We start from the raw sequence: 57,671 nt of genomic DNA on the forward strand, positions 1-57,671 counted from the left end.
AAAGTACTCTGCAGCGTCTCGGTATCCGGCTGAATGTCCTTAAAGTACAGGACGGAAGCGTGTCCGGTATAAAATTTGTGGGCCAGCGCAGCAGTTGCCTCCTTGTAGGAATCCTCGAGCTGTCCAGCCAGGGTGCTGGCCCGGCCGATACCAATGGAGGTGTCGAGCCGCAGATATTCCCGGATGCTGCTAATAATCTTGTTGCAGAGGCCGGTGAGACGTTCCCCCGCAGGGTCCTCCGGTGAGCAGAATATCATAATGAATTCATTCTCCCCGGCCAAAAAGCTGACTGCGCACGGGTGGGCGCCCAGGCATTCGTCCATAATATTCCGGATGGAAAAGTAGAGCAGCTGCTTGTATTCCTCCGAGAACCTGGCGACAGCGCTAAGGTAGTCATCAAGCTCCAGTACGCCAACTGTTAACCGGTCACCTCGCCTGAAGGGCAGGTTGAAATAAGTGATTTTATCCCATATTTCCTGTTCGTTCCGGTATAAGCCGAATATCAGATTCTGCAGGAATTTCTCGCGGATTAGCGGCATGTTGTCCTGCAGCTGCTTACCCAGATGCTGCAGATTCAGCCGGTTGTCGCGTTCATGGTGGATGCGGTCAGTGACTTTACGGAAAAGCTCCCTGATCTCCTCCAGCTTCACCGGCTTCAGGATATAGCCTTCGGCGTTCACCTTCATGGCATTCTGGGCATACGCGAAATCCTGGGCACCGCTGATGATAATAATTTTGGTAGGACAATCCGCATCCTTCAGCTTCTCTGCGACCTGGAGGCCGTTCAGAAAAGGCATCATAATGTCGGTGAACAGAATATCCGGCTTAAGCTCCATACATAAGTCATAGGCTTCCTGGCCGTCTGAGGCCTCCCCGATAATCTCAATGCCGAACTCTTCCTGCCACTTGAACACCTGGATCAGGCTGCGCCGGATAAACGGCTCATCATCCGCTACGATCATGGTCAACATCTTCGATCACCTCATTCCATGTAGTAACGACCGGAAACCGGATCATGGCCAGAAGGCCGGAGGGATCCTCATGATTGGCATAATAACGGATGCCGTAGGCCTCCCCGAAAAACTGCTGGATTCTTGTATGCACATTACGGATGCCGTAGGACTGGTTGCCGGGCTGCTGATCAGTCAGCAGCAGGTTCAGCCGCTCAGGATCAGCACCGACCCCGTCGTCAAAAACGGAAACGAACAGGACCTCCTGGGCGGATGTCACCCGGATGCGGATTTTTCCTTTGCCTCGGCGCTGCTGAATCCCGTGAATGATCGCATTCTCCACCAGCGGCTGGATGCTCAGCTTGACCACAAGGCATTCCGTAAGCAACCGGGGGTCCACGTCTTCCAATTCATACTCGAGCTTATCCTGGAATCGGAACTGCTGGATGCCGAGATAGCTCTCCACCTGCTTCAGCTCATCGCGCAGCGGGATGATGTTCCGCCCTTTACTCAGGCTGTATCTGAAAAAGTCAGACAGCGATGTCACCATGCTGCTGATCTCGGGAACGTTATGGTTGATCGCCAGCCAGTTGATCGAATCCAGCGTATTATAGAGAAAATGCGGATTAATCTGGGCCTGGAGCGTTTTAAGCTCGGCTTCTTTTTTGCGTAGCTCGGTGACATACAGCTTGTCGATCAGCGCCTTGATCTGCTGCAGCAGCTTGTTGTAGCGGTTGAACAAATAGGAGAATTCGTCCTTGCGCCGGTAGCGGATGATGATGTTGAAGTTCCCGCTTTCGGCATGGGACATGGACTGGATAAACTTGCGGATCGGCGCAGAGATATTCTCTGACAGCAGCAGGGCCATCGTCAGTGACACCAGCATACAGATGCCGATCACGACATACATGACCCGCTGGAAGGAGGCCAGTTCCCCGTTAAGCTCGCTGACTGGAGAGAAAGAGAGAATCGTCCAGCCGGTAGCCTGAATATTCTGGTAGGAGACAAGCATCTTCTCGCCGCTGATAACGTGCCGGAAGGAATGAAAGGTGCCGGAGTCTGCATCCGCCGGGCTTATTTTGCTGAAATAATCCCGGGTGCTGATGTTCTGGCCGATCAGGCTCTCCTCAGGGCTAATGGCAATGGTCCCTGTCTGGTCAACGATATAGATCCGGCTGCCGGGAGTAGGCTTGTAATGGTCCAGCAGAGTGCTGAATTCGCTCACCGGAATATCAATCGTAAGCAGGCCGGCAAAGGGCAGCTGGGCATGCCGGATGCCGAACAGGCGCTTGGCGAACTTAATAGTAAATCTTGAATCCAGTGAGCTGAGCCCGACCACGGTGAAATCGGACTTGGCCGGAATGGCCAGATACCAGGGCTTCAGCGAGATCTGATCGATATTAAACACGCGTCTGGAGAAATTATACTGGGTATATTCCGGACGGTTCAGCATGTAAAGCATTGGCACAAAGCTGCTTCCCGAGGTTCCGTTCGCCGGGAAATTCTCCAGGATTTTGTTAAGGGCGGCCAATTCATTAATGATACCGGTGCTGTCGGTAGGGCGGTTAGAGGAGATCAGGTCGGCGAATTCGGTATTGAGGTAGAGGGCGATCATCGAATTGTTGGCGCTGGTGAATCTCTGGTCCAGATTATCCTGTACCAGATTAAGATTGTTCTCGATCGATGTATTCACATTGCGGGTGATAATATCGGCGGACTTGTTGTATACGGTGATGGATATAATCGTCGTAGGGAGCAGGACCAGGAACAGGAAATAGAGGATCAGCCGGCTGCGTATACTGAAATTGTACAGAAAGAGGGTTTTAGACAGAGTGTCAAATAATTTCTTCAGTAGAATCCTCCCCCGTCCCGGAGAATAATCTTCACTTGCCATTTATCGGATAGTATTGGAATATATTTAATATTGGCAGATATTAACCAATAGCTGGTATCCATTGTAAGGTGTGCCAAGACGCGCTGTCAACGCAGGAGGTAATAATGAAACGAATCCTCGTCTTTAGTATGGCTGTGTTGCTCTGCGGGCTGGTGGTCTATGCTATCGCCTATGACCGGCCGCTGCTGGTTGATTTCGCCCCCGAGCCTGTTCCGGCAGAGCAGCCGCACACCCAGATCCGGATCGCCCTCTATGACTGGACGGAGAATCTGGAAGTGAAGAATGCGATTAACCAATATAACAAAACGAACCCGGACGGGATTGAGATCAGTATTATGAATATTTCTACTGACGTATATGATGATACGCTGAATATGCTGATGACCTCGGGACAAGGGCCGGATGTGTTCAGTGTTGACAATGCCTGGCTGGCTACTTATGTGAACAAAGGGTACCTGGCTAATCTGTCCTCCGTGCTGACTCCCGGGGACATGAACAGATTTCCGGACTGGGCCAGGGCCTATGCGGAAAGCTCCTTGTTCAAGGGCGGGATTTATTTCATGCCCTCCAGCATTGAAACCGTCCGGCTGATCTACAACAAGCAGCTGTTCCGGATTGCCGGCCTTGATCCGGAGCTGCCGCCGGTGACCTTTGCCGACATGAAGTCGGCTGCCGGTAAGATCAGCCAGGCCGGAGTCGGGGTGAACAAGTATGGATTCGCGCTTGCAGCCGGCGACAGCCAGTACAGCCTGCAGACCGGGCTGGAGCTGTCGAATACGTACAGCGGAGTGTATCTGTATAATTACCGGAGCGGTTATTACGACCTGAACGGTTATAAGCCGTGGCTGCAGATGCTCCTGGATATGAAGGCACAGGGCAGCCTATATCCGGGAGAGACTCTGCTCAAGCGCAACAGTGCCCTCCGTCAGTTCGCCGACGGCAATATCGGTATGATGTATGTAACCAGCAAAGACTATGTGAAATTGCAGGAATATATGCCAAAGGATGACTGGGGGGTAGCACTGCCGCCGGTGACGGAGGCCTCCAAACGCGGGGCCGGAGCTTTAATGATGATTCCGCATTCTCCGCTCGTTGTGAACAGCGCGGCCGCAGACCGTGAGGCGGCGATTAAGGTCTGGACCTTCCTGCAGTCAGAAGAATTCCTGACGATCCTGTTCCACCAGGCACTGGCTCTGCCGGTCGTTGACGGCATTCTTAATCTGCCAAACATGGCTCCCGGCCTGGCCCACTTCACGGAGTTCTATCCGACGGCGGTCGATTCGATCTATCCGCTCCCGCCGCAGATCATGGACCAATATGATCCGAGCACCGTGTCGATAGAGCCGAGGGATGCAGGTGACCGCCCGCGGCTGCAGCTGTATCTGCAGATTATATCCGGCGAGAAGGGCTTAAATGAAGCGCTGAGCGGAGAAACTGCCCGGTTGAATCAGATGCTGGATATTGCGGCGACAGGTTACTCTTTTAAGCATGAGGAATATATTTATCCGGGGTTTGATCCGAAGGACCCGCTGAAGGCGCAGAGTCTGGAGCAGATACTGAGCTCAGAGAAGAAGTAAGGAATGTAGTCTGGCATACGATGTGCAAAGAGCTGTCCACAATCTATAACGGTGGACAGTTCTTTTTTTAGGCGTATTAGTCAAGAAGGGGCTCGATGAAAAACTGTATAGATTATCGAACTTTTATTATAGATGGTCTTATTTAGCAAATCTGCTGCTCCGGCTACACTTAAGACATGAAGAGAGAGAATGATGGAATCAGGAGGCGTAAGTCATGATTACTCAAGGGAAAAGGAGTGCTGTCAGTACGGTGCAGAGCCAGCCGGTGCGGCTCCCCGCCAAGAAAGGCTCCGTATTCAAGCATTTGCTGAAGCATAAGGTGCTGCTGCTCATGCTGTTGCCGGGCGTTGTTTTTTTGCTCATCAACAATTACCTGCCGATGTTCGGGATTATCATTGCCTTCAAGAATATCAATTACGTGGACGGGATACTGGGCAGCCCGTGGGTCGGACTGGATAACTTCAGGTTCCTGTTCGCCACCTCGGATGCATGGATCATAACCCGCAACACGGTGCTGTACAATTTCGTGTTTATCATTCTCAATCTGGTCTTTGCGGTATCGATCGCGATTGCCCTGAATGAGCTTAGAAATAAGCTGGCTGCTAAATTTTATCAGAGCATCATGTTCTTCCCCTACTTTTTGTCCATGGTCGTGGTCAGCTACCTCGTGTTCGCTTTTCTCAATGTTGAATACGGTTTCATTAATAAAGGCGTACTGTCCCTGTTCGGGCTTAATGAGCTGAACTGGTATTCCGAGCCGAAGTACTGGCCGTTCATTCTGCCGCTGATTAATCTCTGGAAAGGGGTCGGCTATGGCTGTGTAATTTATCTCGCGGCGATCATCGGCATTGACTCCGAGTATTATGAGGCCGCACTGATCGACGGTGCTAGCAAGTGGAAGCAGATCCTGCATATCACGATTCCGCTGATCCGACCGGTCATCATCATCACCACCATTCTGGCGATCGGCGGCATTTTCCGCTCCGACTTCGGGCTGTTCTACCAGACAACGCTGAATTCCGGGGCACTCTATCCGACAACGCTCGTCATTGATACCTACGTCTACAATGCGCTGATCAACATGGGCAATCTCGGCATGTCCGCAGCAGCAGGCTTATATCAGTCACTGGTCGGATTTTTCCTGGTGCTGGGCTCGAACTGGATCGTGCGCAAGGTCGACAAGGACCAGGCTGTTTTCTAAAAAAAGAAGGATTAGGAGGAGAGAAATGCTGTGACCAATAATGAAATCTCCAAGTTCACGAATATGCTGCTCCATCTTATATTTATCATCCTGACGATCACCTGCCTGCTGCCGATTGTACTGGTCTTCATGATCTCCATTACCGATTACGATACGATTGTGCTGAACGGTTATCAATTTTTCCCGGAGAAGTTCAGTCTGGAGGCGTATAGCTATATCTTTAAGGATTACACCGTTATTGTAAAAGCCTATGGGGTGTCCATTTTTGTCACAGTGATCGGCACACTTCTGAGTGTATTTATCTCTTCGCTGTATGCCTATCCGATCTCCCGGGCGGACTTCAAATACCGCGGCATCTTTGCCTTTCTGATCTTTTTTACAATGCTGTTCGGCGGGGGCCTGGTGCCCTGGTACATGGTGTACACGCAGGTGCTCGATCTCAAAAACTCGGTCTGGGCGCTGATCGTCCCGATGCTGCTCTCCCCGTTCAATGTGCTGATTATGAAAACCTATTTCCAGATGTCCGTGCCGCCGGCATTGATCGAAGCCTCCAAAATTGACGGGGCCGGCGAGCTGAGAACCTTTTTCCGGATCGTTTTCCCGCTGTCCCTGCCGGTCTTTGCCACGATAGGGCTGTTCAACACTCTGCATTACTGGAACGACTGGTTCAACAGCATGATCTTCATCACCGATACAGACCTTTATTCCCTTCAGTACCTGATGTATAAAATGATCTCCCAGGCGGACTATTTGAGCCGCAACGGTGCTCTGATCCAGGGCTCGGCCACCGAGCTGGCCAAACTTCCGGGGGAGACGATCCGCATGGCAATGGCCCTGATCGGCATTGGTCCGATTGTGCTGGCGTATCCGTTTTTCCAGCGCTATTTCATCAGAGGCTTAACGCTCGGCTCCATTAAAGGCTAACCTCGGCTGACGCCGATTAGCATATATTTTTCAAGTAAGAGGGAGGAAAAGAGTAATGGCAATTAAAAAAGGCACGGGTCTAATGCTATCACTTGTTTTGATGATCGGACTTACACTAAGCGGGTGTGGAGGAAATAATAACAACACCAACAATGCCGCCGCCCCTGAGGCTACGGCCAAAAGCACCACCGCTCCAGCTGCCAGCCCGAGCGAAACTGCTGCCCCCACCGAAAAAACGAATGAGCTGGAACAGGTGGAACTGTCCCTGTATCTGCCCGGCGGCCCGGATAAGGATGTAGCGTCCGTAGAGCAGGAGATCAATGCTTATTTAAAGGATAAAATCAACGCCACCATCAAGATCAACCAGCTGAGCTGGGATAAACCGGCCGACAAAGTTAATCTGATGATCCAGTCCGGTGAAGTCTTCGACATGGTCTATACCTGGAACTTCATGACCAATGCCGCGAAGGGCGCTTATGCCCCGCTGGAGGATTTGCTGGATAAGTACGCCAAAGAAACCAAAGCACAGATTAATCCGGCGTATCTGCAGGCTGCCACTGTAAACGGACATTTGTATGCGGTTCCAACGGAAAAAGAACTGGGCCAGTCGGTCGGGTTTGCCTTTGATAAAGCGATCGTCGATAAATACGGCTTTGATGTGAACAGCATTACGAAGCTGGAAGATATTGAACCAATGCTCAAGGTCATTAAGGAAAAAGAGCCGGGCATGTCCCCCTTGTTCATGAACCATACGGACAGCCTGAACTGGTTCACAGCATATCCGGAAAGCGAGGACCTCGACGGCAGTAATGAAATTCCGACCCTGCTGGATTACAAAACGATGAAGGTATTCAACGAATACGATACTCCGGAAATCCTGGAACGGCTGAAGCTGATCCGCAAATGGTACGAAGCCGGCTATATCAATAAGAATGGGGCCACGGACAAAACCGAGCTGAAGGATGCTGTGAAAAGCGGCAAAGCCTGGTTCGTCTACGGCAATATGAACCCGACCTCCACCAACGACTGGACACGTCTGGCCGAGAAACCGATGATTATCAAAACCCTTCTCCCGGTGCAGGTAGGCACGAAGAGCCTGCAGGGCTCGATGCTGGCCATCTCCAGAACCTCCAAGAATCCGGAACGGGCGATGATGTTCATCAACCTGATTCACACCGATCCTGTACTCTATAACCTGCTCACCTTCGGCATTGAAGGCAAACACTACAAGAAGCTGGATGCGAACACTGTAGAGTTCATTCCGGACAGCGGCTACAATTCCGTCTCATCCTGGATGATTGGGAATGTGCTGCTCAACTACCTGAATAAAGATGAAGATCCGAGACGGGTACAGCTGTACAAAGACTGGAATGCGAATTCCAAAACCTCACCTGTCATCGGCTTCGTCTTTGATTCCACGAAGGTGCAGTCGCAGATCGGGGCGCTGATCAATATTACGAAGCAGTATAAGAACACCCTGTACTCCGGGGAAAAAGATCCTGAACCGATCCTGAAGGAAATGAACAGCAAGCTGAAGGCTGCCGGACTGGATGCGGTAATCAACGAGATTCAAACGCAAATGGATGCATTTCTGGCCGCCAAATAAGAAACTGAAGCAGTAGCAGACCCGGTCTCCGGCAAGCGTCGTGAATTTAGCCGCTTGCCCGGTTACCGGGTATTCATATTCGCAGAGCCAGCACTTGGGGTGCCCTAATCTTATTTAGAGAAGAGGGTGTTAATGTGCGAATTCATAAAAGTACAGCGAAACTGCTTATTCTGTTAATGGTAATGACCACGTTTATTGCGCCAGGCGGACCAGGGGTAAAAGCTGCCTCAACCTCTGCCACGGCTATGTTGGAAGTACAGCCAAATGCAGAGCCGGTGGAGCAGGTCTCAAGCCCGGATACGGTAAACAGCGCTACTTACGAACCGCCAATGAGCTTGTTGTGGCAGGTAGGTAACAAGAACAACAGCTCGTCTGAATTTGCCGATTATAACAACGTATACAGCAATGTATACAGTAGTGTATATGATAACGTATATGGATCTGTATATGAAAAAGCATTTAGCGAAAAGCTAACTCTCCCCGTACCTCCCGCAAGGTGGAGCACGATCTCCAAAGGAATGAAGCAAGATGCCAACGGCACAATGAAGCTTACTTACCAGCTGGCTCAGGTTCCTGAGCATGGGATTCAATTCAGCTTCAAGGTCATTGATGCAAGCACGGCTATTCCCCAGCTGGCTGTATTCTCCAACGGCCTGATGAGCGGGCTGATTCAAATTACCGGCTTGAATAATGGTGAAACCGCTTTAACGAACACCTGGAAGCAGACCTACAAGCTCTATATCCCCAAGGAACAGCTGCATATCGGCAAAAATGTGCTTACGCTGGCTGTAGACCGCGGCCTTTACGCGGACCCGCAGGCCCCCGGGTATTCTGGAGACCAATATTTATGGTTCGAATGGGATTATTTCAGGCTGGATGCATTAAATGCGCCGGCGCTTGAGCCGGTTCATGGCCGGTATATCCATCTGGGCAGCACCTTGGCCGCGTCTACTTTCAAATATGATGAGAATGCGATCCGCCATCTGGCCCCGATGACCAAATGGATGGGTATTGCCTATAGCGGCAACTGGATGCGGGCCTCCTTCTGGTCGGACACAAGCAGCGGCTGGGACCCGCAGGGGCGCACTTATCTGACGGCACTGCGTGATCTTAATCTGGAGCCGATGGTGAATATTATCGGCGGCAACTGGAAGAGCAACACGGAGCTGGCGGGCGGCACGATACCAGCGGCACTGAGGAGCTATTATGCTGCTTTTGTCAGCAAATTCGGCGACCTGTATCAGTATGCCGAGACGGGCAATGAGCCGGGACTGTTCGGCTGGGCCCAGCAGGCCGTGGTGGCGACCCATGAACTGATGAAGGAGGAGCGGCAGAGTAACAACCAGCCTTACCTTAAGATTGTGGCACCGGGCTGGGCGTATTGGCCTTATAACGGGACACCCGACGGCTGGGAACGGGATGCGGAGCAGCGCCGGGAGATTGAAGAGCTGTCTGATGTGACTAACGGGCACAGCTATGGCGGTACAGGCGTGCAGCCGCTGCCTGGCGCCAGTCTTTATGAGAATCTGCGCGTATATAATCAATCGGATGAGGGCTTTGGCAAAGAAATGGCGATGAGCGAGACCGGCGCCAATGACAATCATTCCGACAACACCAAATACGGCACATATGCTTACAGGTTTGCCGCTGCCTTTGACCGGGAGATGCGCGGCGACATCGGTTATGCGGACCATATTATGCAGCATGCAGCCTTCTTCAATGACGGTACGGAATTTGGACTGTTCGACTCCGGCATCAACTGGAATACTCACCGGTTTGAAGATACGGTGGCCGTGCCAGCCAATCAGAATGAGGGGGAAGAGACAAGGCTGAAGACCTTCCGCAGATTGGCTGCAGCGTACGCGACCCATGGAAGACCGCTCAGCTACAAGGTGGTGAATACCTTTGCCTTGACCGGCAAAAAAGCCTATTTCCGCGCAGTCGATACCTCGGCGCTCGGCACCTCAACCATTGGAGCATCGGCGGATAAAATCCTGCTGAACTTCGTCAACTTCGAGAAGGAGCCGTTGACGATGCGGGTGAAGGTGACGATGCCGGCCAGCGGAACCTACACCGGAGAAGTGTTCGGGGCAGGCAACAGCTATGCTGCTGCACACTCTACTGTGCAGCTCACGGCAACCCCATATCTTACCCTTAACGTGACTCTGGGGGCCGGCGAAACGGTGCAGTATATCCTGGATGAACTGGAGACAACCGCTCCTACTATTCCAACCGGTGTTGCTGCGGCGGCTGTAAGCCATGAACAGATCAGAGTGAGCTGGAATGCTTCGACCGACAATGATACGGTGACCGGATACCGCGTATTCCGGGATGGAGGAACAGAGCCGGTGATGACCGTGCCGGGACAGCTTACGTTTTTCGATGATTACAGCGTTGCCCCGGAAACAGCGTACAGCTACAGGGTGCAGGCAGTGGATGACTCGGGCAACGTGTCTGCCTTAACGCCTGACGTGTCGGCGACTACTCTGGCAATGCCTATTACACCGCATGTGGCGGGGGACCCTACGAAATTCGAGGCGGAGGCTGCTGCGTTTGCCCTGCCGTTAAGAATCGGCACCAACAACCTCGCTTCCGGTAAAAAGGTTGTGGAGCAAACCCATGGCGGTCCGATTTCGATCCAGGGCTTCTATTCAGCCTCCGGCGGCAGTTATACCTTAACTATTGCATATGCCTCCAATCAGGATTCGAAGAAGAATATTTATGTCAACGGGCAAAAGCTCTCCACCATTTCGCTGCCGACCACAGGAAGCTGGACCAGCAATATTACAGCCAGACAGTATGGCATCACACTTCAGCCGGGGTATAACACGATTACCTTTACTTCGGGCGGTAACGGGGCGAATCTCGATTACTTCAGGCTGGAGGAGGGGGCCTTTGTTCCGGTGTCAGCCTGGTATACGGTAGCGCATGACAATGCTTATATCGACTATAGCGGCTTTGAGCCGGCTCCGAACGGAGTGTCTCATGTGACCTATTCGCCGGATGCCACGGCGGTGCTTAATTTTAACGGTATCGGCGTCCGCTGGAGATCTAACATCAAGAGCGATATGGGCAGCGCGGATGTCTATGTGGATGGAGAACTGAAGGGAACCGTGGTTATTCCGCAGGCCGGTCTTGAGGGCGATAACAAGATTGTCTACGAACTGACCGGACTGGATTACGGGCTGCACCGGATTGAAATCATCGCGCGTGAGGGAACAGTTATGGTCAGCAGCTTCGAGTTCGAGGGGTATGAACAGACGCTGCCCGTCCCGAATCCCGATTTGACTGTTACGGATGTCGGCTGGAATATCGTGAACAGCGACGGTACGCCGTCCAGCCATACGACACCTCAGTTGGGGGACTCCTTAATCTTCTGGGCCAAGGTCAAAAACATCGGAGTACGCCCGACCCCGCTGAACGCCTCCACCGGGCTTGGCCAGATTACGGGTGGCGCTTTCTCCGTCAATGGCGGGGTGGTCTCCTGGTCGGATACGAACAACAGCATCATCCAGCCGGGGGAAGAGATTACACTGACCGCGAACAGCAGCGCCCAGGGAACACCGCGCTGGACGGTCCCGACGATCGGCGATTTCACGGTCCAATTTTTCGTTAATGATATCTGGCGTTACGAGGAAATGAACAAGGAGAACAATAAATTATCTGAGACGCTGCATATTAGCCTGCCCTGACCGTGGAGAGGAGCCAGGGAGCATTGATTAGACAGCTTAATCGGACTGTGGAGATTAGAGAGTAATTATCATCCTGCGGTGATGAACAGGCAACCCCCGCCTCCCGTTTCCTTGAAGTAACGGGAGGTAGGGTTTGCCGCTACATAAGCTGAATTTAAGCACTTCCTAGAGGCGAAAGCGGCGGAGGGGAAGTTTGGAACTGTAGGAGCGAACGCGTCCGCCTTTAGGTTTGGATTTCTACCGCGAAGAGCGGTCAAAATCAGGAAATCCAAACCTAACAGCGGCCGGAAGTCCAAACATTCCCCGCAGTCCGCGTTCATTGCCGATCAGGCAATTCTTAAGTTTGGCTTATACCTTTATAGAATTTTGAACTTATTTCATAGTTGCCTTTATTTAGAGGCCTGGCGGTATTGGTTACACTTGGAGTAGAAATGACCAGGAGGAATCGGGATCATGCGGAGGCCGTTAACGAAGGATGAGCAGGATTGGGTGGAGCATACACTACAATCCATGAGTGTGCGGGAAAAGATCGGGCAGACGATGCAGGACCATGCCGGCCGGCTGCCGTTCAAGGCTACAGATGAGGATGAAGTCAGAGCGTACCTGGAGAAATACCCGGTAGGCAGCTTTTTTATCGGCGGAGAGGTGATCCAGAAGGCTGCGGGCAAAGCGGGGGAATACCGGGAATGGGTAGAGCTGCTGCAGAGGGTCAGTAAATTCCCGCTGCTGTTTTCCGGTGATCTGGAATTCGGCGCGGGTTCAGCGGTTAAAAGCCTGACGGCATTCCCGCCGCTGCTTGCGCTCGCTGCAGCTGATGATGAAGCGCTGGCCTACGAATACGGCAAATATACGGCGATCGAGGGCCGGGCGGCCGGGTTCACCTGGGCGCTGGCGCCGGGGACGGATCTGCTGCTGAACTGGATGAATCCGGTGATCACTACCCGCTGTCTGGGCGATGAGCCGGGGCGCGCCCAGCGTTTGTCTGCGGCTGTAGTGCGGGGGATGCAGGATTATGGAATCGCCGCTTGCGCCAAGCATTTTCCGGGCGATGGGGTGGATTACCGGGATCAGCATATCATTACCACGGTCAACAGCCTGCCGGAGGAGGAATGGTGGTCCACCTATGGCAAGGTCTCACAGCATTTGATTGATCAAGGGCTTATGTCGTATATGACGGGGCATATTGCTCTTCCCTGGATGGAAGGGGCTGCAGCCCAGGGCCGGAAGCCGGTTCCGGCAACCGTCTCGCGGCGGATTACTACGGATTTGCTGCGCAGGCGGATGGGCTTTGAAGGCGTGGTGCTTTCCGATGCGCTGGATATGGGCGGATTCCTGGCCTGGGGAGATTATGAACAGCGGATGGTGGACTGCCTGAACAGCGGGACGGATGTGCTGTTGTGGCCGGGCGTAAGGTATTTTGAAACCATGGAAAAAGCGCTGGCTCAAGGGACGGTAACGATGGAACGGCTGGATGCCAGTGTGCGGCGGATTCTGGCCATGAAGGCAGAGCTGGGCCTCCAGCATTTGGATGCACAGGGACGCGACCCCCTCGCTGTCCCGCTGCTGAATGATAAATTGAAGCCGGAGCAGGACCGACAGGCAAGAGAGCTAAGCAGACAGCTTGCGGAGAAATGTATTACGCTTGTCCGCAACCGGGCAGATATCCTGCCGCTGGATCCGCAGACGACCCGCAGGGTGCTGGTGATCATGCTGAATAAAGTAACGCAGGGACGGGTCTTTGAACGGATGGGGCTGTTCGTTGATCAGCTCCAGGCAAGGGGGCTGCAGGTGGATATTCTCGATGAATTCGAGCCGCTAAATACGCTGCAGAAATGGGAACAATCCGGGAACCGCTGGGATGCGGCCTTTGTGCCTTATTTTATGCCGCTGCATGGCATGATGAACTCGGCCCGCCCGGTGGGCGAAGCGGCCAAAGCCATCTGGGCGCTGCAGCATGCGGAGACGATCCGTCCGATCGGGGTATCTTTTGCCACGCCGTTTCTGCTGAGGGATATGCCGTTCCTCGATACGCTCGTAAATGCCTATTCGCTGCACGAGGAAACGGTAGAGTTCACGGTCAAAGCCCTGTTCGGAGAAGCTCCGTTTCAGGGACATTCACCCGTTGATGCCGATCCCGAGGAAGATTACCTGAGTCCAAGGAGGCTGCAGCATGTCCCACACTAAGCTTATGCTGGAGCCTATATTGGAACGGTTATTTGCGTATATGACCGCTGAACGGCACAGCGGTAATTGGGGAATGGACATCGGCCACTGGGACTGGGTGCCGGGGGTTGGCATTATTTCCATCCTGGACTACGGCCAGGCTACGGGCCGGGACAAGGCCGTCGATTATGTGCTGGAGTGGGTAGAGCGGAATAAGCAGCAGGCCGAAGGCATTAAGGTAATTAATTCCATGGCTCCTTATGCGGTTTTTCCCGGTCTGTACCGGCGGACACAGAATAGCTGGTTTCTGGAGAAGGCGGGTGAAATTGCCGGCTGGATGCTGGAGACGGCGCCGAGAACCCGGGAAGGGGCGCTGGAGCATACCGTCACAGAGGCAGCCAAGTTCCCGGAACAGGTGTGGGCGGATACGGTCTACATGGCAGTGCTGTTCCTGGCGCGGCAGGCCGGACTGACCGGGGAGCGCAGAATCGCGGAGGCTGCGCTGGAGCAGACGCTGCTGCATCTGCGGCTGCTCCAGGATGAGCAGACAGGGCTGCTGTTCCACGGCTGGAACTCCCTTGCGGGGAATCATATGTCGGCTGTCCGCTGGGCGCGGGCCAACGCCTGGATTACGCTGGCCGTTCCGCAGATTGTGGCAGAAATTAAGGAGTTAACCGGGATCCCCGGGGAGCTGTACAATCGGTACGACAGGCTTGCCGCTGGCCTTCGCTCCTGCCAGGCGGAGGACGGATTGTGGCATACGGTCCTGGACAGGCCGGAATATTACAAAGAGACCTCGGGCAGCGCGGGTATCGCCTGCGGATTCATCCGGGGCGTACAGAGCGGCATGCTGGACCCTTCATATCTGACCAGTGCGGAGCAGGCGCTCGGTGCTATTCTTCCGCTCATCACGGATGAGGGTGAAGTGAAGGGGGTATCAGCCGGAACTCCGGTAATGCCTTCTGCTGAGGCCTATAATGAGATCGCTGTCTATCCGGCACTGTACGGGCAGGGGCTGGTAATGCAATTGCTGGCACAGACGCTGAGCCAGAAGTCTAACGGACAGCCGAATGTGACCACGGTCAGAAAGGCAGGGAAATAAGAGTGAATAACGCGGCAGGTTATACCAGAGAAAACATGAACCAGCGCGAAATGCTGATCCGCAAAATGCGCGGGCTGGAGGCCCGCTATAATCCGGAGCTTGCCATGCTGCGCTCGCCGTTCAGCAGCCCCGGATACCATACCACCCTGAAGCAGGCCGAATTTATCCATTCTACGCGGGATTCGCTGTCCTATGCCCTGGGGCTGCTCGATACAGAGCTTACTGAATGGGAGCAGCGGGCCTTTGACATTATCGCACAGGTGATTTCGCTGCAGGATACGGACCGGAGCCACGACACCTTTGGCATCTGGTCCTGGTTCTATGAAGAGCCGCTGGCCAAAATGGCGCCGCCCGACTGGAACTGGGCCGATTTCTGCGGCAGCCGGCTGATTCAGGCTCTGGCGCGTCACGGGCACCGTTTTCCGCAGGAGCTGCGCGAGGCAACGATCCGCTCGGTGGAGTATGCCTGTGAGGCGATTATCAAGCGGGATGTCGGACCCGATTATACCAATATTGCTATTCTCGGGGCCTTAGTTACCAGAATTGCCGGAGAGCAGCTCGCCCGGGAGGATTATGCGGACTACGGGCTGGAACGCTTGAAAAAACTCTATGCATATACCATGGAACGCGGAGCCTTTCAGGAGTTCAACAGTCCGGTGTATACCTATATTGCCATTCTGGAGCTGTCGAAGCTGAGGATCGAGTCAGCGGACAGAACCGTGAAGGAGCTGTGCAGTGAGCTGATTCACCTGACGTGGAAAACGGTAGCCGGATATTATCATCCCGGAACTGCGCAGTGGTCCGGTCCGCATTCCCGCTCCTACCAGACACTGCTGAGCGAGCAGAGCAAGGCGTTTCTGCAGATGGCGACCAGGGGTGAAGTGATGTTTTTTCCATGGGATGAGCTTCCTTATGAGGAGGAGTGGTACGGTAGCGGATTTTATTGCCCGGACGCCTATCTGGACTGCTTCACGGTACCGGAGACCAAAGAAGTGAGACAGCTGTATGAAGGGAATGCCGATGATGGCAGCGGCAAATGGGCAGTTACTTTTATGACGCCGCAGTTCAGCATGGGTTCATTTACGGACAGTGATTTATGGAATCAGAGACGGCCGCTGCTGGCCTATGTGAATAATAATGGTGCTCCGGCCTATATCAGGCTACGCTGCCTGCATGACGGCTATGATTATTGCTCTGCCCGGATTAAAACCAGACAGGATCAGGGGGATTTGCTGTTCGGAATTGATTTTGTGACTGACGGCGGGGACACCCATCCTAATCTGGACCGGATCAGCGGGGCGATTGATGCTGAAGATATCCGGCTGCGGCTGGAGATCGGCGGTCATACCGCGGGCATCACTGTAGAGCCTACAGAAGAGGGAGCCGAACTGCGGATCGGGGAGTCCGCCTTCTGTCTGACAACATGGTTTGCGGTATTCACCGGACAGCCGGACTCCGGGCGGAACCTGAGCTGGGCGCTGGACCGGACGGCGGACAGTATCCATCTGGATATGATTCTGTATTCCGGCCCGCGCTGCAGCATTGATTTTACCAGCCTGCGGCAAGCGGCCTTTGTGTTCTCGCTCGCTGTCCGGGCGGATGGTGACAGCGGAGACCCGCGGGTGGAAGCAACCGGTGAAGGTATCCTCCGGGTGAGCGGCAGCACTGAATCCGGGGAGGCCTTCTCGCTGCGGCTGCGTCCCGGTCCGGCGGCGGACGGCACTCTCTGAATAGACTAAAAGAGCTGAGCTCCAGGGGATCCGCCCTGGAGCTCAGCTCTTTTTTACGTAAACTTTTAACTGGAAAGCTCTATGAAATCGCCACGGAACCGCTCATAGTCGGCAGCTCTGCATTCCAGTAGGAGCTTTGTTCCCTGCTCTTCGTAGCTGGTCTCCTGGACATGGGCATGTTCATTGAAATACGAAACGATACTGCCGCGGTCATACGGGATCAGAATTTCACACTGAATGTAGTCATTAAAGACATGCCCGCGGATCAGTCCGGTAAGCTCGGCGATTCCGCTGCCCTGTCTGGCGGAGAGGGTGACGGAATCTCCTTCCACAACAGGATAAGGCCGGTCGGTCAGATCCGCTTTATTGTAGGCGTACACCGTGGGAATGCCCTCTGCGCCCAGCGCTTTGAGCGTCTCAGCTGTTACCTCCATATGCTGTTCATGCTGCGGATCGGAAGCGTCGACCACATGGATCAGCAGATCCGCCTCGGTCACTTCCTCCAGTGTAGAGCGGAAGGCCTTAACGAGGTGATGGGGCAGCTGGCTGACGAAACCTACCGTGTCGGTTAGCAGGAAGGTTTTGTGATCCGGAAGCTTAATGCTGCGGACCGACGTCTCCAGTGTGGCGAACAGCATATCCTTGGCAAATACCTGCTTGCCCGAGCCGGGATGATATTCCTCTACCATGGCATTTAATAAGCTGGACTTGCCGGCGTTGGTATACCCGACAAGACAGACCACCGGGACTTCATTTTTTTGCCGCTGCCTGCGCTGGATCTGGCGCCGCTCCACCTGCGTATGCAGCTCGTTCTGCAGTGCCGTAATCCGTTCTTCAATTCTTCTGCGGTCCAGCTCCAGCTTCGTTTCACCGGTCCCTCTGTTATTCAGGCCCGATCCGCCGCCCTGCCGGCCGAGCGATTCGCGCATGCCGGTTAGGCGGGGAAGCATATATTGAAGCTGGGCGACTTCGACCTGCAGCTGGGCTTCCTTGGTTTTGGCCCGCTGCGCAAAAATATTCAGGATCAGAATCGTCCGGTCAATAACTTGACGGTCCAGTGCCGACTCCAAATTGCGGATCTGCGAAGGCGTCAGCTCATCATTGAAGATAATGATCGTATCCTCATCCTCCGGCAGCGCGGCCAGTTCCTGAATTTTCCCTGTGCCCAGATAGTGGGAGGGATTCACCCGGCTGGCTTTCTGGCTCAGTTCACCGATAACTTTGATATTGCAGGCTGCAGCCAAATTGCGCAGCTCCTCCATCGAATATGCAAAATCCTTCTCATTTTGCTTTTGCAGTTGAACGCCAACGATGATGGCCTGTTGCTGTGCGGCTTCCATATATTTATCAACCTCCTGAAATTTTGTGACTGTGTAAGCTGCGGGTGGTATGATGCGGACTAAAACAGACTTAACGGTTAAGGGGCTAAACGGACATGAAAAAAGCACAGGCGGTAATCTGCCTGTGCTTGAATTAGAGGAAATAGAATAGGCCGGGAAGGCCATGCATTGGCATGCACGGCATCAACCAGCTGGCGCATCCCACAGCGAAAATGAACGAAGCATCCGGTACCGGCAAACGGAAATAGGCGGCCTATTCCAACCTGCCCGGTTAAGGTGATCAATTCTCTATGGGGTGCGATTTCTAAAGGCGAAGGCGGCACATCATTCCCTGTCCGCCCGGTCAAACTGCGGGTTGCCTTTAAAAATGGATAGACCTATCCTGAGTCCTCTGCACATGGGCAGAACTTTAGCGCTATTCATATCTGAATTAGCCGCGCAAAGTACGAATCCGGATAAAATCTATCACATTCATTTGCAACCCTCCGTTCCTAAAAGTTGAGTCCATCTTAGCACATCCATTATTTTCTGGCAAATCAGCTTACCCATTCCCGGCGCAGGCTGAACAGATCCTTAAGTGCATCCGTGGACAGCTCGGTAATCCAGTTCTCGGAGCCGGAGATGACATCATCGCTGAGCTGCTGCTTACTCTCCAGCATTTCGTCAATGCGTTCCTCCAGGGTTCCAAGCGAGATGAATTTATGCACCTGCACATCCTTGGTCTGGCCCATCCGGTAGGCGCGGTCCGTGGCCTGATTCTCCACAGCCGGATTCCACCAGCGGTCGAAATGGAAGACATGGTTGGCTGCGGTCAGATTGAGGCCGACTCCGCCCGCTTTCAGTGAAAGGATGAATACATTCGGCTGATCGGCTGATGCCGGAGATCCGTCCGGAGGCGAAGGGGCCTGGAACTGCTCAATCATGCGGTCGCGGGCCTGCTTGGAGGTGCTGCCGTTCAGATACAGTACCGGTTCCTTCAGCTCCTGCTGGAGCACGGACTGTAGCATCCGGCCCATGCCGACATACTGGGTGAAGATCAGGCAGCGTTCGTTCTCTTCGCGCAGCTCCCGCACCATCGCCAGGAGCCGTTCCAGCTTCGCGGAACGCTCAATCAGAGAGGCGGTGCCTAGCCCGCCTTCTGCGGCCGGATCGGGCAGGGCCTCCTTCGTCAGCAGTACAGGATGATCACAGAGCTGCTTAAGGCTGGTCAACGCGGCGAGAATAGCGCCTTTGCGCTCAATGCCTTCCAGCTTGTTCATCTTCTCCAGCAGCCCAGTTACATGCTGGTCATAGAGGGCCGCCTGCTCTGCGGTCAGGTTGACATAGGTCTTCATTTCATTTTTATCGGGAAGATCCAGCTGAATATGGGGATCTTTCTTTTTGCGGCGCAGCATGAAGGGCTTCACGAGCCGCTGCAGATCCGCTGTCCGCTCGGGATTCCGTTCTTTCTCTATGGCATTCGCGAACCGGTCCTGGAAGGACTTGGCGCTGCCCAGGTAGCCGGGTGTAATAAAATCGTAGATCGACCATAGCTCCGACAGCCGGTTCTCAATCGGCGTTCCTGTCAGGGCAATCCGGTGCAGGGCCGGGAAGCTGCGCACCGCCGCAGACTGCTTCGTCCCGGCGTTCTTGATGTTCTGTGCTTCATCCAGACATACTGCAGCCCAGGTGAACTGCTGCAGCAGCTCCTGGTCTAGTGCTGCCGTGGCGTAGGAGGTCAAGACTACATCGGCCTGCGAGGCTGCGCCGTAGAAGTACCCGGCATTCAGCCGCCTGCTGCCATAGTGCAGCATGACGTTCAGGGACGGGGCGAAGCGCTGTAGCTCCTTCTGCCAGTTGCCGAGTACGGAGGTCGGGCAGATGATCAGTGCCGGCCAGCCCGGAGGATCCGTCTGCGGCTGGCCGCCCGCCGGGTCGGCCGCCAGCTCTTTCAGGTGCAGGAGATAGGAGATCAGCTGCACGGTTTTGCCGAGGCCCATATCATCGGCCAGGACGGCCCCGAGGCCGAAACGGCGGAGAAAGGCCAGCCAGGCGTAGCCTTCATGCTGATAGCTGCGAAGCTCGGCCTGCAGTGCGGCCGGTACAGCCGGCTTCGGCCACTGGTCACGCTGCCCAAGCTGGCCGATCAGCTGGACCAGATGCTCGTTCAGCTCCACTTCCAGCCGGAAGCGGGCCGCCTGCTCCTCGGCCTGCTCCGCTGCGGCTTCCTCGCTTAATCCATCTTCACCACTGCCCAGCAGATGCAGCTGCAATACGTCCTGGAAGGACAGGCCCTTGGACTTGTCCATCCCGGCCATGGCCCGCTGAATCTGGGCCAGCAGGGCGGGGTCAAGCGGAATCCACTTGCCCCGGAACTGCACGAGCCGTTCGCCCCGGGCGACCAGCTCGGCGAACTCCGCCTCTGTAAGGTCGGCGTCGCCGATCGAGATGCGCCAGTCGAAGTCGACCAGCGCATCCAGCCCGAACAGCGACTTGCCGCCGCCGCGGCTGCCCTCGCCGGAGCTGATCTTGGCGCGCAGGCGCGGTTTCCGGCGGCTGGCGGCCTCCCACCACGCCGGCAGCAGCACCTGCCAGCCGGCTTCCAGCAGCAGCCGGCTGTCCTGTGTCAGGAACCGCCACGCGAGCGCGTCGCTGAGCGGTTCCCCGAGCACATCGTCCCCGTGGCCGATGTGCCCGCCGGGCAGGCTCTCGCGCAGCCGCGAGAGCCACCCGGCCGCCCGCTCGCGGACATGGGCCGTCCACGATGCGGGCCACTGGCCGTGCGGCTCGCCGTCTCCGGTGAGCCGCAGCGGCACAAGCGCGGATTCATCGCGCTTGTCCTGCAGGAGCAGCTGGAGCCGCCAGTAGGACGTGTCCGCGTCCGGCTCCAGCAGCTGCAGCGCCGGCCGGAACGGCGCGGTGTCGGCTTTCCAGCCGATGGACATCAGCCAGCTCTCGGCATCGATTCCGAGAGCTGATGCTCCGCTGCTACTGAACAGCAGCGGGAATTCGCTGCGCAGGTCGCCGGCTTCGGCTTCCGTGCCGTAGTAGCGCTGGAACACCGCCGCTGAGAAGGCGGCGCCGAGCCCCTCGGCCAGTCCGCGCCGTTCAGCCAGCCCGCGCAGCGCGGCTGTAAGCTTGTCATTCCCTTCGGCCAGCAGCTGAAGGGCCTTGTCGTCCCAGTTCCACTGGAGCTGGCCTTCACGGTAAGCCGCGAAGCTGGGTACATACTGCTTCTCTGCCAGCAGCCCGGAGACGGCCGGGGCCAGCTCGGTCAGCAGGGCGGCATCGCCCTGCCAGCTCCAGCCCACATGCCGGAGCAGCCGGAGATCCGCGAAGAACGGGACCACCTGCTCGGCAGGCAGCACTACCAGCTCCACGCCATCCGCGTTTTGCAAGGTCAGCTCCGTTCCATAAAAAGACTCTTCATGCCAGGCAAACAGCTTCTGCTTCAGCTGAACACCGGGAACATAGTCGTCCCTGTCGTCGACGGCGTAAATCAGGGCATCCCCGTACTTGGTCAGGGCGAGCTGGACGGTAATATTGCGCATATACTTGCTCATGGGATCAGCTTTCCTTTCCGCAGCTCTTCCTGCAGGGCACGCAGCCTGCTGTTCCGGGAGGTGAAGGCTTCTAAGAATTCCTCCCAGCGCTCCTCGCGTTTAAGCTTCTTGTACAGCTTGGCTAACCGCTTCATCAGTTTGACGGCCGCTTTATAGCTATGCCGGTTTTTCTCCACCACAAACCGTTCTACGGCCTGGTGATAGAAGGGCAACAGCAGCTCCGGCGCATTTTTCTCCAGCGGCTGGAGATCGCTGACACGGAAATCAGAAGGGGCTTTGCCGGAAGATAACTGATAATCCATCCAGTCCTGCCATTTGCCATAGTCCAGCAGCAGGTCTTCGTAAATTTCCCGGGATATCGGCAGCATGCCGGACAGCGTGTCCCACATCAGCGGTTCTGTCTCCGGTAAACGCCGGACCGCTTCTTTCCAGTACCCGGCATAATCGCTGAGATTGTACAACCGGCTGGTCAGCAGAGGGCCGATTTCAGCAAGCCATGACGTCAGGCGTGACCAGTGTCCGGCTTCGGCGAGCGGGATAAGGAAGCTCATCAGCTCATCCGGATAAATGCCGGGCCGTTCCGCTGTCTTGCGGAGCAGCTCCCACGCCGCCCGGTCGTCGCTAAGCAGGTAATACATCCGGCTCTCAGCCAGCAGCAGCGACTGGCGCGAGTGTGCAGCTCCGAGCTCCTGTCCCTCCTGACGCAGGGCGTCCAGCTCTTCCGAATAGAGGGCCGCTCCATCCGTGTTGGGAGCAATCCATTTTCTCCAGAGCAGTTCATAACAGGCGGAGAAATAAGGCTGATCACGCGAGCGGTCACGCGCTTCCGTCAGCATCTCCTGCCGCAGATAGGATAAAGTATCCTTTACCCGCTGCCACTCTCCGGGTTCCTCCGCCAGCGGCAGCGTAGTATTCATCAGGCGGGTTACAGCGGCCTGAAGCTCAGAGACGGCCACGGCGGTATAATAACCGAGCGAATAGCCTAGGACAGGGGCTGCCGCTGCAGGCAGATTAGGCCTCAGCAGATTCTCCAGGATGAAGAGATGCGCGTGCAGCTTGAACAGCATACCGGCAGCAGGGGAGAGCTGCGGCTTCGCCTCGGCAATGGCGGCCAGTGCCCTGTCGGCATACTGGGGGTTCCGCACCGTATGCGCAAGCGGAGAGGTGAGCAGCTGAAGATATTCGCGCCACTGGGCTACCGTCCCTCCGGGAATGAGTCCGCCGAGCTTCTTCACCAAGGCGCTGCGGCTCCCGGTTCCTGCCGGGACCTCGGCGCTGGCAGCAGCTGCTTTGGGGCGGCTGACGACCGCCTTGGCATTGGCCAGGGAAGCCACGGACCGCTTTTGCGCATCAGCATAATACATGAGTACCGCCGCTATATGCTTACAGGGTTCATTCACCGGACAGTCGCAATAATTGCCTGGGAAATTGTCCAGGTTGATATAGACGCCATAGTTTTCCCGGCCTTCAACCATTGCCCTCATTTTCCGGGGTTCACTGATGGAGAATGTCTGCACCCGGTTCTGCTTATAATATTGAAATCCCCGCTTCAGGGTTAAATCATCGAAATAATAGGCCGCATCCGAAATGAGCTTGTTCCATTCGGCATCATCCAGGGCATAGTTTGGCTGCATCGCAATCGGTCTCCTGTAGCAAAATAGTCTTTGTTCCTGCTTTGTTCCCCTATTATAGCACCTAAAAAGGATGAGCTTGCTACTCTTTCGTTTCTAATAAGTGAGCAGTCTCCTGACTCAATGAGGATCCCCGCTAATATGCGTTTATTTGATCTATGTACGTAGTAATAACTTCAAATTTATCTATAACAATTTTATCTCTAATTCTCTATAATCCTAAAGAGTATGATATGCTCCATATTGCAGGACAACCCTGCTGCTCTAAGGTCTGATACTCAAGGGATGTAATAAATTGAACTTGGGATTATTCTTTTAAGTTCAATCTATATAGCGGAAGGATGAAGCACTACCCATGTTGCGATTTAAACTGAAATACCTGCTTAACAATAAACAGAACCGTCTGATTCTTATACTGACATTAAGTGTTTCACTATGCATCACGATCATTGCCCTTTTCTCCTACAGAGAGTACCGGCAGGCGCTGGATACGGAACTGAATACACCGAATGTTGAATTGCTGCAGATCAATCTGGATGTGACGAACCGGGCATTCCGGGAAGCGGATAACAAAGCGGTCGATTTATCGTTTAACCCGGAGGTCCTGGCTTATATTTCTACAGATGCCGAGCATGCCGGGATCGCCGCAGCGCAGCCGCAAAATGTGCTAAATACACTGGTGGCGGAACCGGATATCCATTCGATCAGTGTGATTAAGTTTCAGGATCATTCCGTTGTTTCAAGCGGATATGGCTACAGGGCCTCCTGGGAGGATGCGCCGGAGCATGCCTGGAGCGAATGGCTAGAGGAAATTAAGGAGAAGCCGCTCCTGATCAAAAGAAGGCTCTATACCGGCACGGATACCCGTTTGACCAATACTGAGCTCCTCTCGCTCGCCAGGCCGATTGTCCAGAACGGCGAGGTTACCGGCGCAGTGCTGATTGATCTCGACTACGATACGCTGTTCTCCAAGATGTACACCCATCTGTCCAGTTATCAGTTTGTGTACAACCTGGAGGGAGATTTGATCTATCCGAAGCTCAATCTGCCTTTCCCGCTGGAGGAAATGAAGGATGTCCTGTCCGAAATCGATGTAAGCCCGTTCGCCCATGTCCAAATTGAAGGGCAGGCTTATATGGCGAATCAGGCCTTCTCCAATGTCACCGGCTGGCGGCTGGTTTCGCTGGTTCCGATGAAGCAACTGCTGAAGAATGTAACCACAGCACGCAATATGATGCTGATGCTGTCGCTGATCTCGATCACGGTCGGGTGCTCGGCGATTTATTATTACAATTTTGCCGCCTTCCGGCCGCTTAAACGGATCAGCAAGCTGCTCAGCCCTGAGGAAAAGGGGACAGGCCACGGCAATCTCTATGATCTGGAACCGGTAATCGGCAAGCTGGTCGGGGATTTCCAGAGTAAATCACTGGTCGCGGAGTGGAGTCTCCCGGAGCTGCGCTCCAAATTCCTCAGCGACCTGATTACCCGGAGTATCGGCAAGCAGGAAACGGAAACCAAGTGGGAGCATTATTTTGCCGGCTGGGAACCTGGCCCCTTTGAAAGTCTGATCATTTCCATCGACCGTCATTCACATTGGGTGGCAGCTTACACCGAAGAGGATCAGCAGCTGCTTAAATATGCGATGAATAATATAGTAGTTGAGTTTTTCGAGCCTTCCTGGCGGACTGTTACGACGGCACCCCGGAAGGACTGTGTGGCCCTGCTGCTGCAGTCCAAAGGCGGGAGCGACAGTCAGAATCTGCATGAAGAAGCGCTGAAACTGGCTGATATTATAGCCGAGGTACTCCAAATATCCGTATCCATAGGGATCGGTACTGAGGCCCCGGTGATTGCGCAGGTAGCCCGGTCCTATGCGGAAGCTGAAATGGCGTTGTCCTATCGCCTGTATGAAGGGTATGGACGTGTCCGCGACTATTCCGGGCTGGAGGGCAGGCTGGATGAGGGCAGCGGGGCAGCTGATGATGCCTGGAAGCAGGAAGTGCTGCATGCACTGAGAGTTTCCGATGCTGCTACAGGCCGGCAGTGGGTGCATCGATGGTCGGCCGAACTACGCAAAAAAGAAGTCCAGCCGCAGAAGATTATTCGTGTCTTGAATGATCTGCTGGAGGAAATTATCAACATTACCGCATCCGGAGGGTACACGCTCCCGGCGGAGCTGGCGGATTATACCTGGTATCAGGTTACGACTCTTGATCTTAACGATATAGAAGAGATGCTGTGCAGTATTGTTGACCAGATGTCGAGTGCCTTTGAAGTACACCGGCAGTCCAAGGAATATTTACTGGTGCAGAATTTGATTGAATTTATGGAGACTCATTTGCAGGAGAATATCGGGCTTCAGGATATCGCCGCCCATGTGAATATGGGTGTGTCCTCGGTAAGCACGATCTTCAAGGAAGAGACCGGGACGACCCTTTATGACTATTTGACCAACCTGAGAATGGACAAAGCCTGCGAGCTTCTGCAGGGCAGTAGCCTCAAAGTATCCGAGATTGCCCAGCTTGTCGGCTACCAGAACGAGAACAGCTTCATCCGTGTCTTCCGTAAGAGCAAATCGATAACACCGGGCAAGTTCCGGGAGAACAGCAAATCTTCCAATCAGTATGCAGATCTGCCAAAACCGCATGGTTCCGGCGTTTCTGAGGATTCGGAATAAGATAATACGATTGCCGCCCACCCTCTGTATACGGTAATGTTCTATTTGAGAAAACTTTCACAGCTGCCAAAAACGCAGCTGATGTCCAAAGGATTCAGGGGGTGGAGCACAGGGGATAGAACGGAATATATATAGTAACGCTTCCGGTCAGTTGCCCAACACAAGAATGGAGAAAGAGGGATGGCTTGTGAAACGGACGACAAAGATAGCGATTGGATCAGCAGCCGTAATTATGGCTGTGCTTCTCTTCACCTTAGCCCGCATGAACGGATATAACAGCAGCGGGAGCACAAGTGGCGATTTCCCCAAGAAACCGATCACATTAATCGTGCCATATGCCGCCGGCGGCGGAACAGATACTACAGCAAGGGCTTTAGCCAAAGCTACGGAGAAAGTTCTGGGCCAGCCAGTCATTGTACTTAACCGCACAGGCGGCGGAGGTTCTGTCGGACTCATGGAGGGTGCAAATGCCAAGGCTGACGGTTATACGGTTACGTTTTTGCCGGCTGAACTAACGATTCTGCCGCATTTGGGACTATTGCCGATTACTTATGAGAAGTTTAAACCTATCGCTCAAACGAATTTTGATCCTTCCGCCATTACCGTAAGAGCCGAAGCGCCGTGGCAAACCGTAAATGAATTTCTCGACTTTGCGAAAGCGCATCCAGGTGAATTGAAAATGGGAAACGCAGGAACGGGGAGCATTTGGCATTTAGCCGCCGTAACATTGGAACGGGAAACAGGTGTGAAGTTTGCACATATTCCTTTTGAAGGTGCGGGGCCTGCCGTCTCTGCCTTGATGGACGGTTTTGTCGATGCGGTACCGGTAAGTCCTGCCGAGGTGAAGAAATACGTGGATGAAGGAAAGCTGCGGACGCTGGCCGTTAATGCCGACAAACGCTCGGAAGCGCTGCCGGACGTGCCTACGCTGGAGGAACAGACCGGAATACATGTGAACTTCACCAGTACATGGAGAGGGCTTGCTGTACCAAAGGATACACCGGATGCCATTGCGGATCTGCTGGCACAGGCCTTTATTAAGGGAACGGAAGACAGAACCTTCCGCGAAGCTATGACAATGAACGGACTTGGACTGCTGGTTAGGGACGGTAAGGCGTTCTCGCGGCAGCTCAAGGAAAGTGACGATTTATTCTCCAAAATGATTCCGGAGCTCGGGCTAAGCCGTAACTGAAATGAAAGCGCGGTCAGGCAAATAATCTCAGGGGGAAACTCCGGGGACTGGTTTGCTGCGCCCCAACGAGGAATAATAAGTAAAAAATGTAAATTAATTTAATCGATTTCTTAACCATATTAGACGAAGGGTATGATCAAACGATATGAAAATTAAAAAGACACTCGACCGGATTCCCGGCGGAATGATGCTGGTGCCGCTGTTCCTCGGAGCCATTATTCACACGGCTTTCCCGAACGCGGGCGAATATTTTGGCGGCTTCACGAAAGGCCTTATGACAGGTACGGTGCCGATTCTGGCCGTCTGGTTCTTCTGTATGGGCGCCGCGATTGATGTACGGGCAACAGGAACAGTACTGCGCAAATCCGGTACACTGGTGCTGACCAAAATCGCTGTGGCTTGGGTTGTTGCCCTGATTGCTGTCCAGTTCCTGCCTGAGGGCGGTGTGCAGACCGGATTCTTCGCCGGCTTATCGGTACTGGCAATTATCTCCGCAATGGATATGACTAACGGCGGCTTGTATGCCTCCATTATGCAGCAGTACGGTACCAAAGAAGAGTCCGGTGCCTTCGTACTGATGTCTCTTGAATCCGGCCCGCTTGTTACCATGCTGATTCTGGGCAGTACCGGTGTAGCCGTATTTGAACCCCATGTGTTCGTGGGCGCAGTGCTTCCGTTCCTGGTTGGTTTTCTGCTGGGTAACCTTGATCATGACCTTCGTGCCTATTTCGGCAAAGCAACACAGACACTCATTCCATTCTTCGGTTTCGCACTGGGTAGCTCGATTGACCTTGGTGTCATTGTAGATACAGGTCTGCTGGGCATTCTGTTAGGCCTTGTAGTCATCATTATTACTGGTGTACCGCTGATTCTTGCTGACAAGTTCATTGGCCGCGGTAACGGTACCGCCGGACTCGCTGCTTCCAGTACCGCAGGTGCGGCTGTAGCCAACCCGATGCTGGTCGCAAATATGAAGCCGGAATTCCTGCCCGCAGCAGAAACTGCAACCGCGCTGGTAGCCGCTTCCGTAATCGTGACTTCGATTCTTGTTCCGATCATTACGGCCTACTATTCCGGCTATATGAAGAAGAAAAATCCTCCGGTAACAGATGGCCCCTCTGATCTGACAGCTCAGAAGGCAGCAATATAATAAATTCATCTAACAACTGTAATTTTATATATTATAAAGAAATAAATTAGAGAGATAGAGATAAATTAACCCTCCGTACGCTGTAATGGCGTTATCCGGAGGGTTCTTTTTTATATAGCCTATCCGTTTATGAGCTTGCTGAATGCAGCATTGTCGAACCGGTCACCCTGCACCAGCCACGCTCCTTCGATCTTAAATAACGTCAAAATTCCCTCCATCGGCACACGCTGCTGCTCCTGGCCCTTCTCATTCAGCAGTACAAGATCCACGGTATACTTCAGTTCGGCGATATCCTGCTTGTGGCCGTCACTGAGTGTGAGCTGCAGGTTGTCAGGCTGGATCGAGAGCTGCTGCTTGTGGACGACCTGCAAGGGCAGGGCGGTGTAGCGGGTGCTGACTGCTTTTTGGTAGAAATCCGCTGTAAAATAAGGCTTCATAACTTCGTTACGCTGCTCTATAGACTCGATAGACATAATATCTGCAGAGGCTTTGACCGTGTACTCGGCACTCTTATATTCGGTGGCGGCTTTCATGGCTGCCTCCAGTTCAGCGGAGGAAATGCCTTCCTTAGCTGGGGCGGCGGACTCGGCAGCCGGTGCTGTGCTCTGCGGTGCGGGTGCGGCGCTTTCGCTGGCAGGAGCTGCGCTTTCAGGATGATTATTGCTCCCGGACGGATTTGAATTGCATCCGGATATTATGGCAATGGAAAGAAGGATACTGCCTAACAGCCATGTGAATTTACGCATAGGTCCCTCCTGATTCAAATTAATGGAAATTATTATAATATTACCATATCTTAAAAGGGAAATCCTGGGCAGGCAGCAGCATTTAAGTCGAAGGCTACCGGGCAGCGGCATACTGTCGTAATCTTGCTCTCCTATTCCAAATGGCTGCATAAGGGAAAAGCAATCGTTTATACTTGCGGTATGAGGTGATTTCACATGGACCAGATAACATTTGAGCGCATCTATGATTCAGTAGTTAAACGTGAACCGACTTATGACGGGGTGTATTATACAGCGGTGCTTACAACCCGTATTGTCTGCCGCCCGTCCTGCCGGGCCAGAACGCCTAAGGCCGGAAATGTAGAGTTTTATACGTCTTTAGAGGAGGCGACCCGTGCCGGCTTCCGCCCTTGTAAACGATGCCGCCCGGAGGAAGGCGGCGTGCTCCGGCCCGATGCGGTGCTTGCCGCCCAGGCGGACGCCATTATGGAGGCGCAGCTTGCAGAGAAGCTGACGCTGCCGGTGCTGGCTGAGCAGCTGAAAGTCAGCCCGTTTCACCTGCAACGGACCTACACACGTGTAACCGGACAGTCTCCAGCCGTGAAGCTGGATCAGCTGCGGATCGCGAAGGCCTGCGGGCTGCTGGCAACAACGGATTTGCCGGTTGCTGAAATCGGGCGGGCGGTCGGCTTTCAGGGCGCATCCCATTTCGCCGCCTGGTTTGCCCGCAAAAACGGCGTGCCGCCGACAGATTACCGTAATCAATACAAGGGAGGGAATTCTCATGAAGAACATCAGGAACAGCGTAACCGCTAAGCCGGTTAAGATCTATCATCATACGCTGAATCTCGGGAACAGGGGATGGACCTTATGGGCCAGTGATAAGGGGCTGATCCGGGTATCCTATGAGCAGGATCAGGGCCGCCTGCCGGATGGCTGGCTGAATATGTATGCCCCTTCTCATGAGCTGGAAGAGAATGCGGAAGTTTTTGCCGATATGGGGGTTACTAATCTGCTGGAGAGCTATTTCGCCGGAAATCCGGTCAGCTTCAGCGGCCTTCCGCTTGATCTGTGGGGAACAGCATTTCAGCAGGAGGTCTGGACAGGGCTGACGCAGATTCCTTACGGCGGCGTTGCTACGTATAAGGAGCTTGCCGTGCAGATCGGCAGACCACTGGCAGTCCGTGCGGTGGGCGCGGCCAACGGGCAGAACCCGATACCGGTTATTGTTCCCTGCCACCGGGTCATTGGCGCTAACGGCACATTAACCGGGTACCGGGGCGGCCTGAAGCTGAAGCAGGAATTGCTGGCGCTGGAAGGCATTACGCATGTGGGGGCGGCGGGTCATGAACGATTTGCTTTTTGAGCTGCCGCTGCCGGAGTTTTTTGACCTGGGCGCTTGTCTGGCCTACATGAACCGCTCGCCGCTGGAATGTTTATTCCGTTCCGATAGCAAGGGGGTCAACCGGCTGTTTGTTCTGGAAGGAGCGCCGGTGCTGGTCAGGTTGACCGTAGCGGAGGATCAGCCGCTGCGCCTGAAGGCTACCTTACTGGCCGGTGTCCGTCCTGGCGCGGAGGCCATAGCAGATCTGGCCCGCTATATTGTGGAGTGGTTCGATCTGGACCGCGATCTGGCCCCGTTCTACCGGATCGCTGATGTAGACCCGCTGCTCCGGCCGCTGGCAGTAAGTGAGCGGGGACTGCGGATCATCGGGATCCCCGATCTGTTCGAAGCTTTATGCTGGGCGATACTGGGACAGCAGGTGAATCTGGCCTTTGCCTACAGGCTGAAGCAGCGGCTCACCGCTGAATACGGGGAGTCGCTGGAGTGGGAAGGACACACCTATTATCATTTTCCGCGGCCGGAGGTGTTCCTGACGGTCACACAGGAAGAACTGTGCAGCCTGCAGCTGACCCGCAACAAAGCGCGGACCGTGCTGGAGGTAGCTGCGCTGATTGCCGGAGGCGGACTCAGCCGGGAAGAGCTGCTGGCCCTGCCGACCCCGGAAGCCGCCGAGCAGCGGCTGCTGAAGCTCCGCGGAATCGGGCCCTGGACCTCGCAGTATGTGCGGATGCGCTGCCTGCGCGATACCACCGCATACCCTGTAGGCGATGTGGGCCTGCAGAATGCGGTGAAATTCCTCACCGGCATGGACCGCAAGCCTACGCCAGCCGAGCTGCTGGAATTTGCGGTGCCTTGGCATGGGTGGGAGGCTTACGCTACCTTTTATTTGTGGCGGGCACTGTATTGAAAGTATTGAAAGGCGTCAGTCTTGAAAGCGATAGGCCAGCGCGGCATTGAGTACCGGGTCGATCCCTTCTCTATAGTCGCTGATTGTATAGTCCACGGGTATATCGGGCATCAGCGCATCATCCGTAGTAGCAGAGAAATGGAACTCGTTGGTGCTGTAAGTGACGGTGAGGCCGGTCTCCGGCAGCTGCAAAAACTGGACTTCCCCCGGCTTATTGGGATCGCCGTTGGTTGGCTCACCCAATAGCTTAGCCTGCAGATTCTCACGGAATTCATAGGCATTCAGCATCGCTGAAGAAGCGGTGCCGCGCCCAATAAGGACAAGCACGTGATTTTTGAGTACCGGATCCTGCAATAAGCTTGTCATCAGTGGATGTATAACACTTGAATTCCCTCCGGAATTAGCCCGCAAATCCACAATGACTTTCTGCACCGGCGAAGCCTTCTGTGATGTCTTTATGTCCTGTACAAATCGCTTGATCGTGTATTCAGGATCTTCCTCACAACTGTTATACGCCACATACAACGTCTGCTCTGCGGACAAATTCGTGAAGCTGTAATTTCGTTTACTGTTGATTGATGACAATAAAGTATCCTTATACGGACTGATTAAATTCAGTGTACTGTCGTTCTGGGAAACCGGCTGAACCGACTTTTGGATATCCGTTCCATCCTCCTGTTTGAAGGTCAGGCTGATCTCATTCTTGTCCTCTATGACCCCCAGCCCATGCAATATGGATGGCCTAATGATGTAGCGCGGGATGTTCAACAGTAGTCCTTGTTCATTATCCCGGGAGATGACATCCGTAAGCTGAGCAATTATAGATCTGACAGGCTGACTGTTAATCTCTGTAAGCTCTGTGTATAGAACCTCCGAATAGCCGGTAATTGTGTCGGTAACGTATAAGCGGCCCTGCCACATATACAGCCTGAACGGAAGCACCTTTTCCTCCGCCAGCCCTAGATTGGTGTGCACCTGACCCAGCGAAGCAATCGCCTGGGATAGATCAATTTTAACCTGGTCATCATTGTCATAGTCCGGGAGTCTGCCGATCATTTCATCGATCTTGCTGCTGAATGCCGCGGCACGCCCGCTGTTCGTTGCAAGACTTACCTCTTTCTGGCGCATTTCCTGCTTCACGAGCTGTAAGTCTGGTTTCCAGTCCAGGGTAAGGCTGCTCTTCGGACTGCAGGAGGATAAGAGTAGGGCGGACAGCAAGCAGATTAAGGGTGTGGTAATGATAGCAAAGCCTGTTTTCCTGGTCTTAAAAATGTTCTTGTTCATTAGATTTTTCTTGTTCATAGGAATTCTCCGTTTTATGTATTTGTGAAAATATAAAAACAAACATAATTTTACCAAATAATTGATTTTATGGGTATTATTTAATTTTTAAGGATAAGCCAAATCTTTAATTATCGTAAAAACGACAAAATGCCACGACGCTCTACTCCAGTAGAAAGTCATGGCATTTTGTCTTGAAATGACGCCGCACAGCGGATGTTCATCTCATCATAATCTTGCTTGCGGTTGGTTTAACGCGGCCGCTTCGTGAAGATCTGGAAGGTCACGCCGAACTTGTCGGTAACCATACCGTAGGCCGGGCTGAAATAGGCGGGGCCCAGCTCGATATCGACTTGTCCGCCTTCCTTCAAGGTGTTGTAAAGCTGTTCAGAGGCTTCAGCGGTATCAGTGGAAATACAGAGATTGAGGCCGTTGCCGGTCTGCCGCGTCTGCCCCGGTTCCAGATCGGCTATAAACATTGTGGTCTCGCCAATCTTCAGCACAGAATGGGCAATGCGCGCTTTATCTTCGTCCGACAGGGGGGATTCGGGATTCTGTGGGCCTTCTCCCACCGTTTGCATAAACATCAGATGTGCGCCTAGACTCTCCTGATAGAAAGAAACCGCTTCGCGCGCAGTTCCTTCAAGCAGGATAAACGGATTTACTTCGATCGTCATTTTTAATCGCTCCTTGTCTTGTTTAGTTGTAGATCAGCCCGCTTCTGCTGGGCTTTGATTTCATTGTAGACTATAATAGTGACAGTTATTGTCATGAATATAAAAGTAAATGGGGTCTATGCCATGTCTAAATCGAAGCGGCTGCTGGACCTGATGATGACCGTGAACCGCAAACGCAAATTTACGGTCAGAGAGCTGGCCGATGAATTCGGGGTGTCTACGCGAACTATTCTTCGGGACCTGCAGGAGCTGGGTGAACTCGGGGTGCCGCTGTATTCGGAGGTGGGCCCGCACGGGGGCTATCAGGTGCTGAACGAACGGATTCTTCCGCCGATTGCCTTTACGGAGGAGGAGGCGGTGGCGATTTTTTTTGCCAGCCATGCCCTGCGCCATTACAAGTACCTGCCCTTTAAGGAAGAGTCTCTTTCCGCATTGCACAAGTTCTATAATTATATGTCCGGGGATGTCCGTGACCGGATTGATGAGCTGAAGAACCGGATTGATTTCCTGACCCCGGCGCGGCAGGCGGAGTTCCCGTACCTGTCGATCCTGCTGGAAGCTGGCATCGGGCAAAAGGTGCTGCTCATCGATTACGAATCCAAAGGCGAGCGCGGCCTGCGGCCGATTCAGCCGGTTGGTATTTATGCCAGCAGCGGGTTATGGTATTGTCCGGCGTACTGTTATTTGCGCAAGGATATCCGTGTGTTCCGCTGCGACCGGATTCACTCGGTAGACTACGATTCCTCGGGGCTGACACCACTGGATCTGCGGCAGGTCCATTTGGGGAACAGGAATGATTACGGTACGTCGGAGCAGGACAAGGGGCTGCAAACGAAAAAAAGCCGGAATCAGATCCGGCTGTACATTGAGTTGACGGGTGAAGGGGTGCAGGCCTGCGAAGCGGAAGTGTGGTCAGATTCTCTGCTGCATACCCGTGAGGACGGCTCCGGCTGGCTGGAGGGGGAGGTTCCCGGCAACGACCTCCGGTTCTTCGCTAAGTTTATCATCGGCCTCGGCAATGAAGCGATGGTACAGGGGCCGCCTGAGCTGGTGGAGGAGCTGAAGAACATGCTTGCAGGAATGCTGAGGAAATACAGCTAAGCCGTGCGGCGGCAGGTGATGAGCGCAATAATGTCCTAAGAAAATAAAGTTGTAGACTGGGGAAAAAGGTAGTAGACTAGCGGACGCTAATTTGAGTATTAGTTTGCAGAATTTATAGACGAACAATTCAATTTCGCGAAAGCGGGTGAATAACTTGACAGTGCCACCATTGCTGGATGGAGCAAATGTTTTGATTTATACAGCAAACGAGCATTGCAATAATTACGGATATGTTTTGTTCGAACATGATAACAAAAAAGTGGCTATCACCTGCTTTCGCAGTAGCTAAATATGAAGGTGCCAGAGGGTACTGTTTATTCTCTTGGGACTTGGATTGGAATGTTATCGGTAGCACTATGCACGATTCACTACAGGAAGCTAAAGAATGCGCAAAAAACTCAAGCGATATACCAATAAATTGGATACCCATAGGCATTCATCATTACGAAATCTTAGTCAAACGTTTTAAGAATAAGGAATACGGCATAGAAGAATTACAGAGCAGATTAAACACCGCTTTAATGCCTGATCCTCCAATAACCGAAATTTCGAATAGACTCTTAGACTTGGAGAATGATTTAGAGAATATCCTTTATACCCAGTCAGATTCTGAACAATATCAATTTGCGGTTAACGTATTGGATGCCTTCATTGATTGTTTAAGGAGAAATCATTTAGACTAACGAGAACTATTGTTCAATAGCGCAGGGGCTCCAAGTGTTAGCTTATACTCCGTAAAACTTGCAATAAGTTGATATAAGAGGTTCTTAGAAACACGAATAGTTAGCAAGTTCCAAAAAAATTACGTGTTAACGAAAGGCAGCATATGAAAACCAGTGTAGTTAATAATATGTTCAAGCAAAAATACTGGATAAGATTTGAACTTGGACCAGTTGCTCTTGAGGAAAAAGCATACTTTAATGAGGTAATGCAACGCTCAAGCAGCATATGTAACTTTCTCTTTTCAGAAAATGACGAAGTTCATGTGATCAATCGCATTAGCTACTTGAAAGAAAAAAGTAAGCACGAAAAGCTTGATATGCACCGTTTTTTTAAAACAAAACAAACAGTAAAAAACCTAGAACACCAAGTGATTCCCTACGAATATGAAGATGATGAACAAATGGTAACCAGCGAGTATCGAGTTCGAGTGAAGTTCGAAGACATAAAAATGTCATACCTGCTAACTGCTATTGCTAATCAAGATTTTGGCAGGAAACCACGCGTACACGGCAATGTAATGCTATTTAATTCAACAAAACAAATCTTGTTGTATATTTACGATGACCGTGGTTGTGATGTATATGGTGTGAGTAAAGAAAGCTTACTGCCATTGTATTACCAGTACCGCAGTTGGATCCTTGATTATGATCGTATACATATTGACAATGTTTTTGAAGAAGGGCTCGCAGGTGTTTTCGAGACAGAGACAGAGCGGTCAGCACGTCAATATGCCAATGAGCTAAAAGTGAAATCAACTGACATTAATCTATATAGTAATAACACTTGTCATATTTCGCATATGCTTGAGATTCCAAATGATCAGAGCAAACAGTTCGAAGAGGAAATCGGGGGAACGGGATTCACGTTGAGGCTTCAAAGCAAAGATCAGGATACTTCCGTTTACCAAGTTACAAAGACAGAGGCGCTGGCACTTATTAATTATCAGAGTGAGCTTATGAACCTATACTCTAAAAAATATGGAGGAGTATATTGTAGCTGGGAAATAGCAAGAGCGTTCTAAATGAGTGGAACCTACAATCATTGAACTAACGGGGAACGTTAGTTCAGCGATCCAGGAGCAGTTTGCCGCCGAGCCAACTGCTCTTTCTGTCATTAAGCTAACGGGCAGGATGGTTACAATTAAAGGAAACTCTACTTAGGGGACGAATACTCTTTTTATCCAAAAATAAAGGAGTCAAAATTTGATGATTTGAGAAACTGAAATATTAGTATCTATACTAATACAATTCCTTATAGCTAAGAGGTGCTAAGTGTCCAAGAATACGGTTTTTTTTATGTTGGGTGGTATACCTTTGTTGTTATATCCATTCGTTCTATTAGCAGACATAATGTCAATAGCTGGAGAGAGGACAGGAAATGAGAATGTATTCTTGATAATTATTGTAGGACTATTTTTATTTCTTTCTAGTTCTTATCCAATATCGTACAGTGTTTGTCTTGTATTGTATTTAAAAAACAAAAATAGATGCATATGGGCACCTATATTTCCTTTAATTCATGTAGTAGTTGTGGTTCTTGTAGGATACTTATGGGCTTTCTTAGAAAAACAACTTTCTTGACATAAAGTAAAGGTACGGCAATTACGCTAACGGGAAACGATAGCTCAACAAACAGATCTAAAACGTAAAGACAGAAGGTTGCCGGTAGATCGGTAGCCGTTTAGGCTATTGGGCAGGATAGCTACAATGATTAGGCCAAAAAGTATAATTTAATAGTTGAGTAAGATAGAAACCTCCAGTTATTATTAAATCAAGGAATTATCTACATATTCTCTAATGCCTATCCTATTTTGAGGAGCAACCCGAATGAGCGAATTTAGTCAAAGCTATCATTTGTTGGGTAGCAAAGAAAAAGCAATTGAACTCATCAACCATGCAGGTGAACAGGGTTTTGTATTTGAAGATGACAGTCGGTGGACTACGTTCGTAATCTTGGGAGATGAATTTAGACCATCAGACTCTATTGTTGAATCCAATAAAGATTTGCTTGTCCATTATGTGTACGCCGAGGACCACGGTTGGAGCCTGTCCATTTTCAGGCAGTCTACTCTTATTTTTAAATTTGACTGTTCCTGGGACGAGACGGATATCGAGGATTTTGATTTCGATGAAGAGGAGTTAATTGAGATGTTTGGTGATGGGGAAGTAAGTGCTCCTTCCGACGAAATTTTCGACCTGGATGTTATCAAAAAACTAGTCGAAGAGGCTGGTAATGATTCATCTGACTTGGAAGTACTATTTACGAAAGATCCCGAAGTTATCTTTGCTATGGAGAGCCCATGTGCCTATCAGATTGCTGAGAAGCTTGGTATTCTCAATTATGCTTGGATTTCTGCTGATTCTCCCGAAATGGACGATGGTTTCTACAAAAATGTAATTAAAGTTTAAAGCCCTGTAGGAAGCCTTCAGTTGAGCCACATTTTGCAACAGATCCTAAGGTACAAGAGGTGTACGATGGGCGAAGAACTAAAACAAGAGATTATTAATGAATTAATCCATTTGATTCCGAAGGCAGTAGCAGAGATTGATAAACCCAATGATGAAAAAATATGCTTTATCGCCCTTTATAGAGACGATTACGCCCCGCTAGTTAGCCTGATCCAATTGGGTTTGGTTAAATATCGCCAAGAATGCTTTGAAAGTTCAGGTTTTTGTTTTAATTCAGGCGAACAGCCTGCAAAGTATCAGAATGAACTGACTGATGAAAAGTTGAAAGAAAAAGAAAAAGTATTTATCTCCATGTTTAATCCCGATGATTATTACGGTGAATGGTGGAAGCAAACAGAACAGATTATGTTTGAAGTATCCATGAGACTAAACGAATATGAATGGAATGAAATCTTAGATATAACTGATGATTTTATTGTCTTTGTAGACTGGGAAGCGTGGGAGGGAGACTTGTCAGTAAGCGTTCCAAAAGAAAAAATTGATAATCTCATCCAAAAGGGTCTGTACAATGAAAAATTTATTAAGCAGTTTGATGATTAGATAAGTTTGTTGAGCTAACGGGAAACGATAATTTAATACATCAGGCAGATTAAAACCTCTCTTCAGAAGCAAACTAGATTTAATAGCTTTTAAAGGGAGGTTTTGTTATGAGCTTAAGTTGGAATTGGTTTTGTTGACTAAACATATACGTAATTTAAGCCTGTAAGAATCGAAGGCTGTGGATATCGACAGCACATGCTTGAGGGCAAACCCATTGAGTTAAACAAGGCTCTATTTCTAAATCACCAGTATATAAGCACATTTACTCTTAAGCTAATGGGCAGTTTGCATGAAGCTTAGTCTGTTGTGGGTTAAAATGGAATTGAGTCAGCAGTGAGAACAATGGAGGGAGTCTATATGAACAACGTAATACCGATAATTGCAAGCTTTTCGGGGGCATTTTGTTGCATTTTAGCGGCCATTATTATTCGAAAAAAGAAAAAAATTAACCAATTATCATAGAAAAACGTTTCACTAAATGGAGGCTATAGCTCAAGGTTATCGAAAGAAATCGGTCATATGATCGGCTGCCATTTCTCGTTGAAGTACAGTTTATTGAATAAATGTTACAATAAAATAAGGAGAAAAAATCAAACTATGGGAGGATATGCATGGTACTCTTGATAGTAATTGTAATAGTCATTGGTCTTGCCGGTTTGATCGGGAATCAATATTCAATGTTAAGAAAGATGGAGAGAATTGAAGTAACCCTGCGTGAGATAAGAGATAAAAATTAAGCAAAGGTTGTTAACGGGCAGGATAGTTTAAACTCGTAATAAAATGGTAAAGGTACTGAACAAAATGGGGTGACTAGTTGAATAGGTATGGTATTTACTTTTTCTTTTCTCTGGTGTGTGTGGTTCTCCCCATAGTATTTTTGGTTTACGGTTACTCGGATGCAAATCAGCCTAAGGTAGGTCCTGTAGGGGATGGCGACTCAACTCCGAAGTTCATACAAATCCTCCCTCTGATTTCAATGCTAGTTATCGGCGTTATCAATACACCAATGGCTATTTATAAGTACAGAAAAAATAAGAATTCTAAGTCATTACACTAACGGGAAATGTTAGTTCAATCAAGACACGAAGGCAGCCGCCAGAAAACAATTGGCTTTGCAAATTCAACAGATACAGTCTAACACTTTATTTTCTTTTCTCAGTAGTAACTGCTGACCCGTCACGCTAGAGGCGCTAACTATTTGGTGACCCGGATCAATTGCTTGTCTGCCAGTTCGAAGACGTCTCCCAGCTGAAAGTCCGGCAGATGAAGGGTAGAGTCGAGCTCCGGGTTTCTGTCCATCTCCAGCTCACTATCCCAGCAAGAGTAGATTTCCATGGATTCCCCTTCCTCCATATGGTCATTCATGTGGGAGAGCAGCAGTCCGATGCATTTTCGCCCGATTTCAAAAGACAGGGGACTCTGCTCCCTCATCTCCTTACTAATAGTAAAAGAACCGCTTATCCCATACACATAAGGTTTAGTTATAAGCAGCTTCTGCCTCCACGGTAAGGCGGTCACGTCTGCGATCTCCAGCCCGGCCGCATCCAGATCACTCTCAAACACCTGGAAAAGGGTATCATTCAAATGGGATAGATCAATGATGTTGTGAAGCGCACTGGGATCATCGGATTTAGGGATGTCCGCGTACTTTTGGTACGAGAATACATAGCCGAAACTTCCGGCGGGCAGCGGTCTGTCTGATCCCAGGTAATGGTTAAGCGTCATGTTTGCACCTCTCTCTGCTTTAGGCGGCATCGGATGCTCCGACCTTCTTTTGAAATCGAACAGTTTTGTCTATTTTATAGTATCCAGATTTGTAATACCATAGAGCTACCAAAAGAGACAGGAGATGGAACAATGAGCAAACAGTCTGGTTTATTATTTGGGGATAAAGTATACCTGCGCCCGCTGAACGGGGAGGATGCCGAACTGTATTACCATATGTTCTATGGTGCAGAGGTACGAAGGCTCACAGGGACGCAGAGGCATATCAACAAAGAGCAGATTTCAGCATATATCGACCGTAAAGCAGGGGATGACAGTGCCGTATTGCTGCTGATTGCCCTTAAAGAGACGGATGAGGTGATCGGCGACATCGCAATTCAGGATATAGACCGGGGCAACCGCACCGCCGGCCTGCGTCTGGCCATTGGCCATGAACAGCATCAGAATAAGGGGTATGGCCGGGAAGCGCTGCTGCTGATGCTTGACTACGGCTTCGGAATTCTGAATTTGCACCGCATTGAGCTGGAGGTTTATTCGTACAATAGCCGTGCTGCCCATGTGTATGAGAGCGTCGGATTTGTCCGGGAGGGTGTGCGGCGGCAGACGCTTTTTTATAATCATGAGTACCATGATGTTGTAATGATGAGCATGCTCGAGAATGAGTACCGGGAGCGTTATTTAAAATAAAGGTCAAAATAGGTCAAAAAGTTAATTACACCAAAAAAATGTCTGCCAAATCAGCCGAAATGCCGGGATTTCCCGGTTTTTTGGCGTATACCGGTTTTGAGGTTAAGCGGAGGCGGGGCTATAATAAAGCCATAAGGTCAAATAAAGTCAAAGTCAAATTAAAAGTCAATGAGAGGAGAATGAACGATGTTTGATTTGGTTCCTTTTGGAAAACGCAGAGATGACGTATTTGGTGCATTGGCAAAGTCCTTGAATGAAGTGTTCAACGATGACTTTTTTGCCCCGATGACCAGCTCCACCCTGTCTTTCCGGACGGATATCCGCGAAAGTGAGCAGGCGTATCTGATTGAGGCTGAACTGCCCGGCTTCAAAAAAGAAGAAATCGACATTGATTATGCCAACCCTTATCTGACGATTAAAGCGGTGCGCAAAGATGAGAACAGCCAGGAGAACGCAGATCACAAGATCGTGCGCCGCGAACGCCGCTACGGTGAGTATGTCCGCCGTTTCTATGTGCAGGATATTAACGATGACGAAATCCGCGCCTCACTGAAAGACGGGCTGCTGTCGCTTGAGGTGCCAAAACGGCAAAAATCAGCCGGCAAGCGCATCGAGATTCAGGACCACGGTACATCCGGGCCGCAGCTTCAGTAAGCTGTTCAAGTCTGCGCGAAGGTGCTGAAGCAGTGGGTTCCGGGCCGGCGGCCAGCCGAAGTCCCCTCTGAGCTCCGCAGTCACGGCAGCTTCACCGGGCTTTTCATATAGTAGTTCATAAAAAGGCGCATTGTAGTGGGGATACCGGCTATAGTGCGTCTTTTTTGAGGAAACGGATAGAATAAATAGGTGAGCGGATTCGTATAGGAAATTAGCGAAAGGAGAGGGCCATGGTGGCGGCAAAAAACTACTATGATGCACTTGGCGTAGGCAAACAGGCGAGCAGGCAGGAGATCAAAAAAGCCTACCAGAAGCTGGCCAAACAATGGCATCCCGATGTCAACAAGGCTCCGGGCGCTGAAGAGAAATTCAAGGAAGCAGCGGAAGCCTACGAAGTGCTCGGCAACGAAGAAAAGCGCAAAGCTTATGATGAGGAGCTTCGTTACGGGGCAGGCCGGCCCGGGCAGTCGGGAGCCTGGAGAACCGGCGGGGCTTCGTCCGGTCCAGGCCGGGAGTCGCCGTTTGGTGCGGGCTGGAGCGGAAGTTACTCTACCGGCGGCGGGATTCCCGAAGAGGATTTGTTCAGTATGTTCTTTGGCAGCCGGGGCGCGGCGGACCGGTCCGGGTTTGATTTTTTCTCCGGCAGCGGCAGCGGCTTCGGTGGAACGCAAGGAATGATGCAGGCCCAGCTGGAGGTTACGCTGGAGCAGGCCTATAAGGGCGGAAACGTCAGGGTGCAGGTGGGCGGAAAGGATGTTGCGGTAAGCATCCCGGCGCGTTCTGCGGAAGGAACGGTCATCCGGGTGCCGGGCAGCGCAGAGAAAGGTGCAGCCGGGGCCGGTGACCTGCTGATTGTGCTGCATCTTGCCCCGCATGAAATTTACGAGGCGGAAGACGGCGACTTGTACGGTACGGTTGAAATTGCACCATGGCAGGCTGTGCTCGGCGGGGAGGCGAAGGTTCCGCTGCCTGACGGCAGCAGCATCAAGCTGAAGATTCCGGCCGGAACAGCAGGCGGCCGAACGCTGCGCGTTCCCGGCAAGGGGCTGAAGCGCCAGAGCGGAGCGAACGGCGACATTCTGTTCGTTATTGAAATAGTAATTCCGCCGGATACCAGCATCGCAGAGAAGAATCTATACCGTAAGCTGGCTGAAGCCTCCAGCTTCCAGGCCGGAGCGAAACGGCATGGCGGCGGAACGCGGCGGCAGAAGGCCGCCATGGGGTAACAGCCAGGGTAATAATATATAAGAAACAAGTTCCAGAGGAAAGGTGCTGAAGACCATGGATTTCAATAAATTAACGCAAAAGCTGCAGGAAGCCGTCGCCGCGGCACAGTCGCTGGCTGCGGCAGGCGGCCATCAGGAGATTGAACATCTCCATCTGCTGAAGGCCCTTCTTCAGCAGCATGAAGGTCTGCTGCCGCGCCTGCTGCAGAAGATGAACATTCCCGCAGCCGAGCTGCTGCGCGGCACGGAGGAATTGCTGCAGCGGAAGCCGAGTGTCAGCGGATCGGGTGCAGGTACGATGCGGCGCTACGCCGCGGCATCGCTGCTGGAGGTGCTGGATCAGGCAGAGAAGGAAGCGGCCGCGATGCAAGATGAGTTCGTGGCCGTGGAGCACGCCGTACTGGCGATGGTGTCCGATACCGGCAGCGCGAACCGCGAGCTGCGCGGTTTGTTCACCAGCCGCGGCGTGACCCGCGACAAGCTGCTGGAGGTGCTGGCGGACATCCGCGGCCATCAGCGGGTGACTAGCCGGGAGCCGGAAGCCACCTATGAGGTGCTGGAGAAGTACGGCCGGGATCTGGTGGCCGAAGTGCGGGCCGGCAAGATTGACCCCGTCATCGGGCGCGACGGGGAGATCCGCCGGGTGATCCGCATCCTCTCCCGCAAGACGAAGAATAACCCGGTGCTGATCGGAGAACCCGGCGTCGGGAAGACAGCGATTGTCGAAGGCCTTGCCCACCGGATTGTCCGCAGGGACGTGCCGGAGGGGCTGAAGGATAAGACGATCTTCTCACTGGATATGAGCGCTCTGGTCGCCGGGGCCAAATACCGCGGGGAATTCGAGGAGCGGCTGCAGGCCGTACTGAAGGAGATCCGCGAGAGCAACGGCCGGATCATCCTCTTCATCGATGAGTTGCACACGATTGTCGGAGCGGGTAAAACTGAAGGCGCGATGGATGCCGGTAATATGCTGAAGCCGATGCTGGCCCGCGGCGAATTGCACTGTATCGGAGCGACAACGCTGGATGAATACCGCAAATACATTGAGAAGGACCCCGCGCTGGAGCGCCGCTTCCAGCAGGTGCTGGTCAGCGAGCCGGATGTCGAGGACACGATTTCGATTCTGCGCGGCTTGAAGGAGCGGTTCGAGGTGCATCATGGGGTTAAAATCCATGACAGTGCACTGGTTGCTGCGGGCGTGTTATCCAACCGCTATATCACCGACCGCTTCCTGCCGGATAAGGCAATTGATCTGGTCGATGAAGCCTGTGCGATGATCCGTACCGAGATTGACTCCATGCCGGGCGAGATGGATGAGGTTACCCGCCGCCTGATGCAGATGGAGATTGAAGAAGCTGCGCTGAAGAAGGAAACGGACGATGCGAGCGCCCGCCGTCTGGAGAATCTGCAGCGGGAGCTGGCCGACCTCAAGGAAAGGCATCTGGGCATGACGGCCCGCTGGGAGAAGGAAAAGTCAGCGATTCAGGGCATCCGCGACCTGAAAAAAAGACTGGAGCAGGCCCGTAAAGACCTGGTTGACGCGCAGGAGGTCTATGACCTGAATAAGTCGGCGGAGCTGAGCTACGGGATCATTCCCGAGCTGGAGAAGCAGGTTAAGGTTGCTGAGGAAGCGGCCCAGCAGGATCAGGAGAGCCGGCTGCTGCGCGAGGCCGTGACTGAAGAGGAGATCGCCGATATCGTGTCCCGCTGGACCGGTGTTCCGGTCAGCAGACTGGTGGAAGGCGAGCGGGATAAGCTGCTGCGGCTGGAGGAGACGCTGCATGAGCGGGTAGTCGGCCAGGAGGAGGCCGTGTCGCTGGTGGCCGACGCCGTGCTGCGAGCCCGTGCCGGAATCAAGGACCCGAACCGTCCGATCGGTTCGTTCCTGTTCCTCGGGCCGACTGGTGTCGGCAAGACGGAGCTGGCCAAAGCGCTGGCCGTCTCGCTGTTCGACCGGGAAGACGGAATGATCCGCATCGACATGTCGGAGTACATGGAGAAGCACAGCGTCTCCCGTCTGGTTGGTGCGCCTCCGGGATATATCGGCTATGAGGAAGGCGGCCAGCTTACTGAGGCAGTCCGCCGCCAGCCGTACACTGTTGTGCTGCTGGACGAAGTGGAGAAGGCGCACCCCGATGTCTTCAACATCCTGCTGCAGCTGCTGGATGACGGGCGGCTGACCGATTCCCAGGGCCGGATCGTGGATTTCAAGAACACGATTGTTATTATGACTTCTAATATCGGCTCGCCGCATCTCATCCAGGGTACGGATGATAACGGGGAGCTGACGCAGGCGGTCAAAGACCGGGTGATGAAGGAGCTGAGCGGCCATTTCCGCCCAGAGTTCCTGAACCGGGTAGATGATATTGTGATGTTCAAGCCGCTGACACTGGGTGAAATCGGGCAGATCGTCGTCAAATTAGCAGATGGTTTACGTACACGGCTGGCTGAACGGGGCATCGGCCTTACGCTGAGCGAAGCGGCGGTGCGGTTCATTGCCCAGGAGGGCTTCGATCCGGTCTACGGGGCGAGACCGCTGAAACGCTTCATCCAGCGGAGCCTGGAGACCCCTGTTGCACGGGCACTGATCGCCGGGGAAGCGGAGGAAGGCTCAATTCTGGCGGTTGATGAGGCGGACGGCCGGCTGAATGTAGCCATCCGGCGGCCGGAGGCAGCGGGAATAACAGGAGCGGCGGGCAAGGCGTAAGCCTGCTGCTTGCGGCTCGCAGGAAGGCAGAAGGTTACGAAGCCGCGCGGGTCACAGTGCGGTCTACTGCCAGTCTGCTGCTATTCCGCTGTGAGATAAATCCAACTCAACCCACTTCAACACGATACAATGAAATTTAACCATACGAATAAGCAAATAGCTGTACTTCATACAGTTACACGCACCGCAGTTCTTATACCGCTGGTGTAACTGTATTTAGTGCAGTTATTTTTATACTCTTCAGCCGAAAGTGCCGCTTAGGGGATTTTTAATTGCACCGAATACAGCTATAAGCCGAACAGGGTGTTTTTAGCGCGAAATAGCTGTACAGAGTGCAATTAGAGTAACATTGATCCTCACTTGAACCAATTACTCCATAGTGAAGGTGAGGCGCTTCTTTGATTTTGCCGGTTGAACTGCGATCTGCCTATGTGTGCTCAGCGATGCCAATTGTGCGAAGGATGGATAAGAATAACAGGTGATCTATTGTAAATTCTGCAGCAGATTTACGGCAAATGGCCGAATAGGGGCCTTCTATTGCACTCCGTACAACAGAATTCGCTGATTCGCGGAATAGTGGTGTTCCGGCCACAATCTACTGCACCAAATGCAGCAGAAAGCTATTTTACGCCATTTTACGGCGGATCTGTTGTACAAAATACAATCGTCTGGTGACCATACAAAAGCTGATAATCAAACAAAAGCTGACGGGCAAACCGCCCGTCAGCCTTAAATTTCAAAAGGTTAGTTTTTCAATACAGTAGCAGCGGCGAAGGCAGCCGCGCTTCCCGTCCCTACAGCAGCTCGCCCTTCTTCTGCAAGTTACGGTACAGCAGATAAGCGAAGGCTGAACAGAGCAGGGCGCACAGGCCGATGAAGCCGTAGCCCGCCTGCAGTCCGCGAAGCAGCCCGGCACCTTCCTCGGCACCGGAGGAGAATAGCTGCTTGATCCCCTCGGTGATCGCACCGATGAAGTAGTTGCCCAGCACACTGGCTACGCCCATCAGGGTGACGATGAAGGTAATCGCCGTATCGCTGCCCTGGCGGTACCGGTCGGCGATCAGTGCCATAATGGTCGGGTAAACCGGCGCGATGCCGACACCGGCTATGGCGAACAGAACAGCACCGGATTCCCCGAGCAGGATGGCGGCGAACGTGCACAGCCCCGAGAAGGCGGAGAAAAGGATCAGCGAGAGGGCGAAGCCGATTTTGTCAGTCACAGGGCCGAGAATGAGCCGGGCCAGCGTGAAGCAGAGGAAAAAGGCGGACAGCATACCCGCAGCAGAGGCCGAACGCCAGCCGTAGGCTTTTTCCAGAAAGTTAACCAGCCAGCCGCCGACCGCCAGCTCCGAAATGACGCCGAAGGAAAGGACAGCGACCAGCAGCCAGATCACCGGATCACGGGAGATGGACGATAGGGGAATACGATCCTCCGTCAGCGTGGCATCGCCCGGGAATTTGCCGAGAAAGGCCGGAATCATCGGGAGGACGGATAACATGAGAATAATCAGATAGACGCCCCGCCAATCCAGCAAATGACCAAATATCGTGACGGTCATCAGCCCGGAAGAAATCAGCGGTGCGACGGTAGAGCTAAGGCCATAGAAAAAATGGGACAGATTCATCATCGTGCCGGTATTTTTCACGAAAATTCGCGCGCCGAGCACCGCCAGGCCAATCTCCAGCATCCCGTTGCCGATATACATCAGGAAAAAAGAGCTCGATAGCGCAGGGTAGCTATGCGACAGGAAGATGAACACGCCGGATACAGCCATTGAGCCGAAGGCGAGCAGGCTTACCGCCTTGATACCGATTTTACGGATTAAAAGTGCAGTGAAGGTGCAGGCCAGCAGATAACCGAGCGAGTTCAGCGACAGCAGCGTCCCGAGCTGCATTTCATCCAGCCGGAAATCGCTCTGGATACGCGGAATGGCGGGCCCTTTGATATTTTCAGAAAAGCCGAAAATCAGAAAGCCGACAAATACGGTCAGCAGCTGCAGAATATAGTTGCGTTTGGATGATGATGCCGGTGTTGGACGGATGTCAGCCTTCAAGATGTACCTCCTGGATTATGAAATCACTGGGTTTGGTGCCCAAACCACATGAGGTCCATTATATCACCGTTCACTCTGTCCAAGGAACCAGTTTGGGGTGCTGGTCGAGAATCGACTGATATTGCTCCTTCCATCCATAGACGCCGTCGGGGTCCAGCTGCATATAGCGTCTATATTTATCGAGCCGGTATTCCGGCCGGGACCATCCGAGATGCTTAAGCCGCAGATTGCTGAGCTGATGGGGCAATTCAAAAATATTCTCCGGAAGCCGTCCGCAGTGCTGCGGTGAGTCATTCCAGACATAGGGGAAATCCTCCCGGTAGCGGAGCAGGAACGGACGGTAGCTCTGATGGGAGCGCCAGTACATGTCTTCGCGGTAATGATGGTCGTCCCAGAAATCGTACAGCCGGAAGCAGAACAGGTCACAGTTGTCCTCCTGCAGCAGAATCTCAATATCCTCGGCGAACCGTGTCTCGAACATTTCATCCGCATCCAGGCTCAGAATCCACTCGGGGTTTGTTTTGACGACCTCTTCCCACTGCTGCTTGCGTAGCTCGGCTTCATTGCAGAACCTGGAGACGGTATTGTGCACAAGGTGAAGCGGGATACCCTGTAGAACTTCCCGGCATATGTCCGCAGTGTCATCGGTGCTGCCATCATCGATAATGACAGCTTCGTCAATGTATTTGCGGTGCTCCTGCAGTACTGTCCGCAGGAAGCGGGGAGCCTCGTTCTTGACGGCCATCATCAGCGTGAGCTTGGGCCGCTTTGCTGCCGCAGACGAAGCGGCTGTCTTAGCGGCATCAGTGGACTTCTCCGTCTGGGACAGCGGATCTTTATGAAGGCGGTTCTCCGCTTCCGCCGCCGACCACATGACGGAAGCAGGCTCCGGATCCGGCCGGTGCTGCGGTTCTGCCGTTACCCCGGCCTTGTCTGCCGTCTCGGACTCAGATCCGCCCGCCGTCACTTCTGCGGTTGTAAGCCGGATGTAGTCTGGGACCTTGGCCAGGTCGCTGTCCCGGTACAGATGCAGGGCCGGATAATGAGTATCCACATGGAGCGGAATGCCAAGGGCAGCGGCGCGGATGCAGAAATGGCGGTCTTCTCCCCAGTAGGAAATATTCGGGATCCGGTCATAGCTGACGCCTGACTCGATGGCCCGGCGGCTGATCAGGGTACATGCCCCGAGGCCGCCTACTTCATAAATTCCCGGCTGCTGGAGCCTGGACAGGAATAGCTGGAATCTGCGGTTGATCTCCTCCGGATCTACCTTTTCCCCGGGGAGAATCTCCCACTGGTTGTATTCATCATGCATCCAGACCTGCGGCTGCAGTAAGGTGCCGGGCTGCCACTGGGTCCAGAATATCTCTGAAATGATATCCTTCTCCGTCCGGATCAGATGAAGCAGCGTATCAGGATGGAGGATCAGATCGGAATCAATCAGGAACAGATGATCATAGCCGAAGGCCTCCGCCCGGCGGATCATCAGATTTTTGAAGCCGGCCACTTTCCAGACCAGGTCGGAATTCCAGAAATGAGTGTTATCATTGCGGATATACGCATCATGGAAGCCGGAGGACTGGTGGAAGACCTCACTGCCGTCCGGGTCGAAATGCCGTAGCAGCTCACTTGCGGCATCATCCTCATTGTCATCGATAAAATAGAAGTCCAGCGTCACTCCTTCACGCCGCAGGCGCAGCAGTGAATTTAGGAACTCTTGCAGGATTTGCGGTTTTTGGTGAATCGGGCTGCCAACCAGCACCCGGGTCTTAGTCTCGCTCATAGCCGAACCCTCCTGAATAGGGTTATCATGGTATAGAACATCTCCTTGCATTCACAAATAGATGATATGAACTATATATATTCAATATATTTAGAGACGTACGGGACTAACCCTAATTTTGTTAATTTCCTTTGAGTTACAGATTTGAAAAAATCATTCATTGTAATTCCGAGTATTCCGATATATAATTCAAAAACAACGAGTGAGTTTGCTCATAGACATGGAGGAGATAGAGATGAGAAGAGGGCTATCTGGGGTTGTCGCTTTAATATTGTTAACATTTATGATCAGTGCATGCTCCGGGGGGAACAACAACGCAGCATCGACTAATACAAGTGCTTCGCCAGCTGCTACGGAAGCAGCTGCCAGCACAGAGCCGAAAGACGGCGGCAGCCTGATTATCGGAGTCGCCTCCGATCCGCAGGTGCTTAATCCGAACTACGCGGGTGACCGAATCAGCCTGACGATTGACCAGGCACTCTACGCACCGCTGTTCCAAGTGAACAATGGTAAGAAAACATTCTATCTGGCAGAGAGCCTCACGCCTTCGGCCGACAATCTTACCTACACACTGAAGCTTAAAGACGGCCTGACCTGGCATGATGGGGAGAAGCTGACTGCCGATGACGTCGTGTTCACGATCGACAGCATTTTGGATGAGAAGCAGAACAGCTTCCTGCGTGCCAATTTCCTGATTAACGACAAGCCGATCACGGCTACTAAGGTGGATGATCTGACTGTAGAATTCAAGCTTCCGCAGGTCAGCCCGGCTTTCGAGGCTACGCTGGTGCAGGTCTTCCCGATTCCGAAGCATATCTTTGAGAATGAAGCCGACATTGAGAAGAGCACCAAGAATGCTGCTCCTGTAGGGTCCGGTCCATTCAAATTCAAAGAATACAAAGCAGGCGAGTATCTGACTCTGGAAAGATTCGATAACTACTTCGGCGGCAAGCCGCACCTGGATTCGGTAACCTACCGGATTGCCAAGGATGCCAATGCTGCTAACCTTGCCCTGCAGAACGGCGAGATCAATGTGCAGTACCTGGATCCGAAGGATGTAGCGACAATTCAGGCTACGAACAACTTCGAAATCCTGCCTTACAGCGAAGGCCGCCTGGCTTATCTGATGTTCAATGCGAACAGCGATACCGGCGCCCTGGCTAAAAAAGAAGTCCGTCAAGCCCTGTCCCTGGCCCTCAGCCGTGATGAGCTGATCCAGACGGCGTACACATCCAGTGAATATGCAGATCCGGCGAAGTCTTTCCTGACTCCTGATGCCTTGTATTTCACGAATGATGTAACTACTTTTGACAATGACGCTGCTAAAGCGAAGGAACTGCTGGCATCCGCCGGAGAGAGCAACTTGAAACTGAGATACATTGTACAGAGCGGTAACAAAGCACAGGAAGCGATCTCCCTGTATGTGCAGCAGAAGCTGAAAGAAATCGGCGTTGAAGTGGAACTGCAGAACATGGATTCCTCCGCTTGGGTACAGAAATTCATTGATCTGAAAGCTACTGACTTTGAGCTGGCATTGACCGGTTATATCATGGGCTATGATCCGGATGCTTACCGTATCCTCTTCACTACAAACAGCTCTTCTAACTATTCACATTATTCCAACGCTGAGGTTGATAAGCTGATGAATGAAGGCGCAGGCGAAGCGGATCCTGCAAAACGCGGTGAAATCTACAAGCAGGTCCAGGAAATTATCGCTGGAGATGCACCAATCTATCCTATCGCTTATACTAAAACTGTCGTAGCTGTCTCCAAAAACTACGGCGGCATTGATGAAGCTGTTCTGAAGCCTGTCGTTATTTTTGAAGACTTGTCGAAGATCTACCAGAAATAAACTACAGTAAAAAATAAGTACGGCGAAAAATAAGCTGGACCTCCAGCTTATTTTTTTGCCCATCATGAGTCGGGAGAATCACGTATGAGACAACTCATCGTCCGTAGATTGCTGCAAACCATACCGATGCTGTTCTTCGTGTCGGTGGTTTGCTTTGCAATGATTAAGCTGGCCCCGGGGGACCCGGTGCTGTCCTTCGTCACACCAAATATGCATGCCGAAGATATCGAGCGGATCCGTCATAATCTGGGACTGGATAAGCCGGCCTATATTCAATATTTCATCTGGATCAAAGAAATGGTACAGGGGAATTTCGGCTATTCCCTGGTCAATCACCAGCCTGTACTGGGGCAGATTCTAGAGCGCCTGCCAGCCACAGCTGGGCTAATGGGCAGTGCGATCCTGCTGGCTGTATTACTGGCCATTCCGCTGGGTCTGATTGCCGGAGCGAACCGCAACCGCTGGCTGGATAAGCTGATCAATTTCATTTCTTACATCGGAATTTCCGTGCCGTTATTCTGGCTGGCAATCCTGCTGATGTATTTGTTCGCCATTAAGCTGCATCTGCTGCCGAGTATGGGCATGCGCACGATTGGGGTGGAATCGGCCGCCGATGTACTGAAGCATGGCATTCTGCCCTGCTCTGTGCTGGCTTTCGGTTTCCTGGCCAGTTATGTACGCTATATCCGTTCCAGCACCATCGGGCAGTTGAAGGAAGAATATGTGCAGATTCAATATGCGTTTGGCTCCCGGAAGTCAACGATTCTGTTCCGCCATGTGCTGAAGCATGTGCTGCTGCCGGTCATTACGCTGCTTGGCATGTCTATGGGCGATCTGGTGGCAGGCGCAATTGTGACGGAGACAGTCTTTAGCTGGCCGGGTATCGGATCACTGGGAATGACGGCGGTCCGGGGGATGGATTATCCGGTTATTATGGGAATTACACTGTTCTCATCCCTGATGCTGATCATCGGTAATCTGGCCGCGGATATTCTCTACAGCTTCGTAGATCCGCGCATTAAATTAAAGGGGTGACCTCATGAATCGCAGTAAATGGATAAATTTAAAATCAGAGCTGTTTACGAACGGTCTGGGTGTCACCGCGCTTGCTATTCTGGTGATTTTTACGCTGGGATCCGTATTTGCTTTTCTGTCCGGCTATGACCCTAACGCAATGGATGCCATGGCCAGACTCACACCGCCCGGGGCAGGCCACTGGTTCGGAACGGATGACTACGGCCGTGATTATCTGGCCCGGGCGTTGTACGGCGGGCGTGTCTCTCTGCTGGTCGGCTTTGCTTCAATGATTGTAGCCACTATTATCGGGGTTGCCGTCGGTGTCGTCAGCGGCTATTTCGGCGGCTGGCTGGATAATCTGCTGATGCGGATGCTGGACATCATCATGTCCATTCCGTCCTTTTTGATCCTGCTGCTGCTTAGTGTGTTTTTGAAACCGAGCGTCGGCAATATTATCCTGATTATAGCTCTCCTGATGTGGATGACGGTGGCGCGGGTGGTCCGGGCGGAGACGATGACCATCAAGGAGCGCGAATATGTGCTGTACGCCAAGGCCTCCGGCCAGAGCGCGTCCGGCATTATCTGGCGGCATATTCTTCCCGGCCTGGTGCCGGTTATTATCGTAGGAGCAACCAACAACATCGCTTCGGCCATTATGATGGAATCCTCACTCAGCTTCCTCGGCTTCGGTGTACAGCCGCCGAACGCCACCTGGGGCAGCATGCTGAACAGCGCGCAGGGCTATATTGCACAGGCGCCTTATCTCGCGCTGTTCCCCGGGCTGATGATTCTGCTGACCGTACTGAGCTTTAATGTGCTGGGCGATATTTTACGGGTCGGCTTTGAACCGAAGCTGATCCGGAGATAGGAGAGTGATGACAGCATGACTGAGCGGCTGCTATCTATTGAGAATTTACAAGTATCGTTCGCTACCCGGGATGGAGAGAACCAGGCAGTCCGGGGCGTGAGCTTTCATATTAATGCCGGTGAGACCGTAGGGATTGTCGGGGAATCCGGCAGCGGCAAAAGTGTTACGGCCAAGGCCATCATGTCGCTGATTACGCCTCCGGGACGGATTACTTCCGGGAGACTGGAGTTTCAGGGCGGGGATCTGACCGGGCTTTCGGAAAAAGAGTGGCGGAAACTCCGCGGCAACCGGATTGCCATGGTCTTTCAGGACCCGATGACCTCGCTGAATCCGGTCAAAAAAATCGGGCAGCAATTAACGGAAGTGATCCGCAGACACCGCGGATTAAATAAAGGAGCGGCCTACAAGGAAGCGGCTGAGATGCTGCGCCAGGTAGGTATCCGTGATCCGGAGCAGCGGCTGAAGCAGTATCCGCATGAATTCAGCGGCGGGATGCGCCAGCGGGTAATGATCGCCATGGCACTCTCCTGCCAGCCGGAGCTGCTGATTGCCGATGAGCCGACAACCGCACTGGATGCTACCATTCAGGCGCAGATTCTTGACCTGTTCAAAGAGCTTAAAGGCAAGTCGGATACGGCCGTTGCGCTGATCACCCATGATCTCGGGGTGGTGGCACAGGTCTGCACCCGAGTTATCGTTATGTACGGGGGGCTGATTATGGAGGAAGGGACGGTAGAGGATATTTTCTACCGCCCTCAGCATCCGTATACCCAAGGGCTGCTGCGCTCGATTCCGAAGCGCGGCGGGGGCTCACGTGAGCGGCTGATCCCGATCGAGGGTACGCCGCCTGATCTGCTGAATCCGCCGCCGGGCTGTCCGTTTATGGAGCGTTGCCCGCATGCCTTTGCCCGCTGCAGTGAACGTCCTCCCGCAGTCGAGCTGTCCCCGGGACACCGCTCGATGTGCTGGCTGGCTGAGAGTGCAGGGCAGCAGGCGGCAGCTGTTGCAGAAGGAGGGTTCGCTGGTGAGTGATAGCAGCATATTAGTGGACGTAAATAATCTGAAGAAGCACTTCTCCAAAGGCAAGGATCTGCGCGGGCGTGATACAGCTGTGCTGAAAGCGGTGGATGGCGTCAGCTTCCAGATCCGCCGGGGGGAAACCTTCGGGCTGGTCGGGGAATCGGGAAGCGGGAAATCTACGGTGGGGCGCTGTCTGTTGCGCCTGTACGATTACACTGCTGGTGAAGTGTCATTTGACGGGCAGCCGCTCGGAGCTTTAAGCGAGAAGCAGCTTAAGCCTTTCCGCAGAAGGATTCAGTCCATCTTTCAGGACCCGTATTCCTCGCTGAATCCCAGCCTGAATGTGCTGGAGCTGATCAGCGAGCCGATGAAGATTCATGGAGTATATCAGGGGGATGAACGCAAGGAGGCAGTGGCTGCACTGCTGGAGAAGGTAGGGCTGAAGCGGGAGCATCTGTACCGCTTCCCCCATGAGTTCAGCGGCGGCCAGCGGCAGCGGATATCCATTGCCAGAGCGCTGTCGGTCCGGCCGGAGTTTGTGGTCTGCGATGAGCCGATTTCAGCGCTCGATGTGTCCGTTCAGGCACAGGTGGTCAATATGCTGGAGGATCTGCAGGCTGAATTCGGATTGACGTATCTGTTCATTGCCCATGACCTGTCGATGGTCCGGCATATTTCCGACCGGATCGGTGTGATGTACGGCGGGCGTCTGGTTGAAGTGGCTGAGAGTGATGAGCTGTATGACAATCCGCAGCATCCGTACACGAAGGCGCTATTGTCCTCCATTCTGGAGACGGATCCGCTTAAAGCCAATCAGCGGATCCATTTGGACGGCTTCACCGCCGTGCGCGGTGAAGGCGAGGCAGCGCAACTGCAAGAGGTAAGTCCGGGCCACTTCGTGGCTTATGATTTCAAGGAATAAGCGGGAGGCAGAGAAACATGTCGGAAACAGTGAACAAGGTTAGATTATCACAGTGGGATGCGTTGTTATTGGAATCACTGCGGGGACTGGGTTGGACGAATGAAGAGCTGCTGGCCATTACCTCTGCCGGAGAACTGCCGGTCGACAATAGTCCGTTCGAATTTGATTATCAGCAGCTCGCAGCTCTGGCAGCAGAGAAGCCGGAGGAATACCGCCAGGCTGTAACGGAAGGCTACCAGATTAAATACAATACGATCCGGGGCATCCGCAGCTGGATCTCTGTCGCGCTAGGCATAGAGCCGCAGCTGGAGCTGGAGGAAGGCAAGGAAGCGGTTGAGGTTTCCTTAAACGCAGACGAGAAAAAACGTGTGGAAGACGTTCTGTCCTTTGGCTGGGTGATCAGCGGAGAAGCGGAGTCCGGAGTCTACCGGATTGAACCGGTCCAGCGGTAAGCTGCACGATAAATGGAAATTGCCTCCCGGCGTTATGTCCGGGGGGCAATTTTTTTGGGTTCTATTTTTAATGGCTGAAACGCGGGAACAGGGATAAACGTATGATAAGAAGCATGAAATAAGATAAGGGGAATCCTGCCGACCGGTCTTTCCTACATATTCAGCTGAATCTTGCGGGTGCTGAGAACGCCTTCCAGGCCGGTAGGGTCGGTACTTACTTTGCGCGATACAAAAGCCTCCGCCCGCTCCGAGGTGCGGATACGCACCGGCTTGGTCTCCATATGCACCAGTTCCCACATGACGTCGGCTACGGACTCTGCTGTCTGGGGTTCTACATTCCGCTGCAGAAAGGTTGCGGTGTACGCATCAATTACCGGCTTGTATTCGTCCTCCAGAATCCCGCCGGTGTCTGATACATGCCCCAGCACGGTTTTGTTGAATTCTGTGGCAATCGCCCCCGGCTCCAGTAAAGTCACGTCGATGTTGAATTGCGGTTTGTAATAGGTAGCCAGACTTTCCAGCAGGCCTTCCACCGCAAATTTACTGGCGCAGTATATTTCATTCATCGGCTGTCCAACTAGTCCGCCTACGCTTGAAGTGGCTACGATATGACCGTTCCCGCTCTTACGCAGCAGGGGCAGTGCAGCCCGGATGGTATGCATTACGCCGTATACATTGGTATCGAAGACCCGGTGGATATCTTCCACCGGCGCTTGCCCAAGTGCGCGGAGGTAACCGAACCCTGCATTGCAGAACAGTACGTCCAGCGAGCCGTGCTTACGGCTGATTTCGTCGACCACAAGCTGAATGCTGTCCGGATCTGTGACTTCGAGATGGACGAAATGCAGATTGCCTGTTTCGCGGTACAGCTCCTGGTCGCGTGCCGGATTCCGCGTGCCGGCGTATACAGTCCAGCCTTCACGGGCGAATTTCAGAGCCGATGCCAGGCCGATTCCGGAAGAGGCGCCGGTAATGCAGATGATTTTGCTCATTTTAAATGCAACCTCCAATGAATTTGATGTTGGAAATCAGGAATTTCCAAAAGATGGTCTATACATTATAGCATGTACCGGATGCATCTCCCTTGAGTCCGACATAAAGTCCGCATTTTCGCCTATTTTTACGGCCTGGTTAAGTTGTATCAAAGTTTTCATTACTGTAGACTATAATTAAGTCTATAGTAGTAAGCGAATGGAGAGGAACAATGGAAGTATTTAAGCGTTATTATGCTAATTTAACGATCCGGCGCTTTGGAATTCTGGTGCTGATCGGACTGCTGCTCTACAGCATCAGAGACATGTTGAATTTAGTGCTCCTGACATTTTTGATTGCTTACGTGATGAACAGCTTTCAGGTTCTGCTGACGAAGCGGATCAGCAAGTATATCCGGGTGAACAGCAAGGTCATAATCATCGTGTTGTACCTGGCCCTTATCACCATGATCGTACTTACCCTGGTTAAATATCTGCCCAAAGTGTTCGAGCAAGTCAAGCAATTAACCACCTATTTATCGAATTTAACTTCTGAAGACATCCCGCAAAATGAGATTACCCAGTACTTATTCGGTATGCTCAAGGATTTGAACTATCAGTCCTATCTAAAGGGCGGTATTGATTATGTGTTCAAAATCAGCAACTGGGGCACAACCTTCGTATTATCCACCATTCTGAGCTTTGTTTTCATCCTGGAAAAGGGCCGCATTGTCAGCTTTACTTCCCGCCTGAGAGAGAGCAAGATTTCCTGGTTCTACGTAGAGCTTGAGTATTTCGGCAAAAAATTCATTTCCTCCTTCGGCAAGGTCATTGAAGCGCAGATTCTGATCGCGCTGTTCAATACGTTCTTTACCGTGATCGGTTTATGGATTCTTGGCTTCTTTTTTGAACCGTTTCCTTATCTGTTCGCGCTTTCCGTGATGATCTTCCTGCTCAGCCTGATTCCGGTGGTCGGATTCGTCATCTCGCTGGTTCCGCTCTGTATTATCGGCTATAATATCGGCGGGCTGGAAATGACGGCCTATGTCCTCGCGATGATTGCCGTGCTGCATTTCATGGAGGGCTATTTCCTGAATCCGAAGCTGATGTCCTCGAAGATGAACCTGCCGATGTTCTACACCTTCATCGTATTGCTGTTCTCCGAGCACTATATTGGCGTATGGGGACTTATTCTCGGGATTCCGATCTTTGTCTTCTTCTTGGATATCCTTGATATTTCCCGCAATGAACCCGTGAAGTAACCAGAATTCCGTTCATAAAAAAGAGGCAGCCCACATTTGCCAGCGGGCTGCCTTTTTCATCATCTAAGTATTCTGCAATCAGCCGAACGTGGTAGTGACACTCTGGGTCACAAGCTCTCTTACCTCGGCTTTTTGCGCTGCGTATTGTTCTCTTGTAATGCTGCCGCTGGCCAGGCGCGAATCCAGCTGCTGAGTCAGCTGTGCAACCTGCAGGTTAATGACCTGATTGATATTCCCGCCGTTCTCTGCGGCGATGTCCTTCAGAGACTTACCGTCGTAAAGTGCCTCGTACAGCTCTTCATCAGAGGACTGGTTCAGTGCTTCAAGCAGCTC

43 protein-coding genes (2 of these 43 only partly in view) are annotated in these 57,671 nt (G+C 52.5%); 30 read left to right on the forward strand and 13 right to left on the reverse strand.

Annotated elements, in window-relative coordinates; translation table 11 throughout:
* Together L6H70_RS23465 and L6H70_RS23470 are read right to left on the reverse strand one after the other, a co-directional pair.
* Positions 1-971: the 5' portion of a response regulator gene (locus tag L6H70_RS23465; RefSeq protein ID WP_236336570.1), read on the reverse strand. 655 nt of this gene lie to the left of the window's left edge; the window shows 971 of its 1,626 coding nt (coding positions 1-971); it begins with the start codon at positions 969-971; its stop codon lies beyond the left edge, outside the window.
* Positions 946-2,844, reverse strand: coding sequence for a cache domain-containing sensor histidine kinase (locus L6H70_RS23470; RefSeq protein ID WP_236336571.1), 1,899 nt, complete (start codon positions 2,842-2,844; stop codon positions 946-948). Before L6H70_RS23470 ends, L6H70_RS23465 begins: the two co-directional genes overlap by 26 nt.
* Positions 2,845-2,948: 104 nt before the next feature.
* Between L6H70_RS23470 and L6H70_RS23475 the strand changes: the two genes are divergently transcribed.
* The 8 genes from L6H70_RS23475 to L6H70_RS23510 all read left to right on the forward strand — a co-directional run bounded on the left by L6H70_RS23475 (position 2,949) and on the right by L6H70_RS23510 (position 16,839).
* Complete coding sequence (locus tag L6H70_RS23475; RefSeq protein WP_236336572.1) at positions 2,949-4,421, forward strand: ABC transporter substrate-binding protein; 1,473 nt, start codon at positions 2,949-2,951, stop codon at positions 4,419-4,421.
* Positions 4,422-4,635: 214 nt separating this feature from the next.
* Positions 4,636-5,622, forward strand: coding sequence for an ABC transporter permease (locus L6H70_RS23480; protein ID WP_236336573.1), 987 nt, complete (start codon positions 4,636-4,638; stop codon positions 5,620-5,622).
* Between the two features lie 30 nt (positions 5,623-5,652).
* A complete protein-coding gene (locus tag L6H70_RS23485) occupies positions 5,653-6,546 on the forward strand; it encodes a carbohydrate ABC transporter permease (RefSeq protein ID WP_236336574.1) in 894 nt (297 codons plus the stop codon).
* Positions 6,547-6,601: 55 nt separating this feature from the next.
* Entirely contained in the window at positions 6,602-8,152 is a 1,551-nt protein-coding gene (locus L6H70_RS23490; protein ID WP_236336575.1) for an ABC transporter substrate-binding protein, read from the forward strand.
* Between the two features lie 134 nt (positions 8,153-8,286).
* A complete protein-coding gene (locus L6H70_RS23495; protein WP_236336576.1) occupies positions 8,287-11,844 on the forward strand; it encodes a fibronectin type III domain-containing protein in 3,558 nt (1,185 codons plus the stop codon).
* A gap of 453 nt (positions 11,845-12,297) precedes the next feature.
* Positions 12,298-14,028: a glycoside hydrolase family 3 protein gene (locus tag L6H70_RS23500; protein WP_236336577.1), complete on the forward strand. Its 1,731-nt coding sequence runs from the start codon at positions 12,298-12,300 to the stop codon at positions 14,026-14,028.
* Complete coding sequence (locus L6H70_RS23505; RefSeq protein ID WP_236336578.1) at positions 14,015-15,109, forward strand: glycoside hydrolase family 88/105 protein; 1,095 nt, start codon at positions 14,015-14,017, stop codon at positions 15,107-15,109. Before L6H70_RS23500 ends, L6H70_RS23505 begins: the two co-directional genes overlap by 14 nt.
* Positions 15,110-15,144: 35 nt before the next feature.
* Positions 15,145-16,839, forward strand: a complete 1,695-nt coding sequence (locus L6H70_RS23510; RefSeq protein ID WP_236336579.1) for a hypothetical protein — start codon at positions 15,145-15,147, stop codon at positions 16,837-16,839.
* A gap of 65 nt (positions 16,840-16,904) precedes the next feature.
* On the opposite strand, the gene hflX is transcribed toward L6H70_RS23510, so the two are convergent.
* The 3 genes from hflX to L6H70_RS23525 all read right to left on the reverse strand — a co-directional run bounded on the left by hflX (position 16,905) and on the right by L6H70_RS23525 (position 23,355).
* Complete coding sequence (gene hflX, locus L6H70_RS23515) at positions 16,905-18,179, reverse strand: GTPase HflX (protein ID WP_236336580.1); 1,275 nt, start codon at positions 18,177-18,179, stop codon at positions 16,905-16,907.
* 536 nt (positions 18,180-18,715) lie between these two features.
* Complete coding sequence (locus L6H70_RS23520; protein ID WP_236336581.1) at positions 18,716-21,721, reverse strand: DEAD/DEAH box helicase; 3,006 nt, start codon at positions 21,719-21,721, stop codon at positions 18,716-18,718.
* The gene (locus L6H70_RS23525; RefSeq protein ID WP_236336582.1) at positions 21,718-23,355 is read right to left on the reverse strand and encodes an SWIM zinc finger family protein; all 1,638 of its coding nucleotides are present in this window, start codon (positions 23,353-23,355) and stop codon (positions 21,718-21,720) included. The genes L6H70_RS23520 and L6H70_RS23525 overlap by 4 nt, the downstream gene beginning before the upstream one ends.
* Positions 23,356-23,707: 352 nt before the next feature.
* Between L6H70_RS23525 and L6H70_RS23530 the strand changes: the two genes are divergently transcribed.
* From L6H70_RS23530 to kdgT, 3 genes are all read left to right on the forward strand, one after another.
* Positions 23,708-26,029, forward strand: coding sequence for a helix-turn-helix domain-containing protein (locus L6H70_RS23530; protein WP_236336583.1), 2,322 nt, complete (start codon positions 23,708-23,710; stop codon positions 26,027-26,029).
* 262 nt (positions 26,030-26,291) lie between these two features.
* Positions 26,292-27,221 carry a tripartite tricarboxylate transporter substrate binding protein gene (locus L6H70_RS23535; RefSeq protein WP_236336640.1) on the forward strand — a complete coding sequence of 310 codons (930 nt, stop codon included), beginning with the start codon at positions 26,292-26,294 and terminating at the stop codon, positions 27,219-27,221.
* A 145-nt stretch (positions 27,222-27,366) separates the two neighbouring features.
* Positions 27,367-28,371, forward strand: coding sequence for a 2-keto-3-deoxygluconate transporter (gene kdgT, locus L6H70_RS23540; protein WP_236336585.1), 1,005 nt, complete (start codon positions 27,367-27,369; stop codon positions 28,369-28,371).
* A gap of 119 nt (positions 28,372-28,490) precedes the next feature.
* Here the strand turns inward: kdgT and L6H70_RS23545 are convergent, their stop codons facing one another.
* A complete protein-coding gene (locus tag L6H70_RS23545) occupies positions 28,491-29,117 on the reverse strand; it encodes a hypothetical protein (RefSeq protein ID WP_236336586.1) in 627 nt (208 codons plus the stop codon).
* Between the two features lie 195 nt (positions 29,118-29,312).
* Between L6H70_RS23545 and L6H70_RS23550 the strand changes: the two genes are divergently transcribed.
* Genes L6H70_RS23550 through L6H70_RS23560 form a run of 3 tightly spaced genes read left to right on the forward strand, consistent with a single transcriptional unit; the run spans position 29,313 to position 31,348 of the window.
* The gene (locus L6H70_RS23550; protein ID WP_236336587.1) at positions 29,313-29,912 is read left to right on the forward strand and encodes a bifunctional transcriptional activator/DNA repair enzyme AdaA; all 600 of its coding nucleotides are present in this window, start codon (positions 29,313-29,315) and stop codon (positions 29,910-29,912) included.
* Positions 29,881-30,462 carry a methylated-DNA--[protein]-cysteine S-methyltransferase gene (locus L6H70_RS23555; RefSeq protein WP_236336588.1) on the forward strand — a complete coding sequence of 194 codons (582 nt, stop codon included), beginning with the start codon at positions 29,881-29,883 and terminating at the stop codon, positions 30,460-30,462. Before L6H70_RS23550 ends, L6H70_RS23555 begins: the two co-directional genes overlap by 32 nt.
* Positions 30,443-31,348 carry a DNA-3-methyladenine glycosylase family protein gene (locus tag L6H70_RS23560; RefSeq protein WP_236336589.1) on the forward strand — a complete coding sequence of 302 codons (906 nt, stop codon included), beginning with the start codon at positions 30,443-30,445 and terminating at the stop codon, positions 31,346-31,348. The genes L6H70_RS23555 and L6H70_RS23560 overlap by 20 nt, the downstream gene beginning before the upstream one ends.
* 15 nt (positions 31,349-31,363) lie before the next feature.
* On the opposite strand, the gene L6H70_RS23565 is transcribed toward L6H70_RS23560, so the two are convergent.
* Both L6H70_RS23565 and L6H70_RS23570 read right to left on the reverse strand, forming a co-directional pair.
* A complete protein-coding gene (locus L6H70_RS23565) occupies positions 31,364-32,632 on the reverse strand; it encodes a S41 family peptidase (RefSeq protein ID WP_236336590.1) in 1,269 nt (422 codons plus the stop codon).
* A gap of 248 nt (positions 32,633-32,880) precedes the next feature.
* Positions 32,881-33,306: a VOC family protein gene (locus L6H70_RS23570; protein ID WP_236336591.1), complete on the reverse strand. Its 426-nt coding sequence runs from the start codon at positions 33,304-33,306 to the stop codon at positions 32,881-32,883.
* Between the two features lie 123 nt (positions 33,307-33,429).
* On the opposite strand from L6H70_RS23570, the gene L6H70_RS23575 reads away from it, so the two are divergent.
* From L6H70_RS23575 to L6H70_RS23595, 5 genes are all read left to right on the forward strand, one after another.
* Positions 33,430-34,407 (forward strand): helix-turn-helix transcriptional regulator, encoded by a 978-nt coding sequence (locus tag L6H70_RS23575; RefSeq protein ID WP_236336592.1) that lies wholly within the window; start codon positions 33,430-33,432, stop codon positions 34,405-34,407.
* Between the two features lie 245 nt (positions 34,408-34,652).
* Positions 34,653-35,090 carry a hypothetical protein gene (locus L6H70_RS23580; protein WP_236336593.1) on the forward strand — a complete coding sequence of 146 codons (438 nt, stop codon included), beginning with the start codon at positions 34,653-34,655 and terminating at the stop codon, positions 35,088-35,090.
* A 143-nt stretch (positions 35,091-35,233) separates the two neighbouring features.
* Positions 35,234-36,151 (forward strand): DUF3885 domain-containing protein, encoded by a 918-nt coding sequence (locus L6H70_RS23585; protein ID WP_236336594.1) that lies wholly within the window; start codon positions 35,234-35,236, stop codon positions 36,149-36,151.
* Between the two features lie 805 nt (positions 36,152-36,956).
* A complete protein-coding gene (locus tag L6H70_RS23590; protein ID WP_236336595.1) occupies positions 36,957-37,538 on the forward strand; it encodes a hypothetical protein in 582 nt (193 codons plus the stop codon).
* A 66-nt stretch (positions 37,539-37,604) separates the two neighbouring features.
* The gene (locus L6H70_RS23595; protein WP_236336596.1) at positions 37,605-38,138 is read left to right on the forward strand and encodes a hypothetical protein; all 534 of its coding nucleotides are present in this window, start codon (positions 37,605-37,607) and stop codon (positions 38,136-38,138) included.
* Positions 38,139-39,332: 1,194 nt separating this feature from the next.
* On the opposite strand, the gene L6H70_RS23600 is transcribed toward L6H70_RS23595, so the two are convergent.
* Positions 39,333-39,863 carry a hypothetical protein gene (locus L6H70_RS23600; RefSeq protein ID WP_236336597.1) on the reverse strand — a complete coding sequence of 177 codons (531 nt, stop codon included), beginning with the start codon at positions 39,861-39,863 and terminating at the stop codon, positions 39,333-39,335.
* A gap of 132 nt (positions 39,864-39,995) precedes the next feature.
* On the opposite strand from L6H70_RS23600, the gene L6H70_RS23605 reads away from it, so the two are divergent.
* The 4 genes from L6H70_RS23605 to clpB all read left to right on the forward strand — a co-directional run bounded on the left by L6H70_RS23605 (position 39,996) and on the right by clpB (position 45,137).
* Entirely contained in the window at positions 39,996-40,550 is a 555-nt protein-coding gene (locus L6H70_RS23605) for a GNAT family N-acetyltransferase (protein WP_236336598.1), read from the forward strand.
* A 186-nt stretch (positions 40,551-40,736) separates the two neighbouring features.
* Positions 40,737-41,204: an Hsp20/alpha crystallin family protein gene (locus L6H70_RS23610; protein ID WP_236336599.1), complete on the forward strand. Its 468-nt coding sequence runs from the start codon at positions 40,737-40,739 to the stop codon at positions 41,202-41,204.
* Between the two features lie 233 nt (positions 41,205-41,437).
* Positions 41,438-42,430, forward strand: coding sequence for a DnaJ C-terminal domain-containing protein (locus L6H70_RS23615; RefSeq protein ID WP_236336600.1), 993 nt, complete (start codon positions 41,438-41,440; stop codon positions 42,428-42,430).
* A gap of 55 nt (positions 42,431-42,485) precedes the next feature.
* On the forward strand, positions 42,486-45,137 hold the full coding sequence (gene clpB / locus L6H70_RS23620; protein WP_236336601.1) for an ATP-dependent chaperone ClpB: 2,652 nt from the start codon (positions 42,486-42,488) through the stop codon (positions 45,135-45,137).
* Between the two features lie 794 nt (positions 45,138-45,931).
* On the opposite strand, the gene L6H70_RS23625 is transcribed toward clpB, so the two are convergent.
* Positions 45,932-47,191 carry an MFS transporter gene (locus tag L6H70_RS23625; RefSeq protein ID WP_236336602.1) on the reverse strand — a complete coding sequence of 420 codons (1,260 nt, stop codon included), beginning with the start codon at positions 47,189-47,191 and terminating at the stop codon, positions 45,932-45,934.
* A 70-nt stretch (positions 47,192-47,261) separates the two neighbouring features.
* Positions 47,262-48,974 carry a glycosyltransferase gene (locus L6H70_RS23630; protein ID WP_236336603.1) on the reverse strand — a complete coding sequence of 571 codons (1,713 nt, stop codon included), beginning with the start codon at positions 48,972-48,974 and terminating at the stop codon, positions 47,262-47,264.
* Between the two features lie 235 nt (positions 48,975-49,209).
* On the opposite strand from L6H70_RS23630, the gene L6H70_RS23635 reads away from it, so the two are divergent.
* The 6 genes from L6H70_RS23635 (at position 49,210) to L6H70_RS23660 (ending at position 55,105) form a co-directional block, all read left to right on the forward strand.
* Positions 49,210-50,826 carry an ABC transporter substrate-binding protein gene (locus tag L6H70_RS23635; RefSeq protein ID WP_236336604.1) on the forward strand — a complete coding sequence of 539 codons (1,617 nt, stop codon included), beginning with the start codon at positions 49,210-49,212 and terminating at the stop codon, positions 50,824-50,826.
* Positions 50,827-50,910: 84 nt separating this feature from the next.
* Positions 50,911-51,861: an ABC transporter permease gene (locus L6H70_RS23640; RefSeq protein WP_236336605.1), complete on the forward strand. Its 951-nt coding sequence runs from the start codon at positions 50,911-50,913 to the stop codon at positions 51,859-51,861.
* 4 nt (positions 51,862-51,865) lie between these two features.
* Complete coding sequence (locus L6H70_RS23645) at positions 51,866-52,711, forward strand: ABC transporter permease (protein ID WP_236336606.1); 846 nt, start codon at positions 51,866-51,868, stop codon at positions 52,709-52,711.
* Between the two features lie 15 nt (positions 52,712-52,726).
* Positions 52,727-53,743, forward strand: a complete 1,017-nt coding sequence (locus L6H70_RS23650; protein WP_236336608.1) for an ABC transporter ATP-binding protein — start codon at positions 52,727-52,729, stop codon at positions 53,741-53,743.
* Positions 53,733-54,653, forward strand: coding sequence for an ABC transporter ATP-binding protein (locus L6H70_RS23655; protein WP_279306792.1), 921 nt, complete (start codon positions 53,733-53,735; stop codon positions 54,651-54,653). The genes L6H70_RS23650 and L6H70_RS23655 overlap by 11 nt, the downstream gene beginning before the upstream one ends.
* A 17-nt stretch (positions 54,654-54,670) precedes the next feature.
* Positions 54,671-55,105 (forward strand): hypothetical protein, encoded by a 435-nt coding sequence (locus L6H70_RS23660; RefSeq protein WP_236336610.1) that lies wholly within the window; start codon positions 54,671-54,673, stop codon positions 55,103-55,105.
* Between the two features lie 152 nt (positions 55,106-55,257).
* On the opposite strand, the gene L6H70_RS23665 is transcribed toward L6H70_RS23660, so the two are convergent.
* On the reverse strand, positions 55,258-56,097 hold the full coding sequence (locus L6H70_RS23665) for an SDR family oxidoreductase (RefSeq protein WP_236336612.1): 840 nt from the start codon (positions 56,095-56,097) through the stop codon (positions 55,258-55,260).
* Between the two features lie 212 nt (positions 56,098-56,309).
* Between L6H70_RS23665 and L6H70_RS23670 the strand changes: the two genes are divergently transcribed.
* Entirely contained in the window at positions 56,310-57,338 is a 1,029-nt protein-coding gene (locus L6H70_RS23670; RefSeq protein ID WP_236336613.1) for an AI-2E family transporter, read from the forward strand.
* A gap of 78 nt (positions 57,339-57,416) precedes the next feature.
* Here the strand turns inward: L6H70_RS23670 and L6H70_RS23675 are convergent, their stop codons facing one another.
* Positions 57,417-57,671: the 3' portion of a hypothetical protein gene (locus tag L6H70_RS23675; protein WP_236336614.1), read on the reverse strand. The gene runs 138 nt beyond the window's last position; only the last 255 of its 393 coding nucleotides appear in the window; its start codon lies off the right edge, out of view — the gene reads right to left on this strand; its stop codon occupies positions 57,417-57,419.

The sequence above is a fragment of the Paenibacillus auburnensis genome, assembly GCF_927798115.1.
GTDB lineage: Bacteria > Bacillota > Bacilli > Paenibacillales > Paenibacillaceae > Paenibacillus_AQ > Paenibacillus_AQ auburnensis.

Bases quoted from the DNA above. Each gene is read 5' to 3' on its own strand.
- L6H70_RS23490 (WP_236336575.1), top strand. From the start codon at position 6,602: ATGGCAATTAAAAAAGGCACGGGTCTAATGCTATCACTTGTTTTGATG.
- L6H70_RS23535 (WP_236336640.1), top strand. From the start codon at position 26,292: ATGAACGGATATAACAGCAGCGGGAGCACAAGTGGCGATTTCCCCAAG.
- L6H70_RS23475 (WP_236336572.1), top strand. From the start codon at position 2,949: ATGAAACGAATCCTCGTCTTTAGTATGGCTGTGTTGCTCTGCGGGCTG.
- L6H70_RS23505 (WP_236336578.1), top strand. From the start codon at position 14,015: ATGTCCCACACTAAGCTTATGCTGGAGCCTATATTGGAACGGTTATTT.
- L6H70_RS23585 (WP_236336594.1), top strand. From the start codon at position 35,234: ATGAAAACCAGTGTAGTTAATAATATGTTCAAGCAAAAATACTGGATA.
- L6H70_RS23595 (WP_236336596.1), top strand. From the start codon at position 37,605: ATGGGCGAAGAACTAAAACAAGAGATTATTAATGAATTAATCCATTTG.
- L6H70_RS23470 (WP_236336571.1), bottom strand. From the start codon at position 2,844: ATGGCAAGTGAAGATTATTCTCCGGGACGGGGGAGGATTCTACTGAAG.
- clpB (WP_236336601.1), top strand. From the start codon at position 42,486: ATGGATTTCAATAAATTAACGCAAAAGCTGCAGGAAGCCGTCGCCGCG.
- L6H70_RS23560 (WP_236336589.1), top strand. From the start codon at position 30,443: ATGAACGATTTGCTTTTTGAGCTGCCGCTGCCGGAGTTTTTTGACCTG.
- L6H70_RS23670 (WP_236336613.1), top strand. From the start codon at position 56,310: ATGGAAGTATTTAAGCGTTATTATGCTAATTTAACGATCCGGCGCTTT.
- L6H70_RS23565 (WP_236336590.1), bottom strand. From the start codon at position 32,632: ATGAACAAGAACATTTTTAAGACCAGGAAAACAGGCTTTGCTATCATT.
- L6H70_RS23650 (WP_236336608.1), top strand. From the start codon at position 52,727: ATGACTGAGCGGCTGCTATCTATTGAGAATTTACAAGTATCGTTCGCT.
- L6H70_RS23510 (WP_236336579.1), top strand. From the start codon at position 15,145: ATGAACCAGCGCGAAATGCTGATCCGCAAAATGCGCGGGCTGGAGGCC.
- L6H70_RS23555 (WP_236336588.1), top strand. From the start codon at position 29,881: ATGAAGAACATCAGGAACAGCGTAACCGCTAAGCCGGTTAAGATCTAT.
- L6H70_RS23610 (WP_236336599.1), top strand. From the start codon at position 40,737: ATGTTTGATTTGGTTCCTTTTGGAAAACGCAGAGATGACGTATTTGGT.
- L6H70_RS23580 (WP_236336593.1), top strand. From the start codon at position 34,653: ATGATAACAAAAAAGTGGCTATCACCTGCTTTCGCAGTAGCTAAATAT.
- L6H70_RS23500 (WP_236336577.1), top strand. From the start codon at position 12,298: ATGCGGAGGCCGTTAACGAAGGATGAGCAGGATTGGGTGGAGCATACA.
- L6H70_RS23635 (WP_236336604.1), top strand. From the start codon at position 49,210: ATGAGAAGAGGGCTATCTGGGGTTGTCGCTTTAATATTGTTAACATTT.
- L6H70_RS23605 (WP_236336598.1), top strand. From the start codon at position 39,996: ATGAGCAAACAGTCTGGTTTATTATTTGGGGATAAAGTATACCTGCGC.
- L6H70_RS23545 (WP_236336586.1), bottom strand. From the start codon at position 29,117: ATGCGTAAATTCACATGGCTGTTAGGCAGTATCCTTCTTTCCATTGCC.
- L6H70_RS23600 (WP_236336597.1), bottom strand. From the start codon at position 39,863: ATGACGCTTAACCATTACCTGGGATCAGACAGACCGCTGCCCGCCGGA.
- L6H70_RS23530 (WP_236336583.1), top strand. From the start codon at position 23,708: ATGTTGCGATTTAAACTGAAATACCTGCTTAACAATAAACAGAACCGT.
- L6H70_RS23645 (WP_236336606.1), top strand. From the start codon at position 51,866: ATGAATCGCAGTAAATGGATAAATTTAAAATCAGAGCTGTTTACGAAC.
- L6H70_RS23640 (WP_236336605.1), top strand. From the start codon at position 50,911: ATGAGACAACTCATCGTCCGTAGATTGCTGCAAACCATACCGATGCTG.
- L6H70_RS23570 (WP_236336591.1), bottom strand. From the start codon at position 33,306: ATGACGATCGAAGTAAATCCGTTTATCCTGCTTGAAGGAACTGCGCGC.
- L6H70_RS23665 (WP_236336612.1), bottom strand. From the start codon at position 56,097: ATGAGCAAAATCATCTGCATTACCGGCGCCTCTTCCGGAATCGGCCTG.
- hflX (WP_236336580.1), bottom strand. From the start codon at position 18,179: ATGGAAGCCGCACAGCAACAGGCCATCATCGTTGGCGTTCAACTGCAA.
- L6H70_RS23630 (WP_236336603.1), bottom strand. From the start codon at position 48,974: ATGAGCGAGACTAAGACCCGGGTGCTGGTTGGCAGCCCGATTCACCAA.
- L6H70_RS23550 (WP_236336587.1), top strand. From the start codon at position 29,313: ATGGACCAGATAACATTTGAGCGCATCTATGATTCAGTAGTTAAACGT.
- L6H70_RS23660 (WP_236336610.1), top strand. From the start codon at position 54,671: ATGTCGGAAACAGTGAACAAGGTTAGATTATCACAGTGGGATGCGTTG.
- L6H70_RS23520 (WP_236336581.1), bottom strand. From the start codon at position 21,721: ATGAGCAAGTATATGCGCAATATTACCGTCCAGCTCGCCCTGACCAAG.
- L6H70_RS23575 (WP_236336592.1), top strand. From the start codon at position 33,430: ATGTCTAAATCGAAGCGGCTGCTGGACCTGATGATGACCGTGAACCGC.
- L6H70_RS23525 (WP_236336582.1), bottom strand. From the start codon at position 23,355: ATGCAGCCAAACTATGCCCTGGATGATGCCGAATGGAACAAGCTCATT.
- L6H70_RS23480 (WP_236336573.1), top strand. From the start codon at position 4,636: ATGATTACTCAAGGGAAAAGGAGTGCTGTCAGTACGGTGCAGAGCCAG.
- L6H70_RS23590 (WP_236336595.1), top strand. From the start codon at position 36,957: ATGAGCGAATTTAGTCAAAGCTATCATTTGTTGGGTAGCAAAGAAAAA.
- kdgT (WP_236336585.1), top strand. From the start codon at position 27,367: ATGAAAATTAAAAAGACACTCGACCGGATTCCCGGCGGAATGATGCTG.